The sequence below is a fragment of the Pseudomonas fluorescens Q2-87 genome (assembly GCF_000281895.1).
Taxonomy (GTDB): domain Bacteria; phylum Pseudomonadota; class Gammaproteobacteria; order Pseudomonadales; family Pseudomonadaceae; genus Aquipseudomonas; species Aquipseudomonas fluorescens_S.
Genome location: NZ_CM001558.1, coordinates 3,082,668 through 3,140,338 on the forward strand (window position 1 = coordinate 3,082,668; position 57,671 = coordinate 3,140,338).

The 57,671-nt window shown below is 61.6% G+C and carries 43 protein-coding genes (2 of these 43 cut by a window edge); 14 read left to right on the forward strand and 29 right to left on the reverse strand.

The window, feature by feature from the left end:
* From PFLQ2_RS14070 to PFLQ2_RS14060, 3 genes are all read left to right on the forward strand, one after another.
* Positions 1–79: the end of a TIGR02270 family protein gene (locus PFLQ2_RS14070; RefSeq protein ID WP_033046023.1), read on the forward strand. The gene continues 1,205 nt to the left of window position 1, outside the view; only the last 79 of its 1,284 coding nucleotides appear in the window; its start codon lies beyond the left edge, outside the window; the stop codon is at positions 77–79.
* 175 nt (positions 80–254) lie between these two features.
* Positions 255–728, forward strand: a complete 474-nt coding sequence (locus PFLQ2_RS14065; RefSeq protein WP_003181765.1) for a (2Fe-2S)-binding protein — start codon at positions 255–257, stop codon at positions 726–728.
* Between the two features lie 12 nt (positions 729–740).
* Positions 741–2,978, forward strand: coding sequence for a xanthine dehydrogenase family protein molybdopterin-binding subunit (locus PFLQ2_RS14060; protein WP_003181767.1), 2,238 nt, complete (start codon positions 741–743; stop codon positions 2,976–2,978).
* A gap of 33 nt (positions 2,979–3,011) precedes the next feature.
* Here the strand turns inward: PFLQ2_RS14060 and PFLQ2_RS14055 are convergent, their stop codons facing one another.
* A complete protein-coding gene (locus PFLQ2_RS14055; RefSeq protein WP_003181769.1) occupies positions 3,012–4,085 on the reverse strand; it encodes an alpha/beta fold hydrolase in 1,074 nt (357 codons plus the stop codon).
* A gap of 265 nt (positions 4,086–4,350) precedes the next feature.
* Here PFLQ2_RS14055 and PFLQ2_RS14050 point away from each other — a divergent pair, with 265 nt between their 5' ends.
* Positions 4,351–5,499 carry a MalY/PatB family protein gene (locus PFLQ2_RS14050; RefSeq protein WP_003181771.1) on the forward strand — a complete coding sequence of 383 codons (1,149 nt, stop codon included), beginning with the start codon at positions 4,351–4,353 and terminating at the stop codon, positions 5,497–5,499.
* Between the two features lie 195 nt (positions 5,500–5,694).
* Here PFLQ2_RS14050 and PFLQ2_RS14045 read toward each other — a convergent pair whose 3' ends face one another.
* Entirely contained in the window at positions 5,695–6,063 is a 369-nt protein-coding gene (locus PFLQ2_RS14045; protein ID WP_003181772.1) for a VOC family protein, read from the reverse strand.
* Between the two features lie 189 nt (positions 6,064–6,252).
* Here PFLQ2_RS14045 and PFLQ2_RS14040 point away from each other — a divergent pair, with 189 nt between their 5' ends.
* A complete protein-coding gene (locus PFLQ2_RS14040; RefSeq protein ID WP_003181773.1) occupies positions 6,253–7,110 on the forward strand; it encodes an SDR family oxidoreductase in 858 nt (285 codons plus the stop codon).
* A gap of 287 nt (positions 7,111–7,397) precedes the next feature.
* On the opposite strand, the gene PFLQ2_RS14035 is transcribed toward PFLQ2_RS14040, so the two are convergent.
* The 3 genes from PFLQ2_RS14035 to PFLQ2_RS14025 are packed head-to-tail and all read right to left on the reverse strand — an operon-like array spanning position 7,398 to position 8,884.
* Positions 7,398–7,847: a DUF421 domain-containing protein gene (locus tag PFLQ2_RS14035; protein WP_003181775.1), complete on the reverse strand. Its 450-nt coding sequence runs from the start codon at positions 7,845–7,847 to the stop codon at positions 7,398–7,400.
* A gap of 8 nt (positions 7,848–7,855) precedes the next feature.
* On the reverse strand, positions 7,856–8,374 hold the full coding sequence (locus PFLQ2_RS14030) for a hypothetical protein (RefSeq protein ID WP_003181777.1): 519 nt from the start codon (positions 8,372–8,374) through the stop codon (positions 7,856–7,858).
* A gap of 9 nt (positions 8,375–8,383) precedes the next feature.
* Positions 8,384–8,884 (reverse strand): CinA family protein, encoded by a 501-nt coding sequence (locus PFLQ2_RS14025; RefSeq protein WP_003181779.1) that lies wholly within the window; start codon positions 8,882–8,884, stop codon positions 8,384–8,386.
* Between the two features lie 166 nt (positions 8,885–9,050).
* On the opposite strand from PFLQ2_RS14025, the gene PFLQ2_RS14020 reads away from it, so the two are divergent.
* Both PFLQ2_RS14020 and PFLQ2_RS14015 read left to right on the forward strand, forming a co-directional pair.
* Positions 9,051–9,662 (forward strand): Yip1 family protein, encoded by a 612-nt coding sequence (locus PFLQ2_RS14020; RefSeq protein WP_003181781.1) that lies wholly within the window; start codon positions 9,051–9,053, stop codon positions 9,660–9,662.
* 145 nt (positions 9,663–9,807) lie between these two features.
* The gene (locus tag PFLQ2_RS14015; protein WP_003181783.1) at positions 9,808–13,953 is read left to right on the forward strand and encodes a CheR family methyltransferase; all 4,146 of its coding nucleotides are present in this window, start codon (positions 9,808–9,810) and stop codon (positions 13,951–13,953) included.
* A 156-nt stretch (positions 13,954–14,109) separates the two neighbouring features.
* On the opposite strand, the gene ligD is transcribed toward PFLQ2_RS14015, so the two are convergent.
* The 4 genes from ligD to PFLQ2_RS13995 are packed head-to-tail and all read right to left on the reverse strand — an operon-like array spanning position 14,110 to position 20,265.
* Positions 14,110–16,737: a DNA ligase D gene (gene ligD / locus PFLQ2_RS14010; protein WP_003181785.1), complete on the reverse strand. Its 2,628-nt coding sequence runs from the start codon at positions 16,735–16,737 to the stop codon at positions 14,110–14,112.
* Entirely contained in the window at positions 16,734–17,897 is a 1,164-nt protein-coding gene (locus PFLQ2_RS14005) for a carboxylate-amine ligase (RefSeq protein ID WP_003181787.1), read from the reverse strand. The genes ligD and PFLQ2_RS14005 overlap by 4 nt, the downstream gene beginning before the upstream one ends.
* Positions 17,890–18,870, reverse strand: coding sequence for a methyltransferase (locus PFLQ2_RS14000; RefSeq protein ID WP_003181790.1), 981 nt, complete (start codon positions 18,868–18,870; stop codon positions 17,890–17,892). Before PFLQ2_RS14000 ends, PFLQ2_RS14005 begins: the two co-directional genes overlap by 8 nt.
* A gap of 9 nt (positions 18,871–18,879) precedes the next feature.
* Complete coding sequence (locus tag PFLQ2_RS13995) at positions 18,880–20,265, reverse strand: iron-containing redox enzyme family protein (RefSeq protein ID WP_003181791.1); 1,386 nt, start codon at positions 20,263–20,265, stop codon at positions 18,880–18,882.
* Between the two features lie 358 nt (positions 20,266–20,623).
* On the opposite strand from PFLQ2_RS13995, the gene PFLQ2_RS13990 reads away from it, so the two are divergent.
* On the forward strand, positions 20,624–21,961 hold the full coding sequence (locus tag PFLQ2_RS13990) for a cation:proton antiporter (protein WP_003181792.1): 1,338 nt from the start codon (positions 20,624–20,626) through the stop codon (positions 21,959–21,961).
* A 22-nt stretch (positions 21,962–21,983) separates the two neighbouring features.
* Here PFLQ2_RS13990 and PFLQ2_RS13985 read toward each other — a convergent pair whose 3' ends face one another.
* Entirely contained in the window at positions 21,984–22,520 is a 537-nt protein-coding gene (locus tag PFLQ2_RS13985) for a hypothetical protein (RefSeq protein WP_003181793.1), read from the reverse strand.
* Positions 22,521–22,670: 150 nt separating this feature from the next.
* Between PFLQ2_RS13985 and PFLQ2_RS13980 the strand changes: the two genes are divergently transcribed.
* On the forward strand, positions 22,671–22,901 hold the full coding sequence (locus PFLQ2_RS13980) for a hypothetical protein (RefSeq protein ID WP_003181795.1): 231 nt from the start codon (positions 22,671–22,673) through the stop codon (positions 22,899–22,901).
* 35 nt (positions 22,902–22,936) lie between these two features.
* Here PFLQ2_RS13980 and PFLQ2_RS13975 read toward each other — a convergent pair whose 3' ends face one another.
* From PFLQ2_RS13975 to PFLQ2_RS13965, 3 genes are all read right to left on the reverse strand, one after another.
* The gene (locus tag PFLQ2_RS13975; RefSeq protein ID WP_003181798.1) at positions 22,937–24,868 is read right to left on the reverse strand and encodes a hybrid sensor histidine kinase/response regulator; all 1,932 of its coding nucleotides are present in this window, start codon (positions 24,866–24,868) and stop codon (positions 22,937–22,939) included.
* A 61-nt stretch (positions 24,869–24,929) separates the two neighbouring features.
* Positions 24,930–27,224, reverse strand: coding sequence for an ATP-dependent DNA helicase (locus PFLQ2_RS13970; RefSeq protein WP_003181800.1), 2,295 nt, complete (start codon positions 27,222–27,224; stop codon positions 24,930–24,932).
* Entirely contained in the window at positions 27,221–28,873 is a 1,653-nt protein-coding gene (locus PFLQ2_RS13965; RefSeq protein WP_003181802.1) for a VRR-NUC domain-containing protein, read from the reverse strand. Before PFLQ2_RS13965 ends, PFLQ2_RS13970 begins: the two co-directional genes overlap by 4 nt.
* Before the next feature lie 223 nt (positions 28,874–29,096).
* Here PFLQ2_RS13965 and PFLQ2_RS13960 point away from each other — a divergent pair, with 223 nt between their 5' ends.
* Complete coding sequence (locus PFLQ2_RS13960) at positions 29,097–29,321, forward strand: YgdI/YgdR family lipoprotein (protein ID WP_003181803.1); 225 nt, start codon at positions 29,097–29,099, stop codon at positions 29,319–29,321.
* Between the two features lie 104 nt (positions 29,322–29,425).
* Here the strand turns inward: PFLQ2_RS13960 and PFLQ2_RS13955 are convergent, their stop codons facing one another.
* The 8 genes from PFLQ2_RS13955 to PFLQ2_RS13920 all read right to left on the reverse strand — a co-directional run bounded on the left by PFLQ2_RS13955 (position 29,426) and on the right by PFLQ2_RS13920 (position 42,326).
* Positions 29,426–31,279, reverse strand: coding sequence for a polyurethane esterase (locus tag PFLQ2_RS13955; protein ID WP_003181805.1), 1,854 nt, complete (start codon positions 31,277–31,279; stop codon positions 29,426–29,428).
* Positions 31,280–31,375: 96 nt separating this feature from the next.
* Complete coding sequence (locus tag PFLQ2_RS13950) at positions 31,376–34,396, reverse strand: autotransporter serine protease (protein WP_225970876.1); 3,021 nt, start codon at positions 34,394–34,396, stop codon at positions 31,376–31,378.
* Between the two features lie 144 nt (positions 34,397–34,540).
* The gene (locus PFLQ2_RS13945; RefSeq protein WP_003181809.1) at positions 34,541–35,884 is read right to left on the reverse strand and encodes a TolC family outer membrane protein; all 1,344 of its coding nucleotides are present in this window, start codon (positions 35,882–35,884) and stop codon (positions 34,541–34,543) included.
* 14 nt (positions 35,885–35,898) lie between these two features.
* Positions 35,899–37,224: an HlyD family type I secretion periplasmic adaptor subunit gene (locus PFLQ2_RS13940; protein ID WP_033046024.1), complete on the reverse strand. Its 1,326-nt coding sequence runs from the start codon at positions 37,222–37,224 to the stop codon at positions 35,899–35,901.
* A complete protein-coding gene (locus PFLQ2_RS13935; protein ID WP_003181815.1) occupies positions 37,221–38,996 on the reverse strand; it encodes a type I secretion system permease/ATPase in 1,776 nt (591 codons plus the stop codon). The genes PFLQ2_RS13940 and PFLQ2_RS13935 overlap by 4 nt, the downstream gene beginning before the upstream one ends.
* Positions 38,997–39,147: 151 nt before the next feature.
* Positions 39,148–39,573: an AprI/Inh family metalloprotease inhibitor gene (locus PFLQ2_RS13930; RefSeq protein ID WP_225970865.1), complete on the reverse strand. Its 426-nt coding sequence runs from the start codon at positions 39,571–39,573 to the stop codon at positions 39,148–39,150.
* A gap of 57 nt (positions 39,574–39,630) precedes the next feature.
* A complete protein-coding gene (locus tag PFLQ2_RS13925; protein ID WP_003181819.1) occupies positions 39,631–41,088 on the reverse strand; it encodes a serralysin family metalloprotease in 1,458 nt (485 codons plus the stop codon).
* 344 nt (positions 41,089–41,432) lie between these two features.
* Complete coding sequence (locus tag PFLQ2_RS13920) at positions 41,433–42,326, reverse strand: LysR family transcriptional regulator (RefSeq protein ID WP_003181821.1); 894 nt, start codon at positions 42,324–42,326, stop codon at positions 41,433–41,435.
* Positions 42,327–42,460: 134 nt separating this feature from the next.
* Between PFLQ2_RS13920 and PFLQ2_RS13915 the strand changes: the two genes are divergently transcribed.
* Positions 42,461–43,924, forward strand: coding sequence for an MFS transporter (locus PFLQ2_RS13915; RefSeq protein WP_003181823.1), 1,464 nt, complete (start codon positions 42,461–42,463; stop codon positions 43,922–43,924).
* Between the two features lie 194 nt (positions 43,925–44,118).
* Positions 44,119–44,397, forward strand: coding sequence for a DUF1652 domain-containing protein (locus PFLQ2_RS13910; RefSeq protein ID WP_003181824.1), 279 nt, complete (start codon positions 44,119–44,121; stop codon positions 44,395–44,397).
* A 109-nt stretch (positions 44,398–44,506) separates the two neighbouring features.
* Here PFLQ2_RS13910 and PFLQ2_RS13905 read toward each other — a convergent pair whose 3' ends face one another.
* Positions 44,507–46,978: a UvrD-helicase domain-containing protein gene (locus tag PFLQ2_RS13905; protein WP_003181826.1), complete on the reverse strand. Its 2,472-nt coding sequence runs from the start codon at positions 46,976–46,978 to the stop codon at positions 44,507–44,509.
* Positions 46,979–47,212: 234 nt separating this feature from the next.
* Between PFLQ2_RS13905 and PFLQ2_RS13900 the strand changes: the two genes are divergently transcribed.
* On the forward strand, positions 47,213–47,908 hold the full coding sequence (locus PFLQ2_RS13900; protein WP_003181829.1) for a pirin family protein: 696 nt from the start codon (positions 47,213–47,215) through the stop codon (positions 47,906–47,908).
* A gap of 95 nt (positions 47,909–48,003) precedes the next feature.
* Here PFLQ2_RS13900 and pgm read toward each other — a convergent pair whose 3' ends face one another.
* The 4 genes from pgm to PFLQ2_RS13880 all read right to left on the reverse strand — a co-directional run bounded on the left by pgm (position 48,004) and on the right by PFLQ2_RS13880 (position 54,430).
* Positions 48,004–49,650, reverse strand: a complete 1,647-nt coding sequence (gene pgm, locus PFLQ2_RS13895) for a phosphoglucomutase (alpha-D-glucose-1,6-bisphosphate-dependent) (RefSeq protein ID WP_003181831.1) — start codon at positions 49,648–49,650, stop codon at positions 48,004–48,006.
* An 89-nt stretch (positions 49,651–49,739) separates the two neighbouring features.
* Positions 49,740–51,137, reverse strand: a complete 1,398-nt coding sequence (locus PFLQ2_RS13890; protein ID WP_003181834.1) for a PLP-dependent aminotransferase family protein — start codon at positions 51,135–51,137, stop codon at positions 49,740–49,742.
* Positions 51,138–51,233: 96 nt separating this feature from the next.
* A complete protein-coding gene (locus PFLQ2_RS13885; RefSeq protein ID WP_003181836.1) occupies positions 51,234–52,724 on the reverse strand; it encodes a hypothetical protein in 1,491 nt (496 codons plus the stop codon).
* Between the two features lie 680 nt (positions 52,725–53,404).
* The gene (locus PFLQ2_RS13880) at positions 53,405–54,430 is read right to left on the reverse strand and encodes a zinc-dependent alcohol dehydrogenase family protein (protein WP_003181837.1); all 1,026 of its coding nucleotides are present in this window, start codon (positions 54,428–54,430) and stop codon (positions 53,405–53,407) included.
* Positions 54,431–54,688: 258 nt separating this feature from the next.
* Here PFLQ2_RS13880 and PFLQ2_RS13875 point away from each other — a divergent pair, with 258 nt between their 5' ends.
* Entirely contained in the window at positions 54,689–55,603 is a 915-nt protein-coding gene (locus tag PFLQ2_RS13875) for a LysR family transcriptional regulator (protein WP_003181839.1), read from the forward strand.
* Positions 55,604–55,821: 218 nt separating this feature from the next.
* Here PFLQ2_RS13875 and PFLQ2_RS31000 read toward each other — a convergent pair whose 3' ends face one another.
* The 3 genes from PFLQ2_RS31000 to PFLQ2_RS13865 all read right to left on the reverse strand — a co-directional run.
* Complete coding sequence (locus PFLQ2_RS31000) at positions 55,822–55,983, reverse strand: GntR family transcriptional regulator (protein WP_083455151.1); 162 nt, start codon at positions 55,981–55,983, stop codon at positions 55,822–55,824.
* A 106-nt stretch (positions 55,984–56,089) separates the two neighbouring features.
* The gene (locus PFLQ2_RS13870; RefSeq protein ID WP_003181840.1) at positions 56,090–57,580 is read right to left on the reverse strand and encodes an aldehyde dehydrogenase; all 1,491 of its coding nucleotides are present in this window, start codon (positions 57,578–57,580) and stop codon (positions 56,090–56,092) included.
* Between the two features lies 1 nt (position 57,581).
* On the reverse strand, positions 57,582–57,671 hold the 3' end of the coding sequence (locus tag PFLQ2_RS13865; RefSeq protein ID WP_003181843.1) for a dihydrodipicolinate synthase family protein. Its footprint extends 813 nt past the window's final position; 90 of the gene's 903 nt are visible here — the last part of the coding sequence; the start codon falls outside the window, past its right edge; its stop codon occupies positions 57,582–57,584.

Below are 57,671 nucleotides of genomic sequence, written 5' to 3' on the forward strand. Positions count from 1 at the left end.
AAACGAGGTGTTGTTCCCCACCAGTGCACCGGCCTGGCGGCAAAAGAAGTGGCTTGAAGCGAGGCACACGCATCCATAACGCCAATCAGAGCGGCCTCAGAACGGTCGCTGGGCGTCGGGTGGAAACCTGCTGAACCGCCAGGCTCGACGGTTTATTCGCACGATCAGGCAATCATCCGCCTGGATTGTGCAAATCACCCCATCGATTGCTTTCTATAGTTAACCAGAGCCAAACCATCTGGAGCTGGTCCCTTATGAGCGCCCTCAACATAAACGGCCGCGATTACACGGTCGACGTAGACCCCACTACCCCAATCCTCTGGACCCTGCGCGACACGCTGGGCATGACCGGTACCAAGTTCGGCTGCGGTGCGGCGCTGTGTGGCGCGTGTACCGTGCACCTGGACGGCCAGGCCATTCGCTCCTGTGTAACACCGATTGCCGCCGCTGAAGGCAAGAAGATCACCACCATCGAAGCGGCCACCGACGGCAGCGACCCGGTTGGCAGCGCTGTGCATGAAGCCTGGGTCAAGCACGACGTGGCGCAATGTGGCTACTGCCAGAGCGGCCAGATCATGAGCGCGACCGCATTCCTCAAGGCCCAGCCCAAGGGCAAGCAACCTACGGTGGCCGAAATCGACTCGGCCATGGCCGGCAATATTTGCCGCTGTGGCACCTATGCCCGTATCCGCGCTGCGGTGGCCGATGCCGCCAAAGCCCTTGCCTGATCGGAGCTCGCCATGTTGAACGAGATTTTCCCCCAAGAAACGCCGCGCGCCTTGCAACAGATGCTTGAGCGCGATGCTGGTGACGGCCCCGCTACGCTGGCCCGCCGCAGTTTCCTGAAGATCGTCGGTATCGGTGGGCTGGCGCTAGGCGCCTTTCCTCACTTGGCCCTGGCACAGCAGGCCGGCGATGGCCAGGCAGTGCTCAAGCCGACCCAGCAACCCGCGGCTTTCGTACAGATCACACCCAGTGGCGAAGTCACCGTAACGATCAACCGCCTGGAGTTCGGCCAAGGCGTACAGACTGCCTTGCCGATGATTCTCGCCGAAGAGCTGGATGCCGACTGGAGCCTGGTGCGCACGCGCAACGGCAGCAATGACGCCGCCTACATGGACCCCAGCTTCGGCATCCACCTCACCGGCGGCTCCAATTCGATCAAGAATAGCTACACCCAGTACCGCGAACTCGGTGCCCGCGCTCGCGCCATGTTGCTGGCGGCCGCCGCGGCGCGCTGGAACGTCGACGTCGCGAGCCTGACCACCGAGGCCGGCAAAGTCCTGGGCCCAGGGGGACGGCAAGCGAGCTACGGAGAACTGGCCGAAGCCGCGATGGCGATGCCGGTGCCCGAACAGGTCACGCTCAAGGACCCCAAGGATTTTCGCATCATCGGCCAGGCCACCACCCGCATCGATGCCAAGGCCAAGAGCAGTGGCCGGCAGGATTTCGGCATTGACATGCACCTGCCGGGGCAGCTCACGGCCGTTGTTGCCCGCCCACCGGTGTTCGGTGCCAGGATCGCTTCTTTGGATGACAGTGCCGCTCGCGCGGCCAAAGGCGTGAAAGCGGTGTTTCGTGTGCCGCTGGACCGTGGCGCTGAAGGCGTGGCTGTCGTCGCCGAAAGCTATTGGCAAGCCAAGACGGCCCGCGATGCGCTGAAAGTGGAATGGGACGTGAGCCGCGTCGAAAAAGTCGACAGCGATAAACAACTGCTCCAGTACCGGGAACTGGCCGACCAGCCTGGCCCGCTTCACTTCGATGCCGACATGGCGCCCCTTGCCACTGCGCCCCATCGTCTGGACGCCGAGTTTCTCTTCCCCTATCTGGCCCATGCGCCCATGGAGCCGTTGAACTGTACGGTGCAGCTGGCCGAGGATGGCGCTCAGCTGTGGGTCGGCACCCAGTTTCCGGGAGGTGACGGCGCGGCCGCCGCCAAAGTGTTGGGCCTCAAGCCCGAACAGGTCCAGGTGAACGTGCAGACCGCCGGCGGCGGCTTCGGGCGGCGTGGCGTGCCCACCAACGACTTTGCGGTGCTCGCGTGCGAGGTGGCCAAGGGCGCCCGCGCGGCCGGGTTCAATGCCCCCGTGCGCACGCTTTGGAGCCGGGAAGACGACATCAAGGGCGGCTATTACCGGCCCATGCATTTGCACCGCGCACGCATCGGTTTCGATGACAGCGGCAAGGTCCTTGCCTGGGATCACGCCCTGGTCGGGCAATCGATTATCACCGGCACCGTGTTCGGCGGTCGTGTGAAGAACGGCATCGACCCTACCGCCACCGAAGGCTTGCGCGATCCTTATCCGCTGCCGATGCGCCTGACGGTTCATCATCCCGAACTCAACGTCCCTGTGTTGTGGTGGCGCAGCGTGGGCTCCACCCACACGGCGTTCGTCATGGAGACGCTGATCGATGAGATCGCCCGGACAACCCAGCAAGATCCGGTGGCCTACCGGATGAAACTGTTCGGTGATCAAAGCCCTCGCCATCGCGAGGCCCTGCAACTGGCCGTGGACAAGAGCGAATATGGCAAGCGCCAATTGGCGGTGGGCCATGCCTGGGGCGTGGCGGTGCACGAGTCGTTCAGTTCAGTGGTGGCGTATGTCGTCGAGGCCTCGGTGCAGGACGGACGTCCGGTGCTGCATCAGGTCACCGCCGGCGTTCACTGCAACCTGGTCGTCAACCCGCGCAGCGTGGAAGCCCAAGTACAAGGTGCGGCGCTGATGGGCTTGTCCATGTGCTTGCCGGGGGGCGCCATCACGTTGAAGGACGGCGTCGTGCAGCAAAGCAACTTTGCCGACTTCAGCGTGCCGCGTATCACCGACATGCCGGCGTTTGCCGTGCACATCGTACCCAGCGCCGAACCGCCGACCGGAATGGGCGAACCCGGCCTGCCGGCACTGGCCCCGGCTTTTGCCAACGCCATTGCCAGCCTGACGGGCAAGCCGATACGGCAACTGCCCTTCAAGCTGGCGTGATGATTTGGCCTGGCATCGGCCTTTGGTACGCCGTCAGAGATGATCGGCGTCCATCACAGCCTGGGCGAATGCCTGCGGGGCCTCCTGCGGCAGGTTGTGGCCGACGCCGCCATCGATCAGCCGATGCTCGTAATGGCCGCTGAAACGCTTGGCATAAGCCTCGGCTGGCGGATGCGGCGCGCCATTGGCATCGCCTTCCAAAGTGATGGTGGGCACGCTGATGGCTGGGAACGTCGCGAGCTTTTTCTCCAGCGCGGCGTATTTGGCTTCGCCCTTGACCAGGCCCAGGCGCCAGCGATAGTTGAAGACGGTCACGGCAACATGGTCGGGGTTCTGCAACGCAGCGGCGCTGCGATCATAGGTCGCGTCATCGAAATTCCACTTCGGTGAAGCCAGTTTCCAGATCAGCTTGGCGAAGTCATGGGTGTTTTTCTGATAGCCCAACTGGCCGCGCTCTGTCGCAAAGTAGAACTGATACCACCACTGCAATTCGGCGGCGGGCGGCAGTGGCGCCTTGCCCGCTTCCTGGCTGCCGATCAGGTAACCGCTCACCGCCACCAGTGCTTTCACCCGTTCCGGCCAGAGCGCCGCGACGATGTCTGCGGTGCGTGCGCCCCAGTCGTAACCGCCGAGCACGGCTTGCTTGATGTTCAAGGCATCCATGAAGTCGACGAGGTCGCTGGCCAGCGCGGAAGGCTGGCCGTTGCGCAGGGTCTTGGCCGACAGGAAACGCGTCTCGCCATAGCCGCGGGCATACGGAATCAACACCCGATAACCCTTCTCGGCCAGGGCCGGTGCGACGTCGGCGTAGCTGTGGATGTCGTAGGGCCAACCGTGCAACAGGATCACCACCGGCCCGTCGGCCGGTCCGACTTCAGCGTAGGCCACGTCCAGCAGGCCGGCCTTGACGTGCTTGAGTGGGCCGAACGAGGTGTGACTGCCGGGCGTGACGGTGCCGATGGAGCTTGCGGGCACATCGGCGGCGCTTGCCTGGGACGAGGCCACACCCAAGGCACCCACTTGCATCAAGGCGAATGCCAGGATCGAAGGCGCCAGCAGGCGCCGATGCCGGGGGGTGGGTTTGTGTTGCGACAGCGTCATGTCCATGGTGGATCTCCTTGCGAACGGCGGATGGGCCTGTGAGACGGCTGCTGCTGTCTCGATGGGGCTCATTTCACGCCGTCCAGGTATCCCGGATGTGTCAGCGATTGGCGGTAACCGCAACGTTTCGTGTCTGTCGCGGCGGTTGATACACAGGGATACATTGCGCTTCAAGCCTTGAGTGGGCAGCCAATCCCCGGCATGGGCAACGCTTGGCGCAAACTTTGTTCTATCATGCCGGCATCTCACTTGCTGATCTGATGGAACCACCATGACTTTCGATTTCGACACGGTATTGGAGCGCCAAGGTACCGGTAGCACCAAATGGAGCCGTTACCCGGCCGATGTGCTGCCGATGTGGGTGGCCGATATGGACTTCGCGGCCCCGCCCGCCGTCATCGAGGCACTGCACACGCGCCTCGCTCATCCGATGCTTGGCTACAGCGTGGCCCAGGACGATTTGCGCGCCGCCATCGTGGCCGATCTCTGGAACAAGTACGCCTGGCGCGTCGAACCCCAGCAGATCGTGTTCCTGCCCGGGGTGGAGCCTGGTTTCAACATGGCGCTGCATGCGCTGGTCGAGCCGCAGCAGAACGTCGTGGTGCAGGTGCCTAACTACCCACCGTTGCGTCATGCCCCGGGCCACTGGGGGTTGAATAAAGTCGAGTTGCCGTTCAATCCGATTGACGGCGCCTTCCAAACGCCACTGGCCGAGTTGCGTGAAGCCTTGCAGGGCGGCGGCGCGTTGCTGCTGAGCAATCCTCACAACCCGCTAGGCAAGGTCTTCGACCGCGAAGAGCTCAAGGCCGTGGCGGACATTTGCCTGGAGCAGAATGCCTGGATCATCTCCGACGAGATCCATGCCGAGCTGTGTTTCGACGGCCGAGTGCACATCCCCACCGCCTCCCTCAGCCCGGAAATTGCCGCGCGTACCATCACCCTGATGTCCGCCAGCAAGGCCTATAACATCGCCGGTTTGAAAACCTCGTTCGCGATTATCCAGGATGCCAAGGTGCGCGAGCGGGTCAACGGCGCCCGTGCAGGCATGGTCGACAGCGTCAATGCCCTGGGCCTGGAAGCGACCCGTGCGGCCTACAGCGAAGCCGGACCGTGGCTCGACGCCTTGAAGGCCTACCTGCAAGCCAACCGCGATTATTTGGTCGAAGCGGTGAACACTCGCCTACCGGGCATCAGCATGACCGTGCCGCAAGGCACTTACCTGGCCTGGCTGGATTGCTCAGCCTTGGGATTGGAAAACCCTCAGGGATTTTTCCTGAAGGAAGCCAAGGTCGGCCTCAGCGCCGGGCTGGATTTTGGCGACGACGCTGGGCAGTTCGTGCGCCTGAACTTCGGCTGCCCGCGGGCGTTGCTGGAGGAAGGGATTGCGCGGATGGAGCGCAGCCTGAAGGCCCGACGCTAAGTCACTGACCACCCCCCCCTGTGGCGAGGGAGCTTGCTCCCGCTGGGGCGCGAAGCGGCCCCAAACCAGAGCATGCGGTGTATCTGAACGACCGAGTCGGCTGAATTAAGGGCCGCTTCGCGCCCCAGCGGGAGCAAGCTCCCTCGCCACACATAAAGTTCATTCATGCATCCCCGGCGCATGAACAAAACACAGCTAGTTCCCCTCCGGATCGCGGCAATAGGCACCGAAATACCCCTCGCAATATTGCGGTCGCAGGCCTGGCGCACCTTCATCGAAGCCGCCCAGGGCAATGGCCTGTTCCCAGGCCGCGCGCACGGTCTCGGGGGAGTCGGCGGCGAAGCTCACTTGCATGCCGTTGCCCCAGGTAGCGGGCAAGCCATTAAAAGGCAATTGGACGAACACTTGCGGCCAGCGCTTGCCCGGTTGCTGCCAGCCCTCCCCCGGCGGCCCCGAGTCATTTTCGCTCGCCATGCGCACCAACCCCAGGCATCCCAGCACCGCATCATAAAAAGCGACCATTTTCGGCAGGTCGCGCGCGCCGATTTGTATATGGCTGAACATTGTCCCGCTCCTTATCGAATTGAGTATTGGATTGGAAATACAGCCGCGCCGGACGTTCGCCCCTGCCGACGACTCAGCGACGAAACGCCACCATCACGCTCATCGACCGGCTGGAAAATCCAACCGAACTCTGCCCAAAAAACCACAGTCCACCCTCCATCTCAACCACATTGAGCATGGAGAACGACAATGGCCGATTACCCTTTTCCACCCTTTCCGAAACAAAGCCAGCCCGTGCCTGGGTCGCAGCAGAAGATGGATCCCTACCCGGACTGTGGCGAACAGAGCTACACCGGTTCCGGACGCCTGGCCAACAAGATAGCCCTGATCACCGGCGCCGACAGTGGCATCGGGCGCGCGGTGGCCATTGCCTTCGCCCGTGAAGGCGCGGATGTGGCGATCGCCTACCTGGATGAACATGAAGACGCCAAGGAAACCGCCCGCTGGGTCGAACAGGCCGGCCGCCAGTGCCTGCTGTTGCCCGGTGATCTGGCCGACAAGGCCCAATGCAGCAAAATCGTCGAGCAAACCGTCTCGCGCTTCGAGCGCATCGACGTGCTGGTCAATAATGCTGCCTTCCAGATGACCCATGAGCGCCTGGAGGACATTCCGGACGAAGAATGGGTGCGCACCTTCGATATCAACATCACGGCGATGTTCAGGATCTGCCAGGCCGCTGTGCCGCACATGAAGCCGGGCGGCTCGATCATCAACACCAGTTCGGTCAATTCCGACATGCCCAAGCCCACGTTGCTGGCCTATGCCACCACCAAGGGCGCCATCGCCAACTTCACCGGCGGCCTGGCGCAGATGCTCGGGCCCAAGGGCATCCGGGCCAACAGCGTGGCGCCGGGACCGATCTGGACGCCGCTGATCGTGGCGACCATGCCCGAGGAAGAAGTACAGAATTTCGGCTCCCAGACGCCCCTCGGCCGTCCCGGTCAACCGGTGGAAGTGGCACCGATCTATGTGCTGCTGGCTTCGGATGAGTCCAGCTACATCTCCGGGTCGCGGTATGGGGTTACGGGCGGTAAGCCGATGCTTTAACGATCTCCATGTGGGAGCGAGCCTGCTCGCGAAAGCGGTGGGTCAGCTTGCATCGCTATTGGATGTTCCGACGCCTTCGCGAGCAAGTCCGCTCCCACAGTGGAGGTGTGTTCGTTCACAAGATCCATGTCCAACACACAAACCCTGTGGGAGCGGGCTTGCTCGCGAAAGCGGTGGGTCAGCTTGCATCGCTATTGGATGTTCCGACGCCTTCGCGAGCAAGCCCGCTCCCACAGTGGAGGTGTGTCGTTCACAAGATCCATGTTCCACACACAACCCTGCGGTGCTCAGGGTTTGTCGTTGGCGATCACCGAAATCTTTCCGTTACGCTCGATAATCGCAAACTTGATCTGGTCCAGGGTCTCGATGCCCTGGCTGGAGCGTGCCGCTTCCATGATGTCGGCTTCCACCAGCCGGGCGTGGCGCATGCGGGCCTCAAGGATCCGGCCGTTTTCGACAATGATGGTGGGCTCCCCGTCGATCAACTGCAAAACCCAGGTCGACCGTTGCTTGAGCAATGAAAAACCGATGTCGATGGCAATCAGGGTGACGATCACCATCAGCGAGTTGGTCATGGAAAAATCGTCCCCCAGCAGCGCTTGCTGGGTGGCCTCGCCGATGATCATCAGCAGTACGAAGTCGAAGGTGGTGAGCTCCGCCAACGAGCGGCGCCCGGCGATCTTGAACAACACCATCAACGCCATGTACATCGCGGCGGCCCGCAACACCGAGTCCATACGTCACCCTATGGGAAAATGAATTGATCGAAACTCACCGCAGCCCCACCAGGCGCGGTGATGCGGCTGCTGTAGAGCCCCAGCCCCTCGGCCAGCAGCGACAAATGCAGGCTGGCGTGCCCTTGGGCATCGGCCTGGATCCAAACCCGCATGCCCTGCCCGGCGCTCGCCGAACGCAAGGGCTGAGGCTGCAGCGTCTGCACATCAAAGCCGTCCAGCCACTCACCGCCCAGTTCAATCTCCAGCACGGCGTTGGGCTGGCCCCTGAGGTGGACGATCATCGGGTTGGTGGAGCCGTTTCGATGGAACATCTCGTATTCGACGTCGAGACGGCCATCGCTGCTGTGCGCCTCACGGGAACTCAATGGGCCGCGGGAAAACAATCCAAGCAAAGTCAGGATCACCAACAGGACCAAGATGTACCAGCCCACCCGCTCGAAACGCCAGGCCTTGAGCTGGAACGCCATGTCTTCGCGCACCGGAAATTCTCGGTTGCGAAACTCCTCGGGGTCGCTGTACTGGGTCATCTGGGCCCCCTACCTGTATTCACCGGCCAAGGCACGTTGATGAAAATGCGGCAGTTGAGCCAGGGCATGTTCGGCAGCCCACAATTGCACTTGGCTGCGACTGCCGAAGAAGCGTTCCTGGCGACTGAACAGCGCCCGACGGCCATTCACATCGAAGGCCCAGGCAAAGCACACCGTGCCGGCGGGTATGCCGTCCATGTCGTCCGGCCCGAGGATGCCAGTGGTGGCCACCGCGACGTTGGCATTGGCGTCATGCAGGGCGCCGATGGCCATTTCTTCGGCCACTTCACGGCTGGTGAGGTTAAAGGTTTCGATGGTCCGTGGATTGACCCCAAGCAAGCGCTGTTTTGCCTCCGGGGAATAGACCACATAACCACTTTCGATCATTGAACCGCTGCCCGGCACTTCGGCCACCAAGGTCACGATTTGCCCGGCGGTACAGGATTCGGCGGTGGTCAGGCGCAAGTCGTGTTCACGCAGGTAATCCACCAGGGAATAAGCGATGGTCATGGTCACAGGTTCCTTTCATGGTGCTGTTGGGTTGACCCCCGCCGTCCCGATTCATTCCCTTTATCGCACCGCTGCCCGTGTAGCCAAATAAATGAAACCCCTGCCAGTTCCCGTACCTCAAAAACATAGGGCCTCATGCAGAGGCCGTCTGGATCAGGAGGTCGTCATGTCCGCACCTATCGTCAAATTGTTTACGCACCCCGAATTCGCCTGGAAGGACATCCGTGAGCAAGAGCAGGAACATCCGCGGCATTACCTTGCGCACCTGCTGCTGTTGGCACTGATTCCGGCGGTGTGCCTGTTCATCGGCATCACCTGGACCGGTTGGAGCCTGGCGGAAAACGAAACCGTGCGGCTGAGCAGCGCCAGCGCACTGCAATTGTGCGTGCTGTTGTACCTGACCATCGTCGTCGGCGTGGCGCTCATGGGCTTGTTCATCCGCTGGATGTCGCGCGCTTTCGAGACCCGTCCAACCCTCAATCAGTGCATCGGCTTTGCCGCCTACACCGCCACGCCGTATTTCCTCGCCGGTATTTTCGGCCTCTATCCCAGCCGTTGGCTGGCGGTGGCGGTGCTTGCAATCGCCTCTGCCTACTCGACATTCCTGCTGTTCGTCGGGCTGCCGAAGTTCATGGGGCTGAAGAAGGAACAAGGTCTGCTGTATTCGGCTAGCGTATGGGGTGTCGGCTTGCTGGTGCTGGTGACCATCCTGGTGGAAATGATCCTGCTATGGTTCAACGTCTTGCAGCCGGAATATTTACGCGCGCCGATAGGTTGACGCCCCATGAGGTCGCGCAGCGCCAGTCGAACATTGGACGCACGCGATTTCGCATTTCGGACACAACCCGATTATCCTCGGTGTCTTTGCATTCTTGAATCGAGTCGGCTCGCCGGACTGCCTGCCGACCTTAAGGCCAATAATTATGTCGTCTTCCAGCAAACGCTCTCCCAACGTGCCGCAGCGTAGAGAGCTGAGCCCCAGCACACTGGACTTTCCGGTGGTAGGTATTGGCGCCTCGGCGGGCGGTTTGCAGGCCATCAAAACCTTCTTCGAACACATGCCGAAGGACAACGGCATGGCGTTTGTGATCATTCTGCACTTGGCACCCAACCATCAGAGCATTGCCGGCCAGATCATCCAGGAATCGACCAAGATGCCGGTGCTGCAAGTCACCGAGTCGGTCCCGATCCAGAAAAACCACGTCTACGTCATTGCCCCCTCCCAACAATTGCAAATGAATGATGGCTATTTGAGGGTCGCTCCGGCGGAGCCACGCGTAGGGGGGCACGTCGCCATCGATCTGTTTTTTCGCGATCTGGCTGACGTGCACAAGGAACGGGCCTTTTGCCTGGTCTTGTCCGGCACCGGTACCGACGGCGCGGTGGGGCTTTCGCGGATCAAGGAACAGGGCGGCGTGACCATCGCCCAATCGCCGACCGATGCCGAATTCGATGGCATGCCACAAGCGGCCATCGACACCCAGATGGTGGACCTGGTACTGCCGGTGGCGGAAATGCCACAGAAACTCATGGAGCTGTGGCGCAACAGCCAGGCCATCCGCCTGCCAACCGCCAACGACCCGGAAATCCATACCCATCCACCGGCTGACGAACGTGAAGCCGTCGCGGCCGAGCAGGTCTTGCAGGACATCTTGGTGCAACTACGGGCCGGCACCGGGCATGACTTCAAGCACTACAAACGCGCCACCGTGCTGCGGCGCATCGAGCGGCGGATGCAGGTCACCGCCCAGCCGGACTTGCCCAGCTATTACACCTACCTGCAAAACCATCCGGACGAAACCAAGGCCCTGTTGGGCGATCTGCTCATCGGCGTGACCAACTTCTTTCGTGACCGCGAGGCGTTCGAGGCTCTTGAACGCGATGTACTGCCCAACCTGCTCAAGCCGGTCGAACCGGGCGCCACGCCATCGGATGAGATACGCGTCTGGTCGGCCGGCTGCTCGACGGGCGAAGAGGCCTATACCTTGGCGATGCTGCTCAGCGATCAACTGCAACACGACGGCAGTAGCGCCAAGCTGCAAGTGTTCGCCACCGATATCGATGAGCGCGCCATCACGGCGGGCCGCGCCGGGGCCTATCCCGAGGCCATTGTCACCGACGTACCGCCGACCCGCCTGCGCCAGTACTTCCACAAGGATGGTTCGGTCTATCGGGTGCGCAAGGAAATCCGCGAGCGCGTGTTGTTCGCCAAGCACAGCCTGTTGTCCGATCCGCCCTTCTCGCAGATCGACTTGATTGTTTGCCGCAACCTGCTGATCTACCTGGATCGTGAAGTGCAACGGGAAATCCTGCAGATGTTCCATTTCGCCCTGCGCCCCGGTGGCTACTTGTTCCTGGGCTCTTCCGAATCGGCCGACGCCTGCCAGGACCTGTTCACCCCTGTAGACAAACGCAACCGGATATTCCGCGCCAAGTACGGCACCAGCAGCAGCCGCCGTACCCCGACCATGCCCCGTGGTGGCTACATTCGCAGCACCCTGGCCCCCACGCCGCAAATCCTGGTTCCGCGCAAAGTGTCGTTTGCCGATATCCACCTGCGCGCGATCGAGCATGCCGCGCCGCCGAGCATGATCGTCGATGCCAATGCCGAAATCCTGCACATGTCCGAAAGCGCCGGGCACTTTCTGCGGCACGTCGGCGGCGAGATGACGCGCAACCTGCTGACGCTGGTCAACCCACAGTTGCGCCTGGAAGTCCGCACCACGTTGTTCCAGGTGCATCAGAGTGGCCAGGCGGTCAAATCCCGCCAGGTCAGCCTCGAGCGCGACGGCCGTCGCTATCACGTGGACCTGCTGGCCCAGCCCTACCGCGACGAGGAGTCCGATGGGGACTTCGTCCTGGTGATCTTCGAGGAGTCGGAGGTCGACCCCGCCGAACTGCTGGAAACCAGTGCCAGCCAGACTGAAAACCAGGTGCTGTCCAACCTCGAGCGCGAGCTGCAACGTACCAAATTGCAGTTGCAGGACACCATCGAGCAGGCTGAAGTCTCCAGCGAGGAGCTCAAGGCTTCCAACGAAGAAATGCAGGCCATCAACGAGGAGTTGCGCTCGGCCACCGAGGAGCTGGAAACCAGCAAGGAAGAGCTGCAATCGATCAACGAAGAGCTGCTGACGGTCAATTACGAACTCAAGACCAAGGTGGAAGAGACCGACAAGATCAATGATTACCTGACCAACCTGATCGCCTCCACCGACATCGCCACGGTATTCGTCGACCGCAGCATGCGCATCAAGTGGTTCACCCCCCGCGCCACCGAGATTTTCAGCATGTTGCCGGTGGACACCGGGCGTTCGCTGCTGGACATCACCCATCGGCTGGATTACCCGGAGCTGGGCGCGGACGCCACGCAGGTGTTCGAATCGCTGAGCATGATCGAGCGGGAAGTCAGCAGCAAAGACGGCCGCTGGTACATCGCCAGGCTGCTGCCCTACCGCTCCAGCGAGGACCATATCGACGGGACCGTACTGACCTTTATCGACATCACCACGCGCTGGGCCGCCGAAGAAGAGCTGCGCCTGGGAGAGGAACGCATGCGCCTGGTGGCTGAAAGCACCCGGGACTACGCCATTATCCTGCTGGACGAACAGGGTGTGATCAGCAGCTGGAACACCGGCGCCGAGCTTATCTTCGGCTACACCAAGGGCGAAGCCGAGGGCGCCTACTACGATTTCATTTTCTCGACCGAAGACCGTAGCAACGGTGTCCCGGAAACCGAACTGAGCACCGCACGTACCCATGGTCGCTGCGAGGATGAGCGTTGGCACCAGCGCAAGGACGGCAGCAAGTTCTTTTGCAGTGGCGAGGTAACGCTACTCAGCAGTGATCATCTGCAGGGCTACGTGAAGATCGCCCGCGACCTTACCGGTCACAAGCGCATACATGAAGAACAGACCCAGCGGTTGATGGAAACCCAGAACACCAGTCATTTGAAGGACGAGTTTTTCGCGGTCATGTCCCACGAACTCAAGCATCCGCTGAACCTGATCCAGCTCAACGCCGAGTTGCTGCGCCGCCTGCCGGTGACCAAGACCGTCAGTGCAGCGGCGAAGGCCATCAACACCATCTGCGATGCCGTCGCCAGCCAGGCGCGCATCATTGATGACCTGCTGGACGTGGCGCGGGTGCGTACCGGCAAGCTGCGCCTCAAGCGCCAGGCGGTGGACCTGGGCCGGGTGCTGCAGGACATCTATACCGTGGTCATCAACGACAACCACCCCAACAAAGTGTCTTTGGAACTGCCCGAAGGTCCTGGCGGCGAGCTGGTGGTCTATGCCGACCCGACGCGGTTGGAGCAGATCATCTGGAATCTGGTGAACAACGCCGTCAAGTTCACGCCAAGCGGGGGCCGCGTACAACTGGTTGCATGCCGTGAAGGCAACGTCGCGCGACTGGACGTGACCGACTCGGGCGTAGGCATCGCCGCCGAACATCTGAATGAGGTGTTCGACTTGTTCGGCCAGGCCGAAACCCAGCACGCCACCCATCAACGCGAGGGGCTCGGCATTGGTTTGTCGTTGGTCCGACAATTGACCGAGGCCCACGGCGGCAGTATCGAAGTCAAATCCGAAGGGTTGGGCAAGGGCTGCACGTTTATCCTGCGCCTGCCCTTGAGCAAGACCGACGAGGCCGAGGCCAAGCCGTCGAACGCCGATGAGCAGGTCGGACGCTTGCGGGGGCTGACCATCCTGCTGGTGGACGACTCCCCCGACGTGCTGGAGACCCTCAAGCTCCTGCTGGAGATGGAAGATGCCGAGGTCGTTGGCTTCGACCAGCCACTGCAAGCGCTGGAAGCAGCCAAGAATGCACGTTTCGACGTGGTCATTTCCGACTTGGGCATGCCCGTGATGAATGGGCACGAATTGATGCAGGCGCTGCGCGAACTGCCTCACCTCAAAAACGTGCCCGCCATCGCCCTGACCGGCTACGGTGCCTCCGTCGACAAGCAGAAGTCCCGCCAATCGGGGTTCGACCAGCACATCGGCAAGCCGGTGTCCTATGACGAAATGATCGAGACGATCGAGCAGTTGCGGCGCTCTCATGTGAGCTAAGCGCCGCTTTCTGAAATCGGCTTGGGTTTGTGTGGCGAGGGAGCTTGCTCCCGCTGGAGCGCGCAGCGGTCCCAAACAGCTCGGACACGGTCTGAGTGCCTGGCTTAAGGACTGCTGCGCAGCCCAGCGGGAGCAAGCTCCCTCGCCACGAACGGCTTACCGCTCTTTCTTCATCCCGATCCGCCGGCGCATGTCGGCGGTGATGCTCTGGCGGGTTTTCTTCAAACCAGCCCACGGCTCGTGACCGACTTCCGCCAGGCGTTCATGGACGTTGTGCACGTTCCACAGGTTCGCGCCCTTGAGCTCGGCCACTTCTTCGCGAAAGATCGGCACCGACACCGGCAATCCTTCCCGGGTGCGTGCGGCATAGGCGCAAATGGTGGTGGCACCCAGGCCGTTGCGCAGGTAATCGATGAAGATCCGCCCTACCCGGTTCTTCGGCCCGGAGACGGCGGAGAAACGGTCCGGCAGCAGCTTGGCCATGTGGCTGACGATGGCATGGCTGAAACCCTTGACCTCGTCCCAGCCCAATTTGCGCGTCAGTGGTACCACGATATGGATACCTTTGCCGCCGCTGGTCTTGAGAAATGCCTTGAGGCCCAGTTCATCGAGCACCGACAAGGTCAGTTGCGTCGCTTCGACCATGCTTTTCCAGGGCAGCGCCGGATCCGGGTCGAGGTCCAGAACGAAGCGATCGGGTTTGTCCAGGTCCACTGAGGTCGCGTTCCAAGTGTGCAGCTCCACAGTGCTCATTTGCACCGCGCCGATCAGCGCCTCGGCGTTATTGATCATCATCACCGGGTGCCCCGTCACGGACTTGTCCAGGCTGGTGATGCCGGGAATGGCCAGGCGCTCGGCATTCTTCTGAAAAAACAGCTCGCCAGCGATTCCGTCCGGCGCCCTGACCAGCGCGACCGGGCGCTCGGCCAATTCGGGCAGGATGAACTCGGCGACGCTGGCGTAATACTCAGCCAGTTGCAACTTGGTAGTACCGCTGCTCGCGTCGATGATCCGCTCCGGGTGAGTGATACGGACCTTGCCGTCCATGGCCGGCGCCTGGGCGGCTTTGGCTTTGGCTTTCGCCTTGGAATTGGTCGACGGCGCCTCGGGCTCGTCCTTGGCTGCGGTTTTCTTGGTTGCAGCGGGCTTCTTCACCGGTTTGGCAAGTTCCTGGGTGATCTCCTTGGCCGGCTTATCGTTGCGCAAGCCATGAAACACCGCATGGCGGACCGAGCCTTCCTTGGTCATCTCGGCATAAGCCACTTCAGCCAGCAAGGTCGGTTCCAGCCAATGCACGCCCTTGGCGTCGTAGCCGGTGGGCGGGTTGACCACTGCGGGCTTTTTCGTTTCCAGGGGCAGCAACTGTTGGTAGATGCTTTTCAGGGTGGTTTCGTTGAACCCGGTGCCGACCTTGCCGGCGTAGCGCAATTCACCACTGTCGGCATCATGCAGCCCCAACAGCAGCGCGCCGAAGGCACTGCGGGCGCCCTTGGGTTCGCTGAAACCGACGACCACGAACTCCTGGCGGTTCTTGCATTTGAGCTTGATCCAATCGCTGCTGCGTCGGGACACATAGGCGCTGCCCATGCGCTTGCCGATCAGGCCTTCCATGCGCATCTGGCATGCGCTGTTGAGCAGGGCCTCGGGGGTTTCTTCGAATGCATCGGAAAAACGCAGCAAGGGGTTGTCGTTATCCTTCAATACCGCTTCCAGCGCCGCCCGCCGTTCTTCCACCGGGACCTTGCGCAAGTCCGCGCCGTTGAGATACGGCAAATCGAACAGGTAATAGGCAATCTTGCCGCTGCTGCCGGCGTCGAAGGCGTTCTGCAGTGCCTGGAAGTCCGGCACGCCTTGGTCATCGGCGACGACCATTTCCCCGTCGAGCCAAGCCGACTCCAACCCCAACGCGGCCAGGGCTTCGGCCTGCTTTGGCAGTTTATGGGTCCAGTCATGGCCGTTGCGGGTGATCAGCCTGGCCTCGCCATTTTCGATCCGGGCCATGACCCGGTAGCCGTCGAACTTGATTTCGTAGAGCCACTCGCCATCGGGCGCGCTTTCCACCAAGGTCGCCAGCTCCGGCTTGAGGGTTTCCGGGATCGGTCCGGCCACTGCGCCGCTGAGGCTGGTTTTCGAGGTCTTCTTGGTCGACTTCGGTTTAGCGGCTTGTTCCGGTGCCTTCACAGCTTTGGCAGCGGCGGCCTTGCCGCGACGCTTGGGCACGATGGTACGGTCGCTGAGCACACTGTCCGGCTCGGCCTGCACCACGTCGTAATCGCTTTCGGGACGGGCCGCTTCGTCTTGATGCTTGATCAAAAACCATTGTTCTTGCTTGCCGGGCATATGAGTGCGCACCAGGTTCCACAGGCCACTGAGCTTTTCACCTTGCAGCTCGAACTTGAGCCGGCCCTTTTCATAGGCCTCAGAGGGATCGCCCTGGGGAATCCATACGCCACGGTCCCAGACAATGACATCGCCGGCACCGTAATGCCCCTCGGGGATGCTGCCTTCGAATGTCGCGTAATCGAGTGGGTGATCCTCGACATGCACCGCCAGGCGCTTGACCTTGGGGTCCAGGGACGGCCCCTTCGGCACTGCCCAGCTCTTGAGGGCGCCGTCCAGTTCCAGGCGGAAATCGTAATGCAGCCGCGTCGCGTCGTGTTTCTGGATGCAGAACTGCAAGGCGTGGGCGGTTTTTGCCGATTTGCGCGGGCGCTTCGCCGCCGGCTCCGAGGTGGCGGCGAAATCGCGCATGCGGTTGTAGTCGTCGAGGTTCTTGCTGCTCATGGGCCACCTGCTACCTGTTGCAAGGTCGGGTCGGCCACGGGCATCCCGGCTGTTTCCGCCAGCAATTGATCGACGACCCGACCCAACGCCTCCTCGATGGAGTCACCCAGCAGCAACCCTTGCTCGTAAAGGACAACCTGGCGATCGGCGCTGGTGCCTTCCTGCACGATGCGACGTGCTTGGGTGAACACATCCTCGACACCCAGCTGCGCGGCTGTCTCGCCAAAGGTCTGTTCCGCCAACGTCAGCCATTCGCCCATGAGCATCGGCTGCTCCTGCCCTTCGGCGATGAACTCCGCCAGGCTTCCGTGGCGCTTGGCCCGCCAGCGGTTTTCCTTGAGGATCCAGTGGGACATCAAGCTGTAGTTATCGCCAGGCCCGGGCTGGGCGACGGCATGAGCCACCATCAGGCGAAACAGTGAAACGATGCACAACACATCCTCGATCCTCGGACAGGCATCGCAGATTCGCAGCTCAAGGGTTGGATAGCGCGACGAAGGCCGTATGACCCACCAGCAGTCGCTGGGCTGGTGAATAGAGCCGGTCCGCATGAGCATGCCCACATAGCTGGCGAACGCCGCCTCGTCCTTGAAGAATTCCGGCACCCCCATGCGCGGCCATTCATCGCAAGCCACCTGGCGGTAACTGCTGAACCCGCTGTAGGCGCCGTTCCAGAACGGTGAAGAAGCGCTCAGGGCCAGCAACATCGGCAGCCACGGCAAGACCTCGTTCATCACCCGGACCCGATCCCTGTCCACCGGCACTTCGACGTGTACATGCAGGCCCGACAACACGCTCCGTCGCGCCACGCGCTGGTAATCATCGAACAGTTGCTGAAAATGCAATTCATCGGTGGGCTGCAAGACTTGGGTGGTCATTGGATGCGACCCCGCGCTGAGCAGGCCCAAGCCATGGGGGGCCAGGCACTGGTTCAGGCCGGTACGCACCTGGTTCAAGTACTCGGCGGCTTCCGGCAGGCTCTGAAAGATCGGCGACGCCATCTCGACCTGGCTCTGGAACATTTCATGGGCGAAGTGTTCGCCCAACTCGACCCGACAAGCCTGTACCGCCGCCAAGGACGGCTGTTCGGGCATGCAGCGGGTTTGCAGGTCTGTGATGAAGTATTCCTCTTCAATGCCGAACTTCAGATGCCTATTCATCGACAATCCCTCCGATGCCCGCACCGATGCGGGTTACCACCAACGCCACCACGGCGATCCTTTCCACGTCCTGATAACCCGGGGTCAGCAGCTCTTCGCCGAAAACGTCCGGATCCAATTCTCGATAAGTCCAGGCAAACTCCGCCGAGTCACGCCAGCGCCCCAGCGCTTCAAGGAACGGATCACGGCCGTCGACCATCGCCACGCCGGTGTAGAGCACCAGCGAACCGCCGGCCGTGAGCCGGGGCAAGGCCTGCTCGACGATGCGCAGCGACAGCCCGGCGCCCAGCACACCACCGCCATGGCGGTAGGCGCGCTCGGCCGGGTCGGCCATATACGGTGGGTTGGCGACGATCAGGTCGAATTCGCCTTCCACATCCTGGAGCACGTCGCTGTGGGCGACCTCGATATTGCCGACTTCGGCCAGGGCGGCATTCACCGCGCACAGGCGCAGTGCCTGCGGATTGATGTCCAGGGCCAGCACTTGCGCCTCGCGCCGGGCCCGGGCGATCACAATCGCCCCGACACCGGCGCCGCAGCCAATGTCCACCGCACGGTGCACGGCGCCGAAGTTCTGTTGCAGGTGAGTATGGATCAGTTGAGCGAAGCGGTAGCTGTCCGGGCCGAAGAACACCGCATCGGTGGCCTGGGTGGGAAATGGCGAGTGGGCGAACAGCAAGCCATCCAGGCTCGACCAGCGCACCTGGCTATACAACAGGCCATCGCGAGCCTCCAACACATGGGCGTCTTGCAGTTGGCGCTGTTCATCGGCGCTGATCAATCCCGGCGCAAAGGGTCGGGACCAGCCGAATACGTCGCGCAAGGTCTTGGAACGTTCGTTGCCGGGCCGCTGGTTGACCCGTTCGTGGGTCAGCGGCGTCGGGGTGATGAAGCGATAGCCGTCGGCGTGCAGGCGTCGGCCCAGCTGCAACAGCGCCAGGTCGGGTTCGGACAGGCGTTCCTCCTGATTCATACAGGGCTCCTAGCGAAGTATGGATTTGAGTTCGATGAACCGTCGGGTCGCCAACAGTCCAGCCGGGTGGCTGTGACAGCGGGCCGAAAGCCAAGGCAGCAGGGTCTGTATCTGTTGGTCCGGTGACTGGCTGCGCAGCGTTTGCTCCAAGCGCTGGACGTCCGGGTCTTGCACCGGCATCGGCGGCTCACAGCTTGCACCGTGGGCCCGCCGTGGGCTTCGACGTGGGCCTTTTTCCAGCCAGTCTCCGGCGATCCAATCGTGCAGGAGTTGTTTTTCATAGGGGCTGAACACGCCGAACATGGCCGCGCCGGCACCTTCGATCAGCGTCCAGAACCGGCTGTCCTGCGGGTCCTGGTGGCGCTTGATCCAGCCCTTGCCTTGCAGCGCCTCGAGAAAACCTTCCAATTGCCCTGGCACTGCCAGCCATTGATTGACGGTCTTGCCTTCGAACTTGCAGTAGTCGGAATGCATGTGTTGGCCGAAGGGCCGCTTGCGTTCGAGCATGTCGAGAACTTCGCGGTACACGTCGAACGACTCGATGATCGCCCGGCTGCCCTGCCCCAGGTCATTGAGGCGATAGCCCAGGGTTACCCGACGCCAGAATGCTTCGCGGTCCGCTTCCATCGGCATCAACTGCATGAGCGATTGCACGGCCTTGTGGGCATGGCCGGTGCTGGCGTTATCGATGGTCACGTGCAGCGTGAAATAGTAGGGATCGATCTCCAGTTCGGTCAGCTCATAGGCGCTGATCAACAAATGCAGAGGCAGTTGTTCGTAGCCCAGGTTGTAGCCGATGACCTCGGGCAGGTATTCATCGCCTGCGTACCCCAATGCCAGTTGCACCGCACCTTGCAGGTAGCGCTCGTCGTCGATGTCTGGCGCATCCGGCAGTCCGTGTTCGGCCAGCAGCTTGCGGTAGATCACCACATGGTTCTGCGCTGGATAACCGTCCCCCAGCTCTTCCAGGTAAGTGCAGAGCAGCCCTTCGAAACGGTGGTCATGCCAGTGCTTGAGTACGCCGTAGAGCCAGGCGCCATCCACCAGTTTGGTCGGTGCCACGGCTTGGAGGAAATACAAGGCGTGGGCCTTGCTGGTGAAAAATTCGCGGGGGCCACCGCTTTTGCGCCGTTCCAGGTACTCGGCGTATTGTCGAGCGACGCCGGCACTGTGTTGTTCGACCCAGGCTTGTAGCGCGGCGGGATCGTCCGGCATGTCCTGGGGCAGCGCGCTGGCCTGTTCGAGGCACGACTGCAGGAGCGCTTGGGCGAGCGTTTGTTTGTCAGCGTCGTCCGGGGCATGGAGCAGCCGTTCGTAGGATTGGCGAACGGTTCCGGCATGAGTGACCGGTTGTACAGTGGCAGGCCGGGCCTGGAGGGGTGTCAGCACAGTCATAAGGGCCTCTTGGGTTTTCTGCTGGACGCTGAATCAGCACGTCTCTCCTTTTGCAGAGCCTTGCGCGCGGTGAAAAATTCCCTTGAGTTGAAAAGCAGCCGGATAAACGGGGCCGCACGGTTTTGACGGGAACCCTCGCTTCGCTGCGGGTCTCGAATGCTTTAAGTCGGAAACGCTGTTATGTGGCGAGGGTGCTTGCTCCCGCCCACGTGCGTAGTGCTTGCGGTTTTTGGGGCCGCTTCGCAGCCCAGCGGGAGCAAGCTCCCTCGCCACAGAAGCAGGCCACAAGAACAGGCCACAAGCATCGGTTCCAGCCGTTCGTTTGAACGACCCACGCCAGGCCATCCAAGGAGCAACGATGATTTTCTCAGTATGGGTGGCGGTGCTCGGCGCCGTGTTGTTGACCTTGGCATTGACCTCTTCCTACCTGCGCTGGATGCCGGTGACGACATCGGCGATCTGCCTGGTGCTAGGGGTGGTGATCGGGCCGATGGGCCTTGGGCTGCTGAGGCTGGACGTTGGCGACTCTTCGGTCTGGATGGAACACCTCACGGAAGTCGCGGTGGTGTTCTCGCTGTTCGTCAGCGGCCTGAAACTGCGCCTGCCGCTCAACAACCTGACCTGGCGCGTCGCCTATGGGTTGGCCGGTCCGGTCATGATCCTGACCATCGCCGGGCTGTGCCTGGCGTTGCATTATCTGTTTGGCCTCGGTTGGGGGGTGTCGATGCTGATCGGTGCGATGCTCGCCCCCACCGATCCGGTGCTGGCGGCGCTGGTCCAGGTCAACGATGCGCGGGATGACGACCGGGTGCGTTTCGGCCTCTCGGGCGAAGCCGGGCTGAACGACGGCACCGCGTTCCCCTTCGTGATCCTGGGCCTGCTGATGCTGCGTGAGGACGGCAGCGGATTTCTCGGCGACTGGACCCTGCGCCATGTGCTGTGGGCGGTGCCGGCGGGTTTGCTGATCGGCTACTGGATGGGCCGTGGCATCGGCAAGCTGACCTTGTCGATGCGCATCAGGAACGCCGACAGCACGTTGTCACCCAACGATTACCTGGCTCTGGCCCTGATTGCCCTGGCCTACGTCGCGGCGGATTCGGTCCAGGCCTATGGCTTTCTCTCGGTGTTCGCCGCGGGGCTGGGACTGCGCCAGGCCGAGGTGCAATCGACTGACGGCGACGAGACGCCGGCTGAACATCGGGTGCAACCGGTGGTCGGCCATGAGGCTGTCGATCCTCAGCAAGCCGTGGTAGGCGATACCGAATCCCTGGACGAAGGCCAGGTCGCCGCCGGGGTAATGATGGGCGACATGCTGGCGTTCGGCAGCCTGGTGGAACGCTCGATGGAAGTGTTCCTGGTGACGCTGCTGGGCGTGGTCCTGGCCAATCATTGGGACTGGCGAGCGTTGGCCATCGGCGCCCTGCTCTTTGCCGTGATTCGCCCGTTGAGCGTAATGGTGATCCCTTGGGGCCCGCTGTTGGATCGACCGCAACGCCTGCTCATCGGTTGGTTCGGCATCCGCGGCATCGGCAGCCTGTTCTATCTGTTCTACGCCTTGAATCATGACTTGCGCCCCGACGTGGCGCAGCTGTGCATCAATCTCACGCTGTCGGTGGTGGCGCTGAGCATTCTGGTGCATGGGCTGAGCACACAGCCGACCCTGGGGTGGTACGAACGTCAACAGAAGCCGGATTGAACCCTGGCGTGCAGGCTGCGGTTCAGCCGCCGGGATCGGTCACCTGGATGAACACCGAATACACCCCCAGCAGCACCCAGAAACTGGCAAAGATCCACGGGGTACGCAGCGAAAACAGCAGCGACTTGCGGTAGCCCTTGTGGGTCGATTCACGCTCGCTGAACAGCGGCGACTCGTCATAGACCAAGCCCATCAAGGGTTCGGCGCGCAACAGCTCGCTTTGTTTGAAATGCCAATGGTCGATGATCTCGTACGCCGCGCGGATGCCCGGCCAGGCGTTGAGCGAACTCAAGAAGCCCAGCAAGGCCAGCAATGGCGGCACGATCAGGGTAAACAGCTTGCCCCACTCAGGATTCAGATTGGCCATGCACGAGGCAAAGGCAATCACCAAAAAAGATTGGGCAGCCAGGTAGGCATCGGTTCGATTGGCCAGGATGCTGGTTTCGTACTGGATCTCCCGACGATAGAAATCCAGCCGCTCCTTGGGAGAGCCGAACAGCTTGGCGTTGTGTTCGGTCAGTTCTTCGTCCGGGGTCTGGCCGGTCAGGATCTTGGGCATTGCGCGGAGGGTTCCTCGGCGATGATTGGGACTTATTAGGAAACCCGCGACCGGGCAAGTTCAAGCCAATGGACCAAAGGCGCAGCGGATTCAACGAAACGCTCGCAGGCCGTCAGGGTCAGAAGATCGTCGAGGCCTGAGGACCTGAGTGTGGATTATCTTGGATGGGTGCAATGGCCGGCGATGGCCGTCACGGTACTGGCCGCCTGGTTGATCGGCTCCCGCCAGCCGCGGCGGCGGGTGGCGGGGTTCAGTTGTTTTATCGCCAGCAATATCTTGTGGGTGGTCTGGGGGCTTCATACCGACGCGTATGCGCTGATCGTGCTGCAGTTTTGCCTGTGTGCGATGAACTTGCGCGGGTTCAAGAAAAATACCGAGTAGGCAGGTGCCCTGCGGCGAGCCAGGCTGTCCGGCTGCTAGCTGATCGTCTGCCCAATGATTCGCACCAGGTCGATCTGCTTGAACGGCTTGATCAACCGAGGCAACTGCGTGGCAAAGCCTTCCAGGCGCTCGGCATAACCGGTGGCCAGGATGATGGGCAGTGTCGGTTGCCGCTCGCGCAGCAGTTTCGCCAGTTGCGCGCCGTCCATCTGAGGCATGGCCATGTCGGTGATGACCAGATCGATATCCGGATGACGCTCGAGCAACTCCAGCGCCTGGGCACCCGACGGCGCACAAATCACCCGGTGCCCGAGGTCTTCGATCAACAATCGGGTGCTGGTCAGCACCAGGCTGTCATCGTCCACCACCAGCACCAGCAATTCATGGACCGGCTGCGGTTGTAGCGCTTGAACCGGCGAGTTGCCTGGCGCCGAATCGCCGGCAACCGGCAACCATAGCTCGGCGGTGGTGCCCGTGCCCTTCTGGCTCTTGAGCGTCAAGCGCCCACCCAATTGCTCGGCCAGGCCATGGACCATGGATAACCCCAGCCCTGTGCCCTTGCCGACGCCTTTGGTGGTGAAAAAAGGATCGATGGCCGACGCCAATGTCGCCTCATCCATGCCCTCGCCTTCGTCGACGATCGACAGGCAAACATAGCGCCCCGGTGGCATCGGCACATCTGTGGCGGTTCCGGTGTCCGGGCTCTCTTCGGCCGCGATCAGTATCCTACCGCCTTGAGGCATGGCGTCCCGGGCGTTGGTTGCCAGGTTGAGGATCGCCAGCTCTAATTGGTTGATATCGGCCAAAACCGGCGGCAGTGACTCGGCGAAGCGGGTCTGGACATTGATCGAAGGCCCCATGGAGCTTCGCAACAAGCCGCTGATACCCTGCACCAGGACCGGCAGTTCCACTGATTCGTAGGTCAGTTTCTGCCTTCTGGCAAACGCCAGCATGCGTTGGGTCAGCGAAACGCCGCGTAGCGCTCCCTGGGTCGCGTTGTCCAGCAATTGCGCCAGCTTGGGATCGACGGGCATGCGCTTGCGCACGATTTCCAGGTTGCCGAGGATCACCGTCAGCAGGTTGTTGAAGTCATGGGCGATGCCGCCGGTGAGCTGGCCGATGGCGTGCAGTTTCTGCGACTGGAACAGCGCCTCGCGGGCCTGTTCCAGGGCCAGTTGGGCCTGGGTGGCGTCGGTGATGTCGCGGGTGATCTTGGCGAACCCCAGCAGCGTGCCGGTATCGCTGCGGATCGCATCGATGACCACATGGGCCATGAACCGCGTGCCATCCTTTCGCAAGCGCCAGCCTTTTTTCTCGAAGCGCCCCTCGCTGGCGGCAATGCTCAGGGCACGCTTCGGCTCCCCGGCGTCGCGATCTTCGGGCGTATAGAACATCGAGAAATGCTGACCGATGGCTTCAGTCGGCAGGTACCCTTTGATTCGCTGCGCCCCCAGGTTCCAGTTGGTGACCTGGCCATCCGGGTCGAGCATGTAGATGGCGTAGTCGGTCACGCTTTGCACCAGCAGCCGGAACTGCTGCTCGCTTTGCTTGAGGGTTTCCTCGGCCATCTTGCGATCGGTCAGATCGCGGGTGATCTTGGCGAACCCCAGCAATGCACCGCTCTGGCTGTCGATGATCGGGTCGATGACCACATGGGACCAGAACAGCGTGCCGTCCTTGCGCACCCGCCAGCCCTCGCCTTCGAAACGTCCCTCACGCACAGCAGTGTCCAGCGCCCGTTGCGGAAGGCCGGCGGCGCGGTCCTGATCGGTATAGAACCGGGAAAAGTGCTGGCCGAGGATTTCGGCCTCCTCGTACCCCTTGAAGCGCCTTGCGCCTGAGTTCCAGCTCGTGATGATGCCCGACGGATCAGTCATGTAGATGGCGTAGTCGACCACCGCGTCAATGAGCAGGCGAAAGCGCTGTTCTTGGTTGATGAGGGCAGTCTTGAGGTCGTTATCGGGCATCTGGCCGGGGCATCCATGTGGATTTCTGCGGAGTATCGCGCAAGTCGGGTGTCAGGAAAAACTATTGGGATTTTGGAGCATGTTCTTCCTGAGCCACTGACCACCAACGCGGCAACAAGTGCTGCACCCTCGCCTCGCCGAACCGATCATCGATCAGCATCACCACGCCGCGGTCTTGCTGGGTGCGGATGACGCGGCCAGCGGCCTGTACGACTTTTTGCAGGCCCGGATAGAGGTAAGTGTAGTCGTAGCCATCGCCAAAAATCGCCGCCATGCGCTGCTTGATCTGCTCGTTGACCGGGTTGAACTGTGCCAACCCCAACGTGGCGATGAACGCACCGATCAGTCGCGAGCCGGGCAAATCGATGCCTTCGCCGAAGGCACCGCCCAGCACCGCAAAGCCGATGCCCTGGCTGTGCTCCATGAACCGTTCGAGAAAGGCCTGCCGGGGCGCTTCGCCCATGCCGCGTGACTGTGTCCAGGTCGCGATCTGCGGGTGTCGCTCGGCAAACAGCGCGGCCACTTGCTGCAAATAATCGAAGCTGCTGAAAAAGGCCAGGTAGTTACCCGGCCGTTCGTTGAACTGACGGGCCATCAGCTCGACGATCGGTTCCAGCGACGCTTGGCGGTGGGCAAAACGGGTAGAGATCCGGCTGACCACCTGGACATCCAACTGCTCGGCCTGGAACGGTGACTCGACGTCGATCCACACGGTGTCCGCCGGCGTACCCAGCAGGTCGGCGTAATAGTGCCGAGGGCTCAAGGTCGCGGAAAACAGCACGGTACTGCGCGAGGCCGTGAATCGCGGGCGCAGGAAGCCGGCCGGCACCACGTTGCGCAGACACAGCGTGGACACGCTGCGCTGGCGGCCGAGTTCGCGCTTGTGGATGTCGAACAGAAAGTGCTCGTCGAAGGACTCCGCCACCCGGCCAAACTGCAAGGCGTCGAAGTAGAACGCCTGCAAACCGCTGTCGAGACCTTGCGGATGGTCATTGAGGTAGTCGCCGATGGCGGTGGTGCAGGTTGCCAAGGCCTGGAGCAGTTTTTCCGGCCGTTTTTCATACGCCTGATAGGCCGCCACCTGTGGTGCATGCAAGGCATTCCACTGGCGATGGACCCGGTCCAGGGATTTCTTCAATGCCGCTGGCGCGGTTTTGCGCACCGCCGCCAACGTGGACGGATCCAGGGTCGCGCTGTACATCTTGCGCCCCCGCTCCACCAGGTTGTGAGCTTCGTCCACCAGGGTCGCGACGCGCCAGCCGTTAGCCTGGGCCAGGCCGAACAGCAAGGCGCTGAAGTCGAAGTAATAGTTGTAGTCGGCGACCACCACATCGACCCAGCGAGCCATCTCCTGGCTGAGGTAATACGGGCAGACATCATGGGCCAGCGCGATCTCGCGCAACGCCGCCTGATCGAGCAACGTGACTTGGCTGGCTGCGGCCCGCGCATCTGGCAAACGGTCGTAGAACCCTCGGGCCAACGGGCAGGATTCGCCGTGACAGGCCTTGTCCGGGTGTTCGCAGGCCTTGTCCCGGGCAATCATTTCCAGCACCCGCAACGGCATCGATGGCGCGCTGCGGGTAATCACATGAGCAGCGTCCAGCGCCAGCTTGCGCCCTGGGGTTTTCGCGGTAAGAAAGAACACCTTGTCCAGCTGCTGCGGCGCCAGGGCCTTGAGCATGGGAAACAGTGTGCCGAGGGTCTTGCCGATGCCAGTGGGTGCCTGGGCCATCAGGCAACGCCCGGTGCTGACGGCCTTGAACACCGACTCGGCGAGGTGCCGCTGGCCCTGCCTGAAATTGGCATGGGGAAAGCCCAGCGTCTGCGCCCCGAGGTTACGCGCCTGCCGATGGGCCATTTCCTGCTCGGCCCAGGCCAGGAACAGCGCGCATTGTTCTTCGAAGAACGCCTGGAGTTGCGACGCTTCGCAGCTTTGCCGCAGACAGGTTTCCTTTTCGCTGACGATGTCGAAGTACACCAGCGCGACGTCGATGCGCGGCAGCTGCAACTTATGGCACATCAGCCAGCCATAGATCTTCGCCTGGGCCCAATGCAATTGCCGATGGTTGTCCGGCTGTTTGGTCAGATCGCCGCGGTAGGTCTTCACTTCCTCGAGGCAATTGCGGGCCGGGTCATAGCCATCGGCGCGACCTTTGACGTGCAACGCCTGGTAGCGACCCTCCAGGGCCACCTCGGCCTGGTAGCCCTCGCCACGTCGCGAGGCTACGGTGCGGTGGCCGGCGATGCCTTCAAGGGCGGTGGGCGACGGCGTGAAGCGCAGGTCCAGGTCGCCCGCCTTGGCGGTGAACTCGCACAACGCCCGCACCGCGATGCTGTAGCCCGACGCCTGGGTCATGCGCCCTGCTCCGCCCACTGCACATAGCAGACCGCCACGGGCATCTGGTGCTCGTGGCAGAATTCCAGCCAGCGCAATTGGTTGTCTTGCAGGCGATCACCGGGCCCCTTGACCTCGATCATGCGGTAGGTCTTGTGCTGCGGCCAGAACTGGATCAGGTCCGGCATGCCGGCGCGGTTGGCCTTGATGTCCAGCAGCAGACGGTGGAACCAGTGCTTGAGGTGCTCGGCCGGCAGGCATTCGAGGGCTTGTTCCAGCAGGGCTTCGGACAGTGCGCCCCAGAACACGAAAGGCGATTGCACGCCCCATTTTTCTGCGTGGCGCCGGACGATGGTGTCCCGATAGCGCCCATCGTCCAGCTCCGCCAGGCAGGCCGCGAACAGCTCGGCGCGACGGCTGTGGAAATCTTCGTTGAGCAAGTCCACCGGCCCGCGCTGGAACGGATGGAAAAACGCCCCCGGCAGTGGCGCGAAGATCGCCGGCCAGCACAGCAGGCCGAACAGCGAATTGATCAGGCTGTTCTCGACGTAATGCACGGGAGCTGATTCATCGTGCAGGTGCGCCTGGACGTGGTACTCCACCGACAACGCCGGGTCGACACGGGGCAGATGCAAGTCCAGCCGTTCCACCTCCCGGGCCATGGCGCGCGGTACCGGTGGCCCGCCCAGCTTGCGGCGCAACCGGGGCAGGATCCTGAGCAAGGCCTGGGTTTCAGCGCCATCCTGCGGCGCTTGCACGGCCGCTTCGCCCAATTCAAGGGCCAGGGCATATTCGCCGATGCGCTCCAGCACGCGGATCATCCGCAACCGCGCCTGCGGGTACGTGCAATCGCGATACAGACTCAAGGCCAGGGCGAAATCACCGATGCGCTCGCCGTGCTGGCCGATCTGGAACAACAGCTTGCCCCGGCGCCGCTCCAGCCAAGGATTGTCCAGGGACAAGTCATTGACCTGGGCAACGATGTCTTCAAGGGATTCGCCGGCTTCGAAGTGCTGCTGGCATTGGTGCAGGAACAGGCCGGCATCGACGTCCTGGCGGTTGCGCAAGCCACGGGATTCGGCGCTGAACTCAACCGTTTCGTAGGTGTAGATGCCCAGGTCCGCCAGGACGAACTCCGACCAGTCCTGGTAAAGGTTGCCGAAAAACATCAATCTCAGCCGGTCGCACAGGGGCATGATCGTCAGGCTGTAGAGCCGGTCATCGAGTTGCGGGCACCAGGCACTAAACGGCTGGGGCTCACTGAAGTGATCGCGCAGGGCCTGCTGCCATTCGGTCTTTTTCGCCTTGGGTCGCTCGATCAGATGGCCCAGGTACAAAAGGATTTCCGGCTTGAGCAACACGTCGAACAGTTCGTCGAGGCCCAGGGGAGCCTGTTCTTCGACCCAGCCATGGGCCAGCAAGGGCTCCACGGCAACGCCGATATCGCCAATTTCCGGGTAATGCAGCTTGCTGTGGCGAAAGCGCAAACCCTTGCGCATGACCATCCGCACCAGCAAGCCTTGGGAGGCACGCGACAACAGCGCAAATTCGTCGATGAACCACTGTTCCTCGGCGCTGAGCACGTCGGCATAACGCTTCGCCAACCAGGCAAGCACCTGCTGGAAGTTGTTCAGGTAGTAAAAGGGATCGTCGAGAGAACTGGCTGTCACGGAACAAAGCGCCGAAGGAAGCGAAAGTACTGGTTATGCGTACAGATAACAGCAACGAACGGCCCAGGCAACTGCAAAAGATGAACGGTTCCCTATATTTAAGGTGAAATCCTTCTATCGCTGATGAACTTTCCTACGGTAAGCGAGACCAATGGCGGTTGACTAAACGTGATGGCGCGGTCGAATCAGTTGATCCGTGTCCTTTGAGTGAGAGGTTATGGTTATGAACATCAGGACTCTGGGCCTGCCCCTGGTCACCGTGGCTTTCCTGGCATTGGCCGGCTGCGCGTCGCCTACCGTGGTGACCCTGCAGAACGGTACTCAGTATTTGACCAAGGACACTCCCAATACGCGCACCAGCGACGGCTTCTACGAATTCGAGGATATTGCCGGCAAGAAAGTCCGGGTCCGTGCTGATGACGTAGCGACTATTCGCAAGGAAGACTGATCTTCGGTGTTTGCCTGACAGGCCGTCATCGCAAGCTTGCTCGCTCCCACAGGGTCGTTCACAACAGAACCTCAAGGGGAGCGAGCTTGCTCGTGATAGCGATGTCAGGCGAACACGATCCCCTCGCCGCCCAACTGGGCAATCCCCACACCCACCAGGGTCACGGAGCTGTCCCCCACCTTGAGCAGCGTGTCATTGCCCACTTGTGACAAGTGCTCGCTATAGTCGTAACCCGAGCCGGCGCCTTGAACGCCGAGAAATATCAGCTTGTCCCCCGCGTCATAGCCACTGATCCGGTCCTGGCCGAACGCGCCGTTGAAGACAAACGTGTCGCTGCCGCCTCCCGATTGCATCAGGTCATTGCCCGTGCCGCCGACAAAGGTGTCGTTACCCGCCCCGCCCACCAGCCCATCATTGCCGTCCTGGCCGAACAGCCAGTCGCCGGTTGCGCGCGCCAACAGGGTATCGTCGGCCGCGCCGCCCTTGACCGATGACGCATACGCCGTGACGTTGGCGCCCGTCACCAGGCCATTGGCGCCGACGCTGTGGTTCACCTCGTTTTTCAGCAGCCCCCACAACGCCCCGGATTCCTGGCTGACCAAAGTGCCGATGTCATGGGTGATGCTGATCGCGCCATGGGCATCACGAATGTACAGGGTCCCGGTGCCGTCATGGGCGAAGCTGAAATCCTTCACCGACTGCTGCAATTGCAAGGTGTTGTTACCCTGCCCGCCCAGGATCACGTTGTAGCCACCGCCGTCGCGAAAGGTGTCGTTGCCGGCGCGGCCTTCCAGGTAATCATTGCCCTGGCCGCCCTGGATCAGGTCCTCGCGGTCGCTGCCGATGATGAAAGTGCTGCCGCTGTGGGCCTCGGCGTTGCGGTTGAGGTCTTGCACCCAAGTATTGCCGCGCGCCGGATCGGACAGGTTGGCAACGATGATGGTCGAGTCTTTCTCGGTGAGGTCGTAGAACGCCGAGCCCAGGATCCGGCCCATGCCATCGCCGTAGCCGGTGGGCAAATGGGAAATCCAGGTGGGAATGTTGAGGATGGAAAACGGCAGCACGTTCCACGTCGCCGAGGCGTAGTGGTCGTTGAAACTGACGATGTTGTTGGTCGCCGACTCCTGCGGTGCATCGTGCACGCCCACCGAAGCGAAGTTGAACGTCGAGCCATCCAGGGCGCGGAATACCGGATCGTTTTCATAGCCGATGTTCAAGACCTTGTCGGTGCTGCTCTGGGTCGGCGAGGCGTAGGCAATGTAGTTGGCGTCGGCATAGAACCCGGACCATTTGCTGGTGCTCAAGTCCGCCAGGCTGTTGACCGCCAGGCCGCCCAAGCTGTGGCCGCTGACCAGTACGTCGTCGCCCGAGAGGCCATGGGCCTGGGCAAACTTCGCGACATCCGCCAGCAGATTGCCAAACGCTTCACCCACGTAGTTTTTTGCATAGTCCTTGGGCCCCAGCGCTGCCATGACGTCGTTGATGATGTCGCCAATGGAATCGCCGATCAGATCCTCCCGTGGACCGCTGGTACCACGAAACGACACACCGATCTCCGTCAGGTGCCCCGCAGCGTCGTATTTGCCCAGGATCTCCACTTGCGCGGTGGTGTAGCCGGCTTTTTCGCCAAAGAACGTGCCGCGACTGTCGACTTTCCCGGTGTAGCCCAGCTGCGACGCGCCGATGGGGGTCCAACCGGCCTTCTGCACCGCTTGCAGGGCGAGCTTTTCCGAGTCTGGGTTCCATGGCACGCCGGGAATCACGCCCTGGGAATCGCTGCCGCCAAGCAGCGCCGTGACCAGCGTCGCCGGCAAGCCCACGCCGAAACCGTTGTGCTGGTAGCCGGCGGCAAAACCGTTATCGAGGTTGTGGTAGGAATACAGCATGATCGCCATCGCATCGCTGACCAATGCCTTGGATTCAGGGGTGCTGAAGTGCTTGTAATCGTAGATACCCATGGTGGTTGCTCGCTTTTTGTTGTTGGAATGCTGAAACCGGGTTTCAGGGGATTGGCTGTGGCAAGGGGGCGTCCCCCTCGCCACAGAGGGGCTTGGTCAGAACTGCCAATCCAGCGTCAGGCCCACGCCGTGGGATTTATCCCTGGAACCGAGCAGGCCGTTGTAGTCCAGGTTGACGCGCACATCCTTGGCCACCGCAAGGCCGGCTCGAGCGCCGATCACGGCGGCGTTGCGGTCCATGGACACGCTGCGCACCGCGAAAGTGTCGTTGCTACCGGCAAAAGCCAGGTCCTGTTCGGAGCGGGTGTCGCTCAGGTTGTGCTGCCAGCCCAGGGACCCGGACAACTGGAGTTGCTGCGCTTGCGACAACGCCAGGGTGTGACTGGCACGCAGACCCAGGGTCGAGAGCACGGCGTCGCGGCGATCGTCGCCACTGTGCAGGGCCGCGCTATCACCTTTTTCATGGAAGCTGTCGCTGTCCAGGTGCACGTAGGCCAGGTTCGCGAACGGTTCCAGGGCTATCGGTTGCAGGTCGAGGCGATACGCCGCCTCGGTGAACAGCTGGGCGGTCCGGGCGTCACGCTTGGTTTTCTCCCGGCCACTGACGTCACCCCATTGCAGATCGCGTTTGACGTCGATGCGGTGCCAGCTATAGGCGGCGCCTGCGGTCAAGCGCAAGGCATCGATTTCACGGCCCAGATAGACGCCCAGGTGATAGCTGTCGGCTTTGGCGGATGAATGAGTGCCGTCGCCCATGCTCAACGAACTGTCGCTATAACCGGTGACGAAGCCCAGTCGGGTCTGGTCGCCGATCAAGCCATCGACACCGGCCAGCAGGCCGCCGATCGAATGGCTGGTACTGGCGTTGTCATGCCCTCCATCGTCTTTGCCCCAGGCACCGAGCACCTTGAACCAGGCATTGCTGTCGGCATCGGTCGGTGTACCAGCGTCATACAACGCGTCCTGGCGCAAGCGATCGCCGACGGCATCGCGCAACTGGCGGCTGTCGTTGATCAGCAGCGTGCCGATGGCCGGGTGGATCTCACCGGACAGCTGCTGGAATGCCTGTTGCGCCACGGCAGCGCTGGGCGACAGCAGCAAGGCTTCATAAAGCCCGTTGCCCGCGCCCAGTCCTTCGGCGGCGACGGCGACGGCGCGTTCGTTGCGCGTCAGGCCCAGGCTGGCGAACGATGCGTCGTTACGCTCCACCGCCAGTTGGACGCCGCCTGCGGTGTAGGCCAGGTCACCACCGAGAAACGCATAGTTGGGCAACACCTCCCCGAAGCGCCCATCAATACCGCCAGCGGCCTGCAGGATATTGAATTGCCGACCGAGCAGGCTTTTCGCCTCGCCAGCGCTGAGCAGTGTCGGGCTGTTTTCCAGGGACAGCGACACCGTCGCCCCGTCAATGGAGGCCTTGCCGCCGGCAACGATCAGGTCGCTGGACGTAGGCGAGACTTCTACGGCGTAGTTCGAGCCGGGCTGGAACGTCACGTCCCCGGCCACTTGCAAGGTGCCGATGGAGTTGCCCGGCGCCACGCTGCCGCCACGGTTGGCGGTCAGGCTGGCGATACGACCGTTGCCACCGAGCACACCGCCGTCGTTAACGGTGACCGCCGAAGCCAGCGAGCCATTGATCGCCAATCGCCCTTGATTGACCAGGGTCGGTCCGCTGTAGGTGTTTTCGCCGGTCAGCACCAACGTGCCGATGCCCTGCTTGGTCAGCCCGCCATGGCCGGAAATGTCGTTGCGCCAGACATCCAGGCCACACTGGATCCCGCTGCACACCCGCTCAGTCGGCTTGCCGGCGTCGATGATCGCGCCGATGCCCGGCAGGTCCGCGACGAACTGGCCGGAGCCATAGGCGCCCTCGATTCGATACGCCTCGGGAATGTCCTGCTCGGTCACCAACATCGACGGGCCATCGATGGCCTTGCCCAGGTTGATCATGCCCCAGCCATACAGCGAATCGACACCCGGCGCGCCCATGTCGGTGGCGGTGGTGCGCAACACGCTGGCGACCTGCGCGCCGGTCATGTAGGGGAAACGCTCCATCAGCACCGCAACGCTGCCGGCCACATGGGGCGCCGCCATCGACGTACCGCTCTTGTTGCCGTAACCCACCGTCAGGTCATCGGCACTGGTGCCACCGATCACGGCGCTATAGACCCGGGTGCCGGGGGCTGACACGCAGAAACTCGCGGTGTAGCCGCAGCGCGACGAGAAGGTACTGATGGTGTAGGGGTTCGGGCTGGCGGTATCCGGGTTGACTTGCAACGCGGCGACGGTGAGCCAGTTCGGTGCGATGTCCGGGACGAAATACGCCAGCCCGGCGATGGCGTCCGGGTTGTTCAGGTTGTAGTCGTTGCCGGCGGCGAAAATCGTCACGATCCCGCTGCGGGCCGCGGCGATAGCGCCTTCATACGCGCCGCCGGGCGGGGTGCCGAGTAGCGGCTTGATCTGGTCGAATTGCAGTTGTGCGTCCTGCACGGTGAAGTGCGGGAACGCTGGGTCACGGCCTCCCTGGTCGAAACGGTCGGTGATGCCGATGCCCCAGCTGTTGTTGATGATGCGCGCGCCACTGGCAATCAGGGCATCCCAACCGGCCTTGTACACCGCGCCATCGTTGCCGAGGATGATGCCGTCTTCGGGGCCGGGGTCGCCGTTGTCGGCGCTGATGATTTGCGCATCGAACGCCACGCCATGCATCGGGCCACCGTCGCGGCTGCCGGCGGCAATCCCGCCAACGTGTGTGCCGTGGGAGCCCAACTTGCCATCGGAACCCACCGTGGGTGAACCGTCGTAGCGGAACGGATCACCGGCCTTTACCGGGATGTACGGGTCGGTGTATTGGCGGATGCCGCTGGTGACCATGGTCACGACCTTGTTGGGGCCGGAAAACTCCGGATGTGCCGCGTAGACGGGTTGGTCGAAGATCCCCAATTTGACGCCCTTGCCGGTGTAGCCGGCGGCGTAGGCTTGTTGGGCGTTGACCGCCCCAAGGCCCCATTCGGCATTGAATTCACTGCTGCGCCAGCTGTCCGGATTCCCCGGCCTGCCGCTCTCGACATACGGCGCGGCGTGGGCCGTACCGAGGGTCGCCAGGGCGCAGAGCATGGCGTGGTTGAGGGTTTTCAACAGAAACAGCCGGCCCGTTTGCCCGGGTTGTTTTTTGTGTTTCATCCGAACCTTCCTTAGTGATTGCCAAAGTTGTTGCCAAAAACCTTTGGTTTGCCCTGCCCCTGTCACAGCGGCAGCCGGCTAGCGCCCTTGCGCCACAAACGCTTCATCCACCTTCGCCAGGTCCTGGGCTCCCAACGTGCCGGCGTAGTAATGCAACTTGGTCCAGGCCATGAGGTAGTCGTAGCGAGCCTGGGCCAAGTCGCGACGAGTGGTGTAGAGCTGCTGCTCGGCGTTGAGGGCGTCGAGGTTGACCCGCTCGCCGCCGAGAATGCTTTGCCGGGTCGACACCACCAGTGCCTCGGCCGAGGCCAGGGCTTTCTGGTAGGCCTTGAGCTTGTTCACGCCCGACGCGCAGGCACTGAACTGGCGGCGCAGCTCGATCAGCGTCTCACGGGTCTTGGCATCCAGTTCGTATTCAGCCTGTTCCATGGTGCGGCTGGCCTGGCGGGTCGACGCCGAGACCCCGCCGCCGGCATAGAGCGGCACGCTGACTTCCAGGCCGATGGTGTTGGTGTCGTAGCGCTGGTTATAGGTGTTGCCGCTTTCCGATTCGTTCTGGCGCATCGTCGCGTAGGCGCTGACTTTGGGCAGGTGGCCGGCGCGGTTGCGCTCCACCTCGAAGCGCGCCACGTCCACGGCCTGGCGCTGCGACGCCAGGTTCGGGTTGTTGCTTACCGCCATCTCGTGCCAAGTGTCGAAAGTGGCCGGCTGCAACGCAAAAGTCTGGAAGGTGTCGTTGAGGGGGGCCAGGTCGCCAATGTCCAGGGTGGGCACGCCAATCAGCGCGCCAAGCTCGCGCAGGGAAGCGTCCTGTTCGTCTCGGGCCTCGATCTCTTCGGCGATCGCCAGCTCGTAGCGCGCCTGCGCCTCGAGAATGTCGGTGCGCGTGCCTTCGCCCTGGCGGAACAGGTGCTCGTTCTGCCGAAACTGCTGTTCGAACGCCTTCTTCTTCGCCTGGGCGATGTCGATCTGGTCTTGGGCGAACAGCGCCTGGGTGTACTGGCTCAGCACCCGCACCAACAATTCCTGGCTCTTGCCGCGAAAGTTTTCGTCGGCGAACAGTGCCTGGGCCACGCCTTTGCGATAAGCGGCATACGCCTCGTAGTCCAGCAACGGTTGTTGCAGGGTCAGGCTGGAGCCGTAGCTGCTGTAGTTGCGATCGTCGTGCTGGCTGGCGCCGCGATCGTTGAGGTAGGTGACCTTGGACTGGTTGCGGCCCTTGTTGTAGCTGTAGCCCAGGTGCGGCAGCAGGCCGGCGCGGCCGATGGCACGGTTCTCAAGGCCTGCGTCGCGCTCCTTGATCGCGCCGAGGTAGACCGGATCATTACGCAGCGCCTGCTCATAGAACTCAAAGGGGCCCATGGCCCAGACGTTGTTGCACACGGACAGGGCCAGCACGGCCCACCATTGGAAACGCTTCATACCGCCGGATATCCTTATTCTTCGGTCAACGCAGAGCCGGCTCGGTCGAGCAGCGGTTTGAACAGATAATTGAGCAGTGAGCGCTCGCCGGTGCGCACGAACATCTCAGCCGGCATCCCGGGCTTGATCATCAGGCCGTTGAGCTTTTCCATCGCCACGTCGCTGACGCTGCTGCGCAGGACGTAATACGGCGCGCCGGTCTTCTCATCGACCATCTGGTCGGCTGAAACCAGGCTGACTTCCCCGGGCACGCGTGGTGTGCGGTTCTGGTTGAAGGCCGTGAAGAGGATGTCCACTGGCAAATGGGCGTCGACCTTGTCGATCAGGTTGACCGGCAGGTGCCCCTCCACTTCCAGGCGCGTGCCTTGGGGCACGATCTCCAGCAAGGTATCGCCCTGGCGCACCACCGCCCCTTCGGTGTGCACCCCCAGGTTGACGGCGATGCCGTCGGCGGTGGCGAGGATTTCGCTGTGCTGCAACTCGAATCCGGCGGACTTCAATTGCTCTTGCAGGGTTTCGCTCTTGAGCTGGGCGTCGGCCAGCTGGGTACGCACCTCTTTCTGATACTCCTCGTTGTGTTGCTGTAATTTCAGGCGCGACTCGACGATCCCCTGCTCCACCCGCCCGCTTTCACCGCTGTTCTGCGCCAGTTCCTGCTGCACTTGTGACAACTGGCGTTGGTAGTCCAGCAGGCGGTTGCGCGGGATGTAGCCGTTGTCCGCCAAGGGCTGCAAATTAGCCAGTTGCAGGCGCAGGGATTCGGCCTGGGCGATCAAATCGCTCCGGGCGCGGCGCATGCCGGCCAGTTGCGCAGTAGCGCCCTCGATGCCGGCACGCAACGCCGCCTGCTCCCGGGCAAAGGCTTCGCGACGACTGCTGAACAGCTGCCGCTGGCCTTCAAGCACCAAGGCCAGGCGTGGGTCGGGATCGTGGCTCAAGGCTGGCGGAAAACTCACCTGCGCCAGGTTGTCCCGTTCGCTTTGCCAGCGCGCCAGGCTCGCCCAGGTCATCCGATATTGGGCTTGCAGCGATTGCACGTCGGCGGCGGCCTGGGTCTGGTCGAGGCGGAACAAGGGCTGGCCCTGCGTCACCGCCTCGCCTTCGCGTACCAGGATCCGGCTGACCACGCCGCTGCTGATCGACTGCACCGCTTTGCGCTTGCCCGAAACCACCACGGTGCCTTGCACCGCGATGCCCTGATCCAGCGGCGCCAGGCTGGCCCAAGTGAAAAAACTGCCGGCACCGACGAGCGCCAGGACCCAGCCCATGCGGGTAAAGAACCGGGCATCGTGCTCGGGGCTGTGTGAATGTTCCAGATTCATCTCGCGATCCTTGCTCATGCGCCGCTTGGCTTGCTGGCGGTCTGGTATTGGCGACTCATGCTCAACCCGTTGGGCGCCGCCATGGCCTTGTCCCGCGGTGATTCGGACTGGCCCGACAACGCCCGCAGCACGTCCTGGCTCGGCCCAAAGGCCTGCACTCGGCCTTCGTTGAGCACCAGCAACTTGTCGGCCTGGGCCAGCGCCGAGGAACGGTGGGTGACCAGCACGACGCTGCTGCCCTGGGCTTTCATCTGGGCAATCGCGCCGGCCAGCGCGGCCTCGCCGACCGTGTCGAGATTGGAGTTGGGCTCGTCGAGCACCACCAGGCTCGGCCGGTCGTACATCGCCCGGGCCAGCGCCACGCGTTGCTTCTGCCCGCCCGAAAGGCCACTGCCATCCTCCCCGAGCACCGTGTCGTAGCCCTGGGGCATGCGCAGGATCAGTTCATGAACGCCGGCCTGTTGCGCAGCCGCCACGACTTTTTGCGGGTCGGCTTCGCGAAACCGGGCGATGTTCTCGGCGATGCTGCCGCTGAACAGCTCAATGTCCTGGGGCAAGTAACCGATGTGCGGGCCGAGCTGCTCACGATTCCAGCGGTGGATGTCCGCCCCGTCCAGTCGCACTGTCCCGGCGAGGGTTGGCCACACGCCTACCAGCACACGGGCCAGGGTGGACTTGCCGGAGCCCGAGGCGCCCAACACGCCGAGCACTTCCCCGGCCGCCAGGCTGAAACTGACCTGTTGCAGCGTGGCCTGGCGCTGGCCCGGTGGCCCGGCGCTGACGTGCTCGAAGCTCACCTGGCCCTTGGGCGGCGGAAGGGTCATACCGTCATCCTGGGGCGCAAACGCCTGCAACAGCGCATCGAGACGGCGGTACGCCAGCTTGGCGCCGCTCCACTGTTTCCACACGGCGATCAACTGGTCGATGGGGCTCAGTACCCGCCCTATCAGGATCGAGCCGGCAATCATCATCCCAGCGGTCATGTCGCCTTTGATCACCAGCAGCGCGCCCAACCCCAACACCAGCGATTGCAGGCACAGGCGCAAGGTCTTGCTCAGGGAACTGATCACCGCGCCGGTGTCGCTGGCCTGGTTTTGCAGGCCAAGGAACCGCGAGTGCACGGCAAACCAGCGGCTTCGCAACACCCCGAGCATGCCCATGGCCTGGATAGTCTCGGCGTTGTGCAAATGGCTGGTGGCAAGTTGGCTGGACTGTTGCGAATAGACGCCGGCCTGCCCCAGCGGCTTCTTGGTCATGGCCTCGTTCAGGCAGGCCAGGCCAATCAACAGCACGGTGCCGACCGTGGCAAATACGCCGAGCCAGACGTTGAACAGGTAGATCACTACCAGGTACACGGGAAACCAGGGCGCATCGAAGAAGGCGAACAGCGCCGGGCCGGTGACGAATTGGCGGATATGGGTAAGGTCGCCCAGGGATTGGCCAGCGTTGCCCTCTCCCTGGCGCAGGTTGCGCTCGAACGCGGCTCTGTAGACCTGGAGATTGAAGCGTCGCTCCAATTGGCTGCCGATGCGAATGACCACGAAGCTGCGCACCATTTCCAGCAACCCGATGAACACGAAGAAACCCACCACCATCAACGACAACATCACTAAGGTGGTTTCATTCTGCGAGGACAGTCCGCGGTCATAGACTTGCAGCATGTAAATCGAAGGCGCGAGCATCAAGACATTGATTAGCGCGGTAAAGCAACCGACACTGATCAGGATACTTTTATATTCACCCAATGCTTTAATCAGCGGCACAGCGGCAGCGCTCCTTGCCTTGTTCATCGGTCTTCCTTGCTGTTGGCTTTGCCAGGAACCTGGCCGTTATTCAACTTACCAATCTTTGTTTATTAACTTGGCCTCTGCCGAGGCCGCTACTTGCTCAAACAAGCATGTCTCGATCATCCATAACTATGCCCAGCGGTTAATGGACGTCTCAAGGGGCTTTGCGTTCAAGCCTGAGTATCAAGCCGGACTTCAGCGTTACTTGGTAATACCGCGCCTGGTGCTGGCCCAAATGCGTCCTGGCGTTATCTTTGCTAATCAATGAAAGACCGTCAGGCTCGGTGAACCAATGCACCGGTTCCTCTCCCAACCAATGCCCAAGGCATTCGGTTTGCCCGGCCAGGGTCTGGTCCGCCCGAAGTTCGATGAGGCAGGTATTCGACGGCTTGTCCTGTATGGCCTGGGTCTGCGGATTTTCCTGCGGCCCCGACAAGACCGCCTGCCACTGACCGGCCAGTTGTGAAGGTTCTGCTAATAACAGGCTGCGTGCCATGGCGACTTCTCCGGATAACATTATCAGCGTAGCGAGCAACCCGGCGCTTGCCCGGGCGCTGCGGCGCATGGATTCTTTACACATGGGTCTAATCCTGACCGGGAATCCCGCGGCAGCGATGGCTTCCGCGGGACGGGTGCATCAGGCCACGATGTCCGAGACAGCTGCCTGGCCGACGGTGCTGACCAGGAAATCAGCCACGCCATGCCCGGAGAAGTCCACCGACAACAGGCTGTTGCCGCCCGAGGTCGACAACACCGCATCGCCCGCCGCCCCTGTGAAGGCGTTGACGAAATGCAGGCCCGCGCCCTGGGTGATGCCGGTCAGGTCGATCTTGTCCAGGCCGCTGGCAAAGTCGAGGATCTGGTCCGTGGCCCCTGGCCGCGAATCGGAACTGGCGGCGAACACAAAGGTGTCCGAGCCTGAACCACCCCACAGCTTGTCGGCGCCGCCAGCGCCCCAGAGGATGTCATTGCCGGCACCGCCCTTGAGCTCGTTGGCGATAGCGTTGCCGATCAACAGGTCGCTGCCCGAGCCGCCAATGGCGTTTTCGATGACCGCGCCCTTGGCGATGGACACGTTGCCCACCATGCCGCCCACGTCGGAAAACGAGGCGTCGTTGAGGTTGATTTTCTGGTTCTGGGTGAAGCCGGAAAAGTCCAGGGTGTCGCGACCGCCCGCGTCCCATACCGAGAACACCACCTTGTCCGAAGACGAAGAGGCGCTGAGGAAATCCCGACCGGCATTGGAGTTGAAGCCGTAAGTGGTATCGCCGGTGCGGGTGGTGGTGTTGGCGCCGTAGAGTTTCTGGATGGCCGCGATGTCGTCCATCAGCGGACCCGAGGAGTAGGCTTCGACCCCGCCCTTGCTGAAGTTCTGGCTGGTATTGCTCTCACTCCAGTAGCTCATGACGCTGTAGCCGCGAGTGTCCTGGCCGTAAGTGGCGTCATCGTAGGTCGGGCTGCCTTCGCCGGCGTTGTAGTCGCCAGGGTGCGCCAGGCCCAAGGTGTGACCGATTTCGTGGGTCAGGGTCTGGCGGCCGTAGTTGTTCAGGTCCGGATTCTTGTTCTGGGTGTAGCTGCTGTTGATCAGGTACCACGAGGTACCGTCATAACCGGCGCCGGTGCCGGGCAAGTAAGCAAATGCCGCTGCGCCATCCTGGCCGCCGCTGTAGTTGCCAAAGGTCATGTGTCCGTCACCGCCGCTGGCCTTTTCGGTGAAGGTGACGTTGGCCACGTCCGCCCAGGATTGCATGGCCAGCGCCGCCTGGCCTTTCTGTTGGGCGCTGAACTGGCTGAACCCACTGATCCCATGCTTGTTCATGGTGCTGGAGGAAGCGGACGTCAGGAACGTATAGGTCAGCTCGATCTTGCCGCTGCCGTCCCGGTCCTGGTAGGCCGCGCCGTCGCGCAGCAATTGCGTGGCCGCCTGGTCGACGGAGTACGACGGCTTGCCGTTGACGGTCAGGTTGCCGCCCCGATCGTATTGATGGCTGAAACTATTGATCTGGTTGAACGCGTTACTGGACGCAGCCAATGATTGCGGGGCCCAAAGCAGTTGTTCGGAGGAATCAATAGCGCTGTTTTTGACTTTCGACATAAACACACTTCCTTGTTTGCAAATGGAACAGTTTTTGTCAGACAGACAATCTCTGGCGAGATCGTCCTATCACTCGCCCAATGAGGACGTAAGAAACCTGACACAATTGGAAATCAAACGTCTAGCAGTTTTTTTGACCCGCCCGTTTGCGCAAATCGCTGCTCTTCGTAATTGATACGGCTTGGCCCCGTTAATGCGGGCGCGCGAATGATTACGCTGCGGATTGTCGGACAAAACTCTATTTAAATATTAAATATCGATAACTAGCCGTCTCGCCACGATATGTGCGATTTACCAACTAAGTGCCAGTGAAGTGCTATTAATTAATATCTACTAAAAGGGCGTTAGCCGCGTGCACATACTTCCCGCAGGCAGCTGCGCAACCAGCGATGCACCGGGTCGGCGTCCATCCGCGGGTGCCAGAGCATGGCAATCGTGAATTGCGGCAGGGCGAACGGCAGCGCAAAGCTGTGCATGCCGATACGCAGGCTGGTGGTGTAGCGTTCGGGCACGCTGGCGATCAGGTCACTGGAGCGGGCAAGTCCCAGCGCTGAAGAAAAGCCCGGGACGGTGGTAAGCATGCGCCGCGACAGGTTCAACAGCGCCAAGGCATCGTCGATAGGCCCTTGATCCAGCCCACGCATCGAGACGCCGATGTGTTCGCCTGCTGCGTAATCGGCAGCACTCACCGCAGCCTGGCTCAATGGATGTCCTGCGCGCACCACACCGATCAGCCGGTCGCCGAACAACGCCTGGGTTCGCAGCTCCGGGCGGGTGTCCTTGTCCACCACAGCGGTTTCCAGGTCCACGGCGCCCTCGCGCAGCGCCGTGCTGTCCTTGTTGGTCTTTTCCACGAAACGCAACCGCACGCCAGGCGCTTGCTGGTTGATACGGGCAATCAGGTCAATGGCGAAGTTCTCCACGAATCCCTCCCGGGTGCGCAGCGTGAAGGTTCGGTTCAACCGTCCCAGGTCCGGCGCCTGCACCGGGCGCAGTAGCGCCTGGGCGTCCTGCACCAACTGGCTGACCTGTTCGCGCAACTCAAGCGCGCGTGGGGTCGGCACCAATCCGCGCCCGGCCCGTACCAGCAGGGGATCGCCGGTGGTTTCGCGCAACCGCGCCAGCGCCCGGCTCATCGCTGACGGACTGAGCTGCAACCGCTGGGCGGCCCGGGCCACACTGCCCTCAGCCAGCAGCACATCGAGGGTGATCAACAAATTGAGGTCGGGTGCGGACATGGCTGGGCCCTAATGAGAGATGGCGTTAGTTGCAACTATAACCTGCAAATGCTGCGCCTTCCGCCATGTCATGCCCGGGTGTAACGTTTCGGCAGCTTTTTCCAGAACCGCAGCCGTAGACAGGTACCCCTCACATGAAGCCCAACAACACGGAACATCGCCCGATGGTCGCCACGCGCGCTGACCTGCCCTCTTCCGCACGCTGGTCGCTGGCGAGCCTGGCTTTGTCGACGCTGCTGGCATCCCTGGGAGCCAGTGTCACCGCCGTGGGGCTGCCAATGCTGGCCGAGGCGTTCGATGCCTCGTTCCAACGCGTCCAATGGGTGGTCCTGGCCTATTTGCTGGCTATCACCACGCTGATTGTCAGCGTCGGTCGCTTGGGCGACCTGATGGGCCGGCGCAAGCTGCTGCTGGCCGGAATTACGCTGTTCACCCTGGCATCGGCACTTTGTGGCGTGGCGCCTTCGCTTGGACTGTTGATCGCCGGGCGTGCGCTGCAAGGCCTGGGCGCCGCCATCATGATGACGTTGACGCTGGCCTTGGTCAGCGAAACGGTGCCGCAGGAAAAGACCGGTAGCGCGATGGGATTGCTGGCAACGCTGTCGGCGGTGGGCACCGCCCTTGGGCCCTCTTTCGGCGGCGCCTTGATCAGCGGGTTTGGCTGGCAGGCGCTGTTCCTGGTCAACGTTCCCCTCGGGCTATTGACGTTGTGGCTGGCCTGGCGATCGTTGCCGGCCGGACAAGCATCGGTGAAGGTCGAGAGAGCCCGCTTCGATATCACCGGTACTTTGTTGCTGGCCGTGACCCTGGCCGCCTATGCCTTGGCCATGACTACCGGGCGCGGGCACTTTGGCGGAACGAACCTGGCACTGTTGCTGGCGGCGATCCTGGGCGGCGGGCTGTTCGTCCTGGCCCAGGCTCGGTCAGTGTCGCCGTTGATCCCCTTGGGGATGTTTCGGGACCGCTTGCTGGTTTCGGGCCTGGCGACGAGCGCCCTGGTTGCAACGGTGATGATGGCCACCTTACTGGTCGGGCCCTTCTACTTGTCCATCGCCTTGGGGTTACCTGCGGCGCTCGTGGGGCTGGTGCTGGCGGCCGGACCATCCGTCGCTGCGCTTGCCGGCGTACCGGCCGGACGCCTGGCGGATCGTTTCGGCGTGCGCCCCATGCGCATCGTCGGGCTGGCGACCATGGTCTCGGGCTGCCTGATGCTCTCGCTGGTGTCACCGGCCCTTGGCGTCGGCGGCTACATCAGCGCTATCGTGGTGACGACCCTCGGCTACGCCTTCTTCCAGACCGCCAATAATACGGCTGTCATGGCAGAGCTGCCCGCCCAACGGCGGGGCGTTATCGCCGGGCTGCTCAACCTGTCGCGCAACCTGGGCTTCTTCACCGGGGCATCGGTACTGGGCGCGGTGTTCGCCAGTGCGCTGGGGACGAATGACCTTGGCAGCGCTTCTGCACAGGCGGTGGCGGAAGGCTTGCACACGGCTTTCGCCGTCGCCTTGGGGTTGATGGTCCTGGCGTTGGTCATTGCCGTTAAATACCGCGTGCAAGGACCGCTGGTTGAGCCCTCTGAAACCGCCTCTGACAGATGATGGCGTTCTGGGCATGATTGCTGAAGCGATGATGCAGATCAAAAAAAGCGGAACCAATCGCAAAACGGAATGAAAAAATCCACATGACTTTCATTTTCCGGTGCTATTTTTAGTTTTCACTGGTGGAGCCATGATGGCTCTTCCTTCCTGACATGAGCAAAAGGAAACGCTCGATTGAAGAAGGCGGGCAACACATGAATAAAGGATCTTTCAGCAAGGTTACGTTCCCCAACGCCTGCCAGTTGATGCGCTGGCACTTCCATCCCATGGGATTCGAAGCCAGCATGGACGCGCCAGGCAGTATGGTTGCCCGGCTGTTTGACCGTGCCAGCGGCGAAACCATGATCGCCATAGCCGGCATCCCCTGCGCGACCGTGATGAACGCTCCCGATGTGGAACGCATCATCGAAGCGGTGGAAGCCGAATTGGAGTCCTTCGTGCCGCCGGTGGGTTTGCGACGGTTTGCCTCCTGATAAACACCTCTACATTTTGCGCATCGCTGCCCGCGTCAGGGCAGCGATCCTCCGATGACAAGGGAAATTGCTCCCACCGGGCTGCATGGCAGCCCTTTTTTATGGGCGCTTATCCGTTGCGAGTACGTCGATGGTCGGCGAAGAACGGTTTGCCCGTTCCGATACGGTCCGACGCCTTGGGAGCATTGGCAGCCTGGCTATCCTGGCCATCAACGTACCAATAACAGTGCTGCACGGCGCGGGTAATACCCACGTATGCCAGGCGCAGGATCTCGTCTTTCTGCGCAGCGTCGTAGGGTTGCGCATCTCCCACCTGGCCCAGCCCGGCCATCCGATAAACCTGATTCTTGTAGGGCGAGGTGGTCAGGTGTTGGCAATCGCCCAACAAGAATACGGCATCGGCTTGCAGCCCTTTGGCGCTGTGAAAGGTCATTTGCCTGATGCGTCGTGCAGCATATGGCAAGTTAGAATCTACATTAAGTGTTGGTTGAATATATTTTTCAATCAATGACTTATCGCTGCTTTTTCGATACAGCATCAAGATCGAATCGCCGTTGCGATAGTGTGCGTCCAGCCGCTGGGCCAGCCCTTCGTCGTCCCGATCCAGCACGTTGACCGGACTCAACGAGCGAGCCTGGCCAGCAGCCTTGGCCTTCTTGCCTGGGATTGCCGCGGCAGCCCGCACGATATGTTCGGCCGCATCAATGATGTGCTGGTGACTGCGGTAGTTGTCGGTCAGCATCACCCGGGTTGTCGCCGGCGACGGGAATTGCTTGTCGAACGCCATGAAGTAGCTGGGTGAGCTACCGCGCCAGCCATAGATCGACTGCCAGTCATCACCGACACACAACAACGAAGAGCACTGGGCGCCGCGCCCCACATGCATCGCTGGACCACGGCTGCGCACTTCTCGAAGACTGGCTCGCAGCCAGGAAACGATTTGCGGCGAAACGTCCTGGAACTCATCGATCATCAGGTGCGACAGCGGCCGGAGCAGCGCGTCGCCGAGCAACTTGAAGTTTTCCGGCGAATGCTCGCTGAACAACGCGAACATACGATTATAGGTCATGACCGGCGGTGACTGATCGAGCAAGTGGTCTTCGAATGCCCGCCAATAACGGCTCAACGCCTCGAAAAAGAACCGATCCGGGTCGTCCTGGGCGAAAGACATCCGGCCCACCGCATCCGGCACATCCAGGCCAAGGTTCTCGATAAAGCCTGCCGCCGCTACAAAACAGTCCAGCAAGGGCGCCGAGCCCAGCTCGCCCTTTACTTTGTAATCGAACCCTGGCCCTGCGCTCGCATCGCCCGCCAGGGAAGCCAGGACACGTTTTGATGCCTCATAGCTTTCTGTCCATATCAATGGCTTACGACAGAAAGCTTGAAACAGGGTGCGCTTTACCGCCCACTCCGCACGGATACTCAACTTCGCGCCCGGCCGGCTCAGCCGGGCATCTTCCCTGGGGTCGAAGCCCAGCATGACCCAGGCGTCCAGCGACGGAACGTAGCCGTGGCAATGAAACGTCGAACCGTTGATCTCGAACCGTTGCCGCTTCGCCTCGATGCCTTTGATCGGCCAGGCGCCGGCGCGCCGCCACTGGTCTTCGATGGCGTCGCACAGTTCCTCGTCGCGCTGGGCCGCCAGTTCGGTCACGGCGACCCGTTTTTGCACGTCCGGGTGGTCGCGCTCCAGCTCCTTGAGTTGCAGGGCGTGCCGGGACAACGGCTTGATCAGCTCACGGAAGCGCTCATCCCGCTGGTAAAGACTGTGATAGCACGCGTTGAGCTGCTGGCGCTGGGCATCGTTGATGCGCAAGTCGAATGGGTTGCCGGGGCTATCGTCATCGCCCGTTTCAGCGCGATGGCTAAGGGTTTCAAACGCCTGCAACCGCTCAAACCCGGGCAGGCTGCGGACCATGGGCAGGATGCGCGAGTGAAAGGTGCGGACCAGATCGCGGGCTTCCTTGAGGCTGACCGTGCGCCCCCACAAGCCAAACACGTCGATCAGTTTCTGGATGAAATCCTTGCGCGACTCCCGGGTAAACGTCACCACGGTCATCGAGTCCAACTCGAACCCCAAGTAATGCACCAGCAGCACAATGCGCAGCACCAGGGTCGTGGATTTTCCCGCGCCTGCCCCGGCAACCACCGATGTCGACGGCGTGTCGCTGAAAATCATTTTCCATTGCGCAGCGCTGGGCTGCGCCTCTGCCGGCAACAACCTGGCAACGTCCGCCCGGATGCGCTTTTTCAACGGGGCAGTCAAAGGCAGGCGCCAATCATCGAACAACAGGTCGTCTACCTGCGGCGCCGGATGCTCGGTACTGCGCGAGTCGCGAATCAGCAGGACCTGGCGGCCCTCTTCAAGACCTTCAGCCCGACCTTCCTTATAGCCATAGTCAAAACCGGCGCTATGACCGCTGCGAAAGCCATCGGCCTGGCCGTGCAGCCAAGAGGCTCGATGCTGGGCTCGCAGGCGTGTGAGGCCATGGCCGAAAAAACGCGCGGCCAGGCGCTTGAACAATGGCATCTGGGCCAGGGGCAAAAGCTCGGGGGGAAGATCGGGAGTGTGTTGCGCCACGCTTGGGACTCCGGTGTTCTGAATCATGGCGGCTATGGTGTCTGTATTTGCCGCCAGGTTCCAGCCAAAAGCTTTGCTGTCAGTGAGTTAGGCGATGAAGTGAAAGTTGGATAGCGGTTTTATATCTAGATAACCGATAGCTTTGACGCGGTTTTTACGCTTTTTATCGATGTGTTCCTCGCTGAAAATGCCCTCCATCACACCCTATTCACTCATTTGCAAAAGGACACGATCATGCTCGAACTCAGGCCTTTCGCTTCCCTGGGCGCCGCCAATCACGGCTGGTTGGACGCGCACCACCATTTCTCGTTCGCCGAATACTACGACCCACAGCGTATGAACTGGGGCAACCTGAGGGTATGGAACGATGATGTCATCGCTGCCGGCAGCGGTTTTCCGCAGCATCCGCACCGGGACATGGAAATCATCACCTATGTGCGCGAAGGTGCGATCACCCACCAGGACAACTTGGGCAACAAGGGCCGTACCGAGGCGGGCGATGTGCAGGTCATGAGCGCCGGCACCGGCATTGCCCACAGTGAATACAACCTCGAGTCGACGGCCACGCGCATATTCCAGATATGGATCATTCCCAACGAGGCAGGCTTGGCGCCGTCCTGGGGGGCCAAGCCGTTTCCCAAGGGTTTGCGCGAAGGCTTCGTGACCCTCGCCAGCGGTAAGGCCGGCGACGATGAAAGCCTGCGCATCCGCGCCGATGCGCGATTGGTAGCGGCCAATCTGAAGGCAGGAGAAACAGCTGAGTACGTGCTGGATGAAGGACGTCGCGCCTATCTTGTTCCGGCTACAGGATCGATAGAAATCAATGGGTTACGAGCACAAGCTCGAGACGGTGTTGCGATTGAAGCCGAAAGGACATTGCGAGTTACCGCCATTGAAGACAGCGAAATCGTCCTCGTGGATCTGGCGTAGCACTGTGCAGGCCGTGTGGCGTTGCGCGGCAACCGCCTGTTTTCAGGCGACTGCCGCGCAACCGAGCGGGAGCAAGCTCCCTCGCCACGGGTTTGTCAGGCGCCGGAAATAGCGCCGTCCACCAGGGTTTGCGCCTCGTCCACCAGTTGCTTGAGGTGCGCATCGCCGAGGAAACTTTCGGCGTAGATCTTGTAGATGTCCTCGGTACCGGACGGACGCGCGGCGAACCAGCCGTTTTCGGTCATCACCTTCAAGCCGCCGATGGCTTGGTCGTTGCCGGGTGCGTGGCTGAGGATGTTCTGGATCTTTTCCCCGGCCAGCTCGGTGGACGCCACCTGATCAGGCGCCAACTTGCTCAATAGCGCCTTCTGCTGTGGACTGGCCTTGGCATCGACGCGCACCGAGAACGGTTCGCCCAGCTCATCGGTCAGGGCTCGGTAGGCCTGGCTTGGATCGCGACCAGTACGTGCAGTCATCTCTGCCGCAAGCAAGGCTGGAATCAGGCCGTCCTTGTCAGTGCTCCAGACGCCGCCATCCTTGCGCAGGAACGAAGCACCGGCACTTTCTTCGCCACCAAAGCCCAAGGAGCCATCGAACAGGCCGTCGGCAAACCATTTGAAACCTACCGGTACTTCATAGAGGCGACGGCCCAGGCGCTTGGCGACGCGATCAATCAGGCCGCTGCTGACCACCGTCTTGCCCACGGCCGCATCGGCGCGCCATTGCGGACGGTTCTGGAACAGATAATCGATGGACACCGCCAGGTAGTTGTTCGGCGCCAGCAGGCCGCCGGATGGCGTCACGATGCCGTGGCGGTCATGGTCCGGATCGCAGGCAAAGGCCACGTCAAAACGCTCCTTCAGGCCAATCAACCCTTGCATTGCGTGGCTGGAGGACGGGTCCATGCGGATCTGGCCGTCCCAGTCCACGGTCATGAAGCGAAAGGTGGCGTCCACATGGGTGTTCACCACTTCCAGGTCCAGGCGGTAATGTTCGGCAATGGCCGGCCAGTAGCGCACCCCTGCACCGCCCAGGGGATCGACGCCCAGATGCAGCCCCGCGCCTCGAATGGCATCGAAATCAATGACGTTGATCAGGTCCGCCACGTATGTATTGACGTAGTCATGGCGGTGGGTGGTATCGGCCTTCAGTGCCTGCTCGTAGCTGATACGCTTGACCCCTGCCAGTTGGTTGGCCAGCAGTTCGTTGGCCTTGGCTTCGATCCACTTGGTGATGTGGGTATCGGCGGGGCCGCCGTTGGTGGGGTTGTACTTGTAGCCGCCGCTTTGCGGTGGGTTGTGGGACGGCGTGATGACGATACCGTCCGCCAGGCCCGTGGTGCGGCCACGGTTATAGCAAAGAATGGCGTGGGAAACCGCAGGCGTCGGGGTGTACTCGTCGCCCTCGGCGATCATCACGGTCACGCCGTTGGCCGCGAACACCTCCAGTGCGCTGGTGCCCGCCGGGGTCGACAGCGCGTGGGTGTCGATACCGATGAACAGCGGACCGGTGATGCCCTGGGCTTCACGGTAGAGGCAGATCGCCTGGCTGATAGCCAGCACGTGCCACTCGTTGAAGCCCAGGTCAAAGGAGCTGCCACGATGACCGGAAGTGCCGAACGCCACACGCTGGGTTGCCACCGAGGCATCGGGTCGGCCGGTGTAGTAGGCCGTCACCAGTCGCGGGATATCGATCAACAACTCTGCCGGTGCCGGCTTGCCCGCAAATGGACTGACTGTCATGCAAAACCTCTGGATAGTGGCTCGGGAAATGGGATGCAGTTTACTGACAGTTCGACCATGGCGCGACGGGTTCGATCCATTTCGGTCCGTTACGATTGTTCGAGCCTCAGGGCATCCGCCAACGCGCAAATTACGGCGTCAAGATCATGCGCCCCATCCAGGGCATGTGTCAGGCGCAAGTGCTGCCCATACAGCCCCTGAAGGCTGAACAGTTCTCCCGGCGCGATGACGATTCGCTGGGCCAGCAACCGATGGAAAACCCGGCGCAGCTCAACCCGCCGCGTCGAGCGCATCCAGATCGTCGCACCGCCCTGGGGCTCAGCCCATTGCAGGCTGTCACCCAACCTCTCGCGCAGCAGTTGCGTGGCTGATGCCGCGCTTTCCCGCAGCAGGCGCCGCAGAACCAATAAATGCTGGTCGATCCGGCCGTTGCTGTACAAGCGGGCAATGGCTTTTTGCCGAATCGGCGACAGACGAAACGCGCGCAGCAGGAAATGTCGCTGCAGGTGCAGGGTCAACTGGCGCGATAGCACGTAGCCATACGGTGCCTCTGGCCCGATGGTTTTTTCGAAGGTGGAGTAGACGATCAACCGATCCGGGTCGAGCAAGTCCCGAAAAGGCGTAACGCCGGTATCGAATGCCAGGTCCGTATGGCTGTCGTTCTCCAGCACCCAGGTGCCGTGGCGCTCCAGTAATTGCGCCACGGCGCGTCGGTTGTCTTCAGGAACCAACGTCCCCCTGGGCATGTTCAGGGATGAAGACAGCACGGCCAGGCGCACCGTTTCGCTTAGCAGCAGTTGCTCCATCTGCTCGATATCGATCTGCCCGCCCGACTGCAGCGGCAGCTCGATGACGTGGACATCGGCTGTCTGCAGCAAGCGCAAGACCGTCCAATCACAGGGCGACTCGATCAGCACCGTGGCGCCCCTGAGGGCCAGCACGGCGATCAGGATGTCCAGGACACCCCTCAGATCGGCGCCGATATAGACGTCATCGGCATTCCAGCAGCGCGCCGGCGAGGAGGTGTAGCGGGCTGCCAGCGCGGTGCGCAGCTCCAGCTCGCCCCAAGGCTGCGAGGGCGCTTGCGAGGAGCGTGGGTACTGGCGCAACAACTCCCGTTCGAGCAACAGCAAAGGGCTGTCCAGCGGCTGCATCGCCGCCGGTTCATCTGCACTGAGCACCCGCATGCCCGGACGCCGCGCATTGACGTACAGGGTTTCGAGCAAGTCATCCCCGCCGCCCAGAGTCGCAACACTCGGCACCGGTAGCGCGTAATAGCCGGACTTGGCAATCGAATAGACCCGCCCTTCTTTCTCCAGCAACGAATAGGCGTACTGAATGGTTGAAATCGACACATTCAAACGCTCGGCCAATTGGCGCAGCGATGGCAGGCGCACCCGGGCATCTGCCCCCAGCTCGTTGATCAGCGTGGTCAGGTACCGATAAACCGCCTGGTAGGCGAAGTCTGTCTCCCGGCAACCTTTCATGGGGTCAGGCCCGGAAATCGGGGTGCGGCCGGCCACCTTACAACGGCAGGAGCAACAACCGGATAGGGGCGGGAGAAGGCCGTCAAACCGCGCGCCTCAGTGCCGTACCGAGCGTTCGCACGGACCATCGCCGCCCTGCCCGGCTTCTGTGCTGTCGTCACGGTCGATGGCGCGCTGCAGGTCAGTCGCCGGGGCCGTATCAGGCTGTTCCGGCAACGCAATGCTGGATCCGTACAGCTTGACGAGGATTTCGATGGGCAGGCCGCTGACTTCGACCATCCACTGCGCCACCTGGTCAGCGATGGTCGCCCCCTGCATGGCCTTGTGCAGGTCCGGCATGGCCACCAGCATGCCGGGGTGACAGCAACGCAGGAAATGCTCCAGGCCAGCACCTTGCGCCACGAAGGGGGCAAACAGCATGCACACCAACTGTGTTTCGTTGAGCCCCAGGACCTTATGCGCGTGAAGCGCGGCCTGTGCACGACGCTCGGGGATCGACACAGGCGAGCCGAAGAGCGTCCGGGCCTGTTCGCAGGCGTGCTCCGGCAAACGCTTGCGATGCATGATCATGATCGCCCGCTGTACATAGTCCCCGTAGCCGGTTTCGTAGCTGCGCCCTTGAATGTAACAAGCATGCAGGCCATGCAAATGAGCCGCCAGAAGCGGATTGAGGTACTCATTCTCACGCGCCGATGGAATGAGTCTATCGGTCCGCACCCTCAGGAATTCGTTGAACAGCGGCCAATTCGTGCCTTCGGAACGAACAACCAGCAGATCGTCGATACCGATAAAGCCCACGCGACGACATGCCTCGAAATGACCCTCGGGCTGCCACGGCGCGATGCGCTCTGGACCATAGAAATGCCCATAGGGGTCGCTGCCCAAGCTATCAAGGTGCGCAAAAAGGCCTTCGAAGCTCCCCGTACTGTCGGTGACCAGGCCGATCTTGCGGGTCGCGCGCTGGAGCCCTGACATGAATTGCCTCTGCTTGCGCGGCGTATCGCTGCTGACCAGCGAATCCACACCGGACTCCCAGCGGGCCATATGCCGATAGAACTCCGCCATCGCCAGATAGCCTTCATCCCCGAGTTCCAGAAGGCTGTCTGCCGAGCGCAGGTGCCCCAGTGTAAGCATGTCCATCCGATTGGCTTCGTACCCCGCCGCTGACAGAGGTTGCTTGTGATTGAACGGCACCACTTCCCGATTATCGGCCATCAGCAATTCGACCCGGGGATCGTCGTAGACAAACAGCGCGCTGTAGCAGCGGTGGATGTTTTCCAGCGTCGCCTGGGTGGTTTCGCTCAGGCGGGGCGTGGCGACGCGCAAGGCGAACGTCACCGGATTCCTGCCGGCAATGCTCAACTGCGCGGCCCGCAAAGCGGTCAGGACGTAGAAGCCTTCCCGACTGCCGTTCTGAACGGTCAGCACACGATAATCCCCGATCCGCTCGATGCCGCCGGCGGCGACAATCAAGCGCTGGATCAAAAGCTGCAACGCGGTACGTTCCGCCCGGGAATAAAAACCAGACAGTCGTTGCAGTATCTGTTGATACACGTGGTTCATTGCTTGCTCATGGATTGCAGTCATAACCGTTTACCTGGAAATTCGAATATCGGTGTCGCACCGCACCAACGTGACAACGCGACGTGTTGGCCTGATGGATTGTTTTAGTACTGCAGAGAGTATTGGCAGCAGAATCAAACTTTGCTTGCCGTAATTATTTGATACATATGCACTAAGTCTGCCTGCAGTTTTTATCTACATCACTTAAGCCACTGATATTGCTGGCGTTACCCACCTGTTTTACGCGTCCTAGGAGAATTCCGACAACGTCCCACAGACAATGAGTACAAGAAATAAAGAACCTGCCGAACATCGATTGGTGCTCTGCCCCGCCCGGTCTTCCCCATGGTCGATAGACCGCCTTGTACCAAGTAACGCTCGATGCGCCTTCAATGTGTCCTGAAGGATCAAGCTGTTCAAAAAAGTTATACCGCGCCACGACTTCTTCCTTGAGATGGAAATCAGCCTTCAATTATCAGGACTTAAACAATGATTAGAAGATACAGATTAAGGACAAAAACCAGTTCAGATGTTCGAGGGCAAACGGAAGGAGTCTCGACGAAGAGACAGGCCAGTCGCAGGGGCGCAGCAGGACGCGGGCGCACCGCCGCCAGGCGGAAGATCAGGAGCGGGCAAAGGATGGCCGATCAGGCCGAAGGCGGCGCAAGAGCCCAGGAACAATGACTCTTGCGCAGGGACAGGTATCAGGCGGTTTCGACAACCTGCAGGGCGACACGCTCCCGGCACGGGCATTCGCCCATGTAGCGGTGCGCTTCGACAAACTCGGCGAACGGGAAGACCCGAGTCTTGAGTGGCAACAGCACGCGATCAGCGGTCAATTGGTTGATATCGCGCAATGCGCGTTGCAGCGCCACCTGGTCCTGGATGATCCCCAATTCCGGCTTGCCGGTGAAGTTGCCGATGCAGTGCACAAAGAACTGAATGTTCTTCTGGAACGCCGCGCAGGCCGGAAAAGGTGTCTGGTTGCCGCCTTGCAAGCCATACAGCACCAGGCTGCCACGGGGGGCCAGGACATCACCGAGCAAAGACATCTGCGGCCCGCCAAGGCCATCGAAGACCACATCGACGCCACGGTTGTCGGTGAGCTTGTTGATTTGCATCAGCAAGTCCTGCTCTTCGGTGACGATGACTTTTTCGGCACCTAGCGACAACAGATATTCACGCTCGTCAGCCGTCTTGGTGGCTGCGATCACCCGTACACCCAAGGCCTTGCCCAACTGGACAAAGGAAGGCCCGGCGCAATGACTGGCATCGGTGACCAAGGCGAACTGCCCGGGTTTGACCCGCGCCAGGTCCATGTAGGCGAAGTAGGCAATCAACAGCGGTGTGTAATGCACCGCGGCTTCGATCGGGCTGAGCACATCGGGATACCGGGTCAGGGCGGTGCGTGGCAGTACGATAACCTCGCCGTAGACCGGATAATCGTTCGGGCTTTCGGCCGGAAAGCTGGCGACCTTGTCGCCCACGGCCAGGTCGTCGACGCCGTCGCCGACGGCCGTGACCACGCCGGCCATTTCATGGCCCAGGCCCGAAGGCAGGCGTGCCTGGGACGACGCCAGGTTCTGGCGCCACAAGGTGTCGTACCAACTGATGCCGATCGCTTCGACACGGACCTGCACTTCTCCTGGCGCAGGAAGAGCCGCCGCATGCTCTTCGCATTTGAGCACCTCGGCACCACCAAACTTGTGAAAACGGATCGTGCGGGACATCGCAAACCTCGTCAAAGTAACCTCTAATGCCATGAACTCTATCCGGGCTTTGTACCCAAGACCATCAGTGGCTATTAATAGTCGACATGCCTGTCATTGATTCCGCAGTAGGAAAAACGAATCAGTCCTGTAGGACTCAACCTCAAAAAAGCTGAATTAGCCGGTGCAGAGTACCAGCCTTTCCCCGTAAGATTCATGCCGGCCATTGTTGCCATATGGCCGCTCACGTCAAGTTTCCCGAATCTGCCAGGACCCCAGATGAATCGTAATGACCTGCGGCGTGTCGACCTGAACCTGTTGATCGTGTTCGAAACATTGATGCATGAACGCAGTGTGACCCGGGCGGCCGAGAAATTGTTCCTTGGCCAACCGGCCATCAGCGCCGCGCTGTCACGCCTGCGCAGCCTGTTCGATGACCCACTGTTCGTACGCACGGGCAGAAGCATGGAGCCCACGGCCCGGGCGGTCGAGATCTTCGCCCTGCTCTCTCCGGCGCTGGATTCGATTTCCACGGCGGTCAGCCGCGCGGCGGAATTCGACCCGGCCACCAGCACCTCGGTGTTTCGCATCGGCCTGTCGGACGATGCCGAGTTCGCCCTGCTGCCGATGCTGCTCAAGCGCCTGCGCGCCGAAGCCCCAGGCATTGTGCTGGTGGTTCGCCGAGTCAATTACATCCTGATGCCCGGCTTGCTGGCCTCCGGTGAAATATCCATTGGGGTCAGCTATACCGACGATTTGCCGGCCAACGCCAAGCGCAAGGTCCTGCGGCGCAGCATGCCCAAGGTGCTGCGAGCCGACACCGCACCGGGACGCCTTAGCCTGGATGAGTTCTGCGCCCGCCCCCACGCACTGGTGTCCTTCGCCGGTGACTTGAGCGGCTTCATCGACGAAGAGCTGGAAAAACTCGACCGCAAGCGCCACGTGGTGCTGGCCGTGCCGCAATTCAATGGCTTGAGCACGCTGCTGTCAGGCACCGACATCATCGCAACGGTGCCCGACTACACCGCCGACGCCCTGACCGCCGCCGGCGGCGTGCGCGCTGAAGACCCGCCCATACCGGTGCGCAGCTTCGAACTGCACATGGCCTGGCGCGGATCCCAGGACAACGACCCGGGCGAGCGCTGGTTGCGTTCGCGGATTCAGATGTTTTTTGGCGATCCTGAGAGTCTTTAGGTGTCGTTGGGCAGGCTGTTTATCTGATCATTTCTGGCTTTTCATAGCCATGGAGATCCATCCACTTCCAGTGGATTGCTACATTGGGGGCGCATCTGAGAGCATGCTTTGAATGGTTTGAAAAGGATGCCCCCAGCCTAATGCCCATTCAGAATGTCGCGGCGTATTGCCTGCCCCATTGAGCTGACTCTGGCGCCATGATGAGATTGGATAACCACCTATCTTTCAACTGACCGGCGGCGATGGATATCCCTGATAGACGTAAGAGAAACGCCATGCTGAGCGCTGAGTGGCACTTCAGCGAGCAACTGATTGGGCGACAGTTGCAATGTCAGGATCTGTTGCTTCAGCCGTTCGTAGAGACCTTGCTCGCTATTCACGACAACTCCGTCGGTTGCTTGCCTGCTCGCCCCACCCCTTTACAGCCTCGAAATTGCCCCAGTCCCCGCGACTGGGGCGATAAGGCCGTCACGCCCTCTGCAGCACTCAGGAGGCGTCGATCCAGATGGTTTTTATCTCGGTGTATTGGTCGTGCGCCCAGATGGATTTGTCCCGCCCACCGAACCCCGACTCCTTGTAACCACCGAAGGGTGTAGACGCATCCCCCTCTCCAAAACAGTTGACGGTCACAATGCCGGCGCGGATGCCGCGTGAGAGCTTCAGCGCATTACGCAGGTTGCCGGTATACGCCGACGCTGCCAAACCATAGGCCGTATCGTTGGCCAGTTTGATGGCTTCATCAAGGGTATTGAAGGTGGTGACACTTAGCACAGGGCCGAAAATTTCCTCTTGGAACAGGCGACTGCTACGCCCTACTCCGTCCAGGATGGTCGGCTCTACGAAGATATTGTCAACAGTATTGCCGCCCGCCAGAACAGTCAGCTTTTCGTCCTTGGCATGCTCGATGTAGGACCGCACTTTCTCAAAATGCGCTTTGCTGACCATTGAACCCAAGCGGTTGTCCGGGTCAAGTGGGTCGCCCATTTTCCAGTCTTTGAGGTGCACCTGAATACGCTCAAGCAACGCTTCCTTGATATCGGTATGAACGAGCAGGCGCGAAGACGCCGAACAGTTTTCGCCCATGTTCCAAAAGGCACCGTTCACCACATGCTGCGCGACTTGGTCAATATCCTCGGCATCATTCATCACCACCGCTGGGTTTTTGCCGCCACATTCCAGCACGATGCGCTTGAGGTTGGATTCACTGGAGTACTTGAGGAAAATCCGGCCCGTATCGGTCGAGCCGGTAAAGCTGACCATGGCCACGTCACCATGCCGGCCCAACGGTTCACCTGCCTCCTTGCCGCCACCAGGCACCACATTGAACACGCCGGCGGGAACACCGGCCTGATACGCCAGCTCAGCGACACGCAGCGCGCTCAGCGAGGTTTCCTTTGCTGGCTTGACCACGATCGAGCAACCTGCGGCCAACGACGGACCGATTTTCCAGGCGAGCATCAGCAGCGGAAAATTCCACGGCAGCACCAGGCCCACTACGCCGATGGGCTCGCGTACCACCATAGTCACAGCGCCCGAACCCACCGGCGCGGTAGCGTCGTAGATCTTGTCGATCAGTTCGGCGTGCCAACGCAGCGTGTGGATTGTCTCTGGTACATCAACGTTCTGGCACTCGCGGATGGGTTTGCCGCTGTCCAGGCTTTCAAGTACCGCCAGTTCGTGCGAGTTGTCTTCCAACAACTGGGCAAAACGCAGCAGCACGCTTTTACGTACAGCAGGTGAAAGACCCTGCCAGCGTGCATCCTCAAACGCTGCCTTGGCAGCCGCCACCGCCACGTCTACGTCCTCGGCATCACAGGCCGAAATCTCGGCCAGTACGTCACCGGTGGCCGGGTTGGTGGTGGTGAACGTACGGCCTGATTTCGCGCTGCGAAACTGGCCGTCAATGAACGCCTGAGTGCGAAACTCAAGCTTGCCGGCCAGTTCGCGGTAGGCTTCTTTACTCAGCAAATCGGCCATTTCAAGCACCTCCCACAATGTGCGCAACGTTTTGTTTAAGCGTTTGGATCACCGCCCTCAGCGCCTGCTTCTCGGATTCTTCCAACGCTTG

What these genes read in the sequence shown, in the direction of transcription:
- PFLQ2_RS13990 (WP_003181792.1), top strand. Translation starts at nt 20,624, where the DNA reads ATGATTTTCTCAGTATGGGTGGCGGTGCTCGGCGCCGTGTTGTTGACC.
- PFLQ2_RS14015 (WP_003181783.1), top strand. Translation starts at nt 9,808, where the DNA reads ATGTCGTCTTCCAGCAAACGCTCTCCCAACGTGCCGCAGCGTAGAGAG.
- PFLQ2_RS14000 (WP_003181790.1), bottom strand. Translation starts at nt 18,870, where the DNA reads ATGAATCAGGAGGAACGCCTGTCCGAACCCGACCTGGCGCTGTTGCAG.
- PFLQ2_RS13910 (WP_003181824.1), top strand. Translation starts at nt 44,119, where the DNA reads ATGAATAAAGGATCTTTCAGCAAGGTTACGTTCCCCAACGCCTGCCAG.
- PFLQ2_RS13900 (WP_003181829.1), top strand. Translation starts at nt 47,213, where the DNA reads ATGCTCGAACTCAGGCCTTTCGCTTCCCTGGGCGCCGCCAATCACGGC.
- PFLQ2_RS13985 (WP_003181793.1), bottom strand. Translation starts at nt 22,520, where the DNA reads ATGCCCAAGATCCTGACCGGCCAGACCCCGGACGAAGAACTGACCGAA.
- ligD (WP_003181785.1), bottom strand. Translation starts at nt 16,737, where the DNA reads ATGAGCAGCAAGAACCTCGACGACTACAACCGCATGCGCGATTTCGCC.
- PFLQ2_RS14060 (WP_003181767.1), top strand. Translation starts at nt 741, where the DNA reads ATGTTGAACGAGATTTTCCCCCAAGAAACGCCGCGCGCCTTGCAACAG.
- PFLQ2_RS14025 (WP_003181779.1), bottom strand. Translation starts at nt 8,884, where the DNA reads ATGACCATCGCTTATTCCCTGGTGGATTACCTGCGTGAACACGACTTG.
- PFLQ2_RS13955 (WP_003181805.1), bottom strand. Translation starts at nt 31,279, where the DNA reads ATGGGTATCTACGATTACAAGCACTTCAGCACCCCTGAATCCAAGGCA.
- PFLQ2_RS13875 (WP_003181839.1), top strand. Translation starts at nt 54,689, where the DNA reads ATGAATCGTAATGACCTGCGGCGTGTCGACCTGAACCTGTTGATCGTG.
- PFLQ2_RS13870 (WP_003181840.1), bottom strand. Translation starts at nt 57,580, where the DNA reads ATGGCCGATTTGCTGAGTAAAGAAGCCTACCGCGAACTGGCCGGCAAG.
- PFLQ2_RS13995 (WP_003181791.1), bottom strand. Translation starts at nt 20,265, where the DNA reads ATGACTGTGCTGACACCCCTCCAGGCCCGGCCTGCCACTGTACAACCG.
- PFLQ2_RS14030 (WP_003181777.1), bottom strand. Translation starts at nt 8,374, where the DNA reads ATGACCCAGTACAGCGACCCCGAGGAGTTTCGCAACCGAGAATTTCCG.
- PFLQ2_RS13930 (WP_225970865.1), bottom strand. Translation starts at nt 39,573, where the DNA reads ATGTGTAAAGAATCCATGCGCCGCAGCGCCCGGGCAAGCGCCGGGTTG.
- PFLQ2_RS14040 (WP_003181773.1), top strand. Translation starts at nt 6,253, where the DNA reads ATGGCCGATTACCCTTTTCCACCCTTTCCGAAACAAAGCCAGCCCGTG.
- PFLQ2_RS13880 (WP_003181837.1), bottom strand. Translation starts at nt 54,430, where the DNA reads ATGTCCCGCACGATCCGTTTTCACAAGTTTGGTGGTGCCGAGGTGCTC.
- PFLQ2_RS14005 (WP_003181787.1), bottom strand. Translation starts at nt 17,897, where the DNA reads ATGAATAGGCATCTGAAGTTCGGCATTGAAGAGGAATACTTCATCACA.
- PFLQ2_RS13890 (WP_003181834.1), bottom strand. Translation starts at nt 51,137, where the DNA reads ATGAAAGGTTGCCGGGAGACAGACTTCGCCTACCAGGCGGTTTATCGG.
- PFLQ2_RS14020 (WP_003181781.1), top strand. Translation starts at nt 9,051, where the DNA reads ATGTCCGCACCTATCGTCAAATTGTTTACGCACCCCGAATTCGCCTGG.
- PFLQ2_RS13920 (WP_003181821.1), bottom strand. Translation starts at nt 42,326, where the DNA reads ATGTCCGCACCCGACCTCAATTTGTTGATCACCCTCGATGTGCTGCTG.
- PFLQ2_RS13945 (WP_003181809.1), bottom strand. Translation starts at nt 35,884, where the DNA reads ATGAAGCGTTTCCAATGGTGGGCCGTGCTGGCCCTGTCCGTGTGCAAC.
- PFLQ2_RS13940 (WP_033046024.1), bottom strand. Translation starts at nt 37,224, where the DNA reads ATGAGCAAGGATCGCGAGATGAATCTGGAACATTCACACAGCCCCGAG.
- PFLQ2_RS13925 (WP_003181819.1), bottom strand. Translation starts at nt 41,088, where the DNA reads ATGTCGAAAGTCAAAAACAGCGCTATTGATTCCTCCGAACAACTGCTT.
- PFLQ2_RS14035 (WP_003181775.1), bottom strand. Translation starts at nt 7,847, where the DNA reads ATGGACTCGGTGTTGCGGGCCGCCGCGATGTACATGGCGTTGATGGTG.
- PFLQ2_RS13935 (WP_003181815.1), bottom strand. Translation starts at nt 38,996, where the DNA reads ATGAACAAGGCAAGGAGCGCTGCCGCTGTGCCGCTGATTAAAGCATTG.
- PFLQ2_RS14055 (WP_003181769.1), bottom strand. Translation starts at nt 4,085, where the DNA reads ATGGACATGACGCTGTCGCAACACAAACCCACCCCCCGGCATCGGCGC.
- PFLQ2_RS13975 (WP_003181798.1), bottom strand. Translation starts at nt 24,868, where the DNA reads ATGCCCGATAACGACCTCAAGACTGCCCTCATCAACCAAGAACAGCGC.
- PFLQ2_RS13915 (WP_003181823.1), top strand. Translation starts at nt 42,461, where the DNA reads ATGAAGCCCAACAACACGGAACATCGCCCGATGGTCGCCACGCGCGCT.
- PFLQ2_RS14065 (WP_003181765.1), top strand. Translation starts at nt 255, where the DNA reads ATGAGCGCCCTCAACATAAACGGCCGCGATTACACGGTCGACGTAGAC.
- PFLQ2_RS14045 (WP_003181772.1), bottom strand. Translation starts at nt 6,063, where the DNA reads ATGTTCAGCCATATACAAATCGGCGCGCGCGACCTGCCGAAAATGGTC.
- PFLQ2_RS13970 (WP_003181800.1), bottom strand. Translation starts at nt 27,224, where the DNA reads ATGACCCAGGCGTCGGGCTACAGCATCGCGGTGCGGGCGTTGTGCGAG.
- PFLQ2_RS14050 (WP_003181771.1), top strand. Translation starts at nt 4,351, where the DNA reads ATGACTTTCGATTTCGACACGGTATTGGAGCGCCAAGGTACCGGTAGC.
- PFLQ2_RS13885 (WP_003181836.1), bottom strand. Translation starts at nt 52,724, where the DNA reads ATGACTGCAATCCATGAGCAAGCAATGAACCACGTGTATCAACAGATA.
- PFLQ2_RS13960 (WP_003181803.1), top strand. Translation starts at nt 29,097, where the DNA reads ATGAACATCAGGACTCTGGGCCTGCCCCTGGTCACCGTGGCTTTCCTG.
- PFLQ2_RS13950 (WP_225970876.1), bottom strand. Translation starts at nt 34,396, where the DNA reads ATGCTCTGCGCCCTGGCGACCCTCGGTACGGCCCACGCCGCGCCGTAT.
- pgm (WP_003181831.1), bottom strand. Translation starts at nt 49,650, where the DNA reads ATGACAGTCAGTCCATTTGCGGGCAAGCCGGCACCGGCAGAGTTGTTG.